At 68.7% G+C, this 48,136-nt stretch carries 34 protein-coding genes and 3 pseudogenes; 16 read left to right on the top strand and 21 right to left on the bottom strand.

Going from position 1 to position 48,136, the window contains the following annotated elements; all coding sequences use genetic code 11:
• From ACWDSL_RS24115 to ACWDSL_RS24105, 3 genes are all read right to left on the bottom strand, one after another.
• Positions 1-855: beta-L-arabinofuranosidase domain-containing protein (locus ACWDSL_RS24115; RefSeq protein WP_450488607.1), on the bottom strand; the 855-nt coding region annotated here is incomplete at its 3' end.
• A 368-nt stretch (positions 856-1,223) separates the two neighbouring features.
• Positions 1,224-3,506 carry an alpha-xylosidase gene (yicI, locus tag ACWDSL_RS24110; RefSeq protein WP_450488605.1) on the bottom strand — a complete coding sequence of 761 codons (2,283 nt, stop codon included), beginning with the start codon at positions 3,504-3,506 and terminating at the stop codon, positions 1,224-1,226.
• Positions 3,507-3,769: 263 nt separating this feature from the next.
• The gene (locus ACWDSL_RS24105; RefSeq protein WP_450488603.1) at positions 3,770-6,610 is read right to left on the bottom strand and encodes a glycoside hydrolase family 3 C-terminal domain-containing protein; all 2,841 of its coding nucleotides are present in this window, start codon (positions 6,608-6,610) and stop codon (positions 3,770-3,772) included.
• Between the two features lie 372 nt (positions 6,611-6,982).
• On the opposite strand from ACWDSL_RS24105, the gene ACWDSL_RS24100 reads away from it, so the two are divergent.
• The 8 genes and pseudogenes from ACWDSL_RS24100 to ACWDSL_RS24065 all read left to right on the top strand — a co-directional run bounded on the left by ACWDSL_RS24100 (position 6,983) and on the right by ACWDSL_RS24065 (position 16,943).
• Positions 6,983-8,665 (top strand): extracellular solute-binding protein, encoded by a 1,683-nt coding sequence (locus ACWDSL_RS24100; RefSeq protein ID WP_450488601.1) that lies wholly within the window; start codon positions 6,983-6,985, stop codon positions 8,663-8,665.
• Positions 8,665-9,726: an ABC transporter permease gene (locus ACWDSL_RS24095; protein ID WP_450488599.1), complete on the top strand. Its 1,062-nt coding sequence runs from the start codon at positions 8,665-8,667 to the stop codon at positions 9,724-9,726. Before ACWDSL_RS24100 ends, ACWDSL_RS24095 begins: the two co-directional genes overlap by 1 nt.
• On the top strand, positions 9,723-10,649 hold the full coding sequence (locus tag ACWDSL_RS24090) for a carbohydrate ABC transporter permease (RefSeq protein ID WP_450488597.1): 927 nt from the start codon (positions 9,723-9,725) through the stop codon (positions 10,647-10,649). The genes ACWDSL_RS24095 and ACWDSL_RS24090 overlap by 4 nt, the downstream gene beginning before the upstream one ends.
• 134 nt (positions 10,650-10,783) lie before the next feature.
• A pseudogene (locus ACWDSL_RS24085) lies at positions 10,784-11,149 on the top strand (1,4-beta-glucanase); the annotation flags it as partial.
• A 38-nt stretch (positions 11,150-11,187) separates the two neighbouring features.
• The gene (locus ACWDSL_RS24080; protein ID WP_450488595.1) at positions 11,188-13,155 is read left to right on the top strand and encodes a beta-galactosidase; all 1,968 of its coding nucleotides are present in this window, start codon (positions 11,188-11,190) and stop codon (positions 13,153-13,155) included.
• Positions 13,152-15,356: a glycosyl hydrolase family 95 catalytic domain-containing protein gene (locus tag ACWDSL_RS24075; protein ID WP_450488593.1), complete on the top strand. Its 2,205-nt coding sequence runs from the start codon at positions 13,152-13,154 to the stop codon at positions 15,354-15,356. The genes ACWDSL_RS24080 and ACWDSL_RS24075 overlap by 4 nt, the downstream gene beginning before the upstream one ends.
• Before the next feature lie 36 nt (positions 15,357-15,392).
• Positions 15,393-15,915: pseudogene (locus ACWDSL_RS24070) on the top strand (GH12 family glycosyl hydrolase domain-containing protein).
• 455 nt (positions 15,916-16,370) lie between these two features.
• Positions 16,371-16,943 carry a GNAT family N-acetyltransferase gene (locus ACWDSL_RS24065; RefSeq protein ID WP_450488591.1) on the top strand — a complete coding sequence of 191 codons (573 nt, stop codon included), beginning with the start codon at positions 16,371-16,373 and terminating at the stop codon, positions 16,941-16,943.
• 206 nt (positions 16,944-17,149) lie between these two features.
• Here ACWDSL_RS24065 and ACWDSL_RS24060 read toward each other — a convergent pair whose 3' ends face one another.
• The gene (locus tag ACWDSL_RS24060) at positions 17,150-17,920 is read right to left on the bottom strand and encodes a helix-turn-helix domain-containing protein (RefSeq protein ID WP_450488589.1); all 771 of its coding nucleotides are present in this window, start codon (positions 17,918-17,920) and stop codon (positions 17,150-17,152) included.
• A gap of 112 nt (positions 17,921-18,032) precedes the next feature.
• On the opposite strand from ACWDSL_RS24060, the gene ACWDSL_RS24055 reads away from it, so the two are divergent.
• On the top strand, positions 18,033-18,851 hold the full coding sequence (locus ACWDSL_RS24055; RefSeq protein WP_450488587.1) for a phytanoyl-CoA dioxygenase family protein: 819 nt from the start codon (positions 18,033-18,035) through the stop codon (positions 18,849-18,851).
• Positions 18,848-19,123, top strand: coding sequence for a hypothetical protein (locus tag ACWDSL_RS24050; protein WP_450488585.1), 276 nt, complete (start codon positions 18,848-18,850; stop codon positions 19,121-19,123). The genes ACWDSL_RS24055 and ACWDSL_RS24050 overlap by 4 nt, the downstream gene beginning before the upstream one ends.
• Before the next feature lie 99 nt (positions 19,124-19,222).
• Here the strand turns inward: ACWDSL_RS24050 and ACWDSL_RS24045 are convergent, their stop codons facing one another.
• Positions 19,223-19,429 carry a hypothetical protein gene (locus tag ACWDSL_RS24045; RefSeq protein ID WP_450488583.1) on the bottom strand — a complete coding sequence of 69 codons (207 nt, stop codon included), beginning with the start codon at positions 19,427-19,429 and terminating at the stop codon, positions 19,223-19,225.
• A 30-nt stretch (positions 19,430-19,459) separates the two neighbouring features.
• Positions 19,460-20,425, bottom strand: coding sequence for a glycoside hydrolase family 6 protein (locus ACWDSL_RS24040; RefSeq protein ID WP_450488581.1), 966 nt, complete (start codon positions 20,423-20,425; stop codon positions 19,460-19,462).
• A gap of 333 nt (positions 20,426-20,758) precedes the next feature.
• On the opposite strand from ACWDSL_RS24040, the gene ACWDSL_RS24035 reads away from it, so the two are divergent.
• The gene (locus tag ACWDSL_RS24035; protein WP_450488579.1) at positions 20,759-21,772 is read left to right on the top strand and encodes a LacI family DNA-binding transcriptional regulator; all 1,014 of its coding nucleotides are present in this window, start codon (positions 20,759-20,761) and stop codon (positions 21,770-21,772) included.
• A gap of 24 nt (positions 21,773-21,796) precedes the next feature.
• On the opposite strand, the gene ACWDSL_RS24030 is transcribed toward ACWDSL_RS24035, so the two are convergent.
• On the bottom strand, positions 21,797-22,780 hold the full coding sequence (locus ACWDSL_RS24030; RefSeq protein WP_450488577.1) for an acetylxylan esterase: 984 nt from the start codon (positions 22,778-22,780) through the stop codon (positions 21,797-21,799).
• Between the two features lie 247 nt (positions 22,781-23,027).
• On the opposite strand from ACWDSL_RS24030, the gene ACWDSL_RS24025 reads away from it, so the two are divergent.
• Positions 23,028-24,008, top strand: a complete 981-nt coding sequence (locus ACWDSL_RS24025; RefSeq protein WP_450488575.1) for a LacI family DNA-binding transcriptional regulator — start codon at positions 23,028-23,030, stop codon at positions 24,006-24,008.
• Positions 24,009-24,074: 66 nt separating this feature from the next.
• Here the strand turns inward: ACWDSL_RS24025 and ACWDSL_RS24020 are convergent, their stop codons facing one another.
• From ACWDSL_RS24020 to ACWDSL_RS24010, 3 genes are read right to left on the bottom strand one after another with little or no spacing between them, the layout of a single operon-like run.
• Positions 24,075-25,829, bottom strand: a complete 1,755-nt coding sequence (locus ACWDSL_RS24020) for a cellulase family glycosylhydrolase (protein ID WP_450488573.1) — start codon at positions 25,827-25,829, stop codon at positions 24,075-24,077.
• A gap of 43 nt (positions 25,830-25,872) precedes the next feature.
• Positions 25,873-26,913, bottom strand: a complete 1,041-nt coding sequence (locus ACWDSL_RS24015) for a LacI family DNA-binding transcriptional regulator (protein WP_450488571.1) — start codon at positions 26,911-26,913, stop codon at positions 25,873-25,875.
• The gene (locus ACWDSL_RS24010; RefSeq protein WP_450488569.1) at positions 26,907-27,212 is read right to left on the bottom strand and encodes a hypothetical protein; all 306 of its coding nucleotides are present in this window, start codon (positions 27,210-27,212) and stop codon (positions 26,907-26,909) included. Before ACWDSL_RS24010 ends, ACWDSL_RS24015 begins: the two co-directional genes overlap by 7 nt.
• Before the next feature lie 35 nt (positions 27,213-27,247).
• Between ACWDSL_RS24010 and ACWDSL_RS24005 the strand changes: the two genes are divergently transcribed.
• The 3 genes from ACWDSL_RS24005 to ACWDSL_RS23995 all read left to right on the top strand — a co-directional run bounded on the left by ACWDSL_RS24005 (position 27,248) and on the right by ACWDSL_RS23995 (position 31,280).
• Entirely contained in the window at positions 27,248-27,427 is a 180-nt protein-coding gene (locus ACWDSL_RS24005) for a hypothetical protein (protein ID WP_450488567.1), read from the top strand.
• Positions 27,428-27,438: 11 nt separating this feature from the next.
• Complete coding sequence (locus tag ACWDSL_RS24000) at positions 27,439-28,806, top strand: RICIN domain-containing protein (RefSeq protein ID WP_450488565.1); 1,368 nt, start codon at positions 27,439-27,441, stop codon at positions 28,804-28,806.
• Between the two features lie 371 nt (positions 28,807-29,177).
• Positions 29,178-31,280, top strand: coding sequence for a beta-galactosidase (locus ACWDSL_RS23995; RefSeq protein WP_450488563.1), 2,103 nt, complete (start codon positions 29,178-29,180; stop codon positions 31,278-31,280).
• Positions 31,281-31,460: 180 nt separating this feature from the next.
• On the opposite strand, the gene ACWDSL_RS23990 is transcribed toward ACWDSL_RS23995, so the two are convergent.
• The 7 genes from ACWDSL_RS23990 to ACWDSL_RS23960 all read right to left on the bottom strand — a co-directional run bounded on the left by ACWDSL_RS23990 (position 31,461) and on the right by ACWDSL_RS23960 (position 41,968).
• Positions 31,461-32,384 (bottom strand): alpha/beta hydrolase family protein, encoded by a 924-nt coding sequence (locus tag ACWDSL_RS23990; RefSeq protein ID WP_450488561.1) that lies wholly within the window; start codon positions 32,382-32,384, stop codon positions 31,461-31,463.
• A 138-nt stretch (positions 32,385-32,522) separates the two neighbouring features.
• Positions 32,523-33,521: a non-reducing end alpha-L-arabinofuranosidase family hydrolase gene (locus tag ACWDSL_RS23985; protein ID WP_450488559.1), complete on the bottom strand. Its 999-nt coding sequence runs from the start codon at positions 33,519-33,521 to the stop codon at positions 32,523-32,525.
• A 912-nt stretch (positions 33,522-34,433) separates the two neighbouring features.
• The gene (locus ACWDSL_RS23980) at positions 34,434-36,728 is read right to left on the bottom strand and encodes a right-handed parallel beta-helix repeat-containing protein (protein WP_450488557.1); all 2,295 of its coding nucleotides are present in this window, start codon (positions 36,726-36,728) and stop codon (positions 34,434-34,436) included.
• 40 nt (positions 36,729-36,768) lie between these two features.
• Positions 36,769-38,763 (bottom strand): hypothetical protein, encoded by a 1,995-nt coding sequence (locus tag ACWDSL_RS23975; RefSeq protein WP_450488556.1) that lies wholly within the window; start codon positions 38,761-38,763, stop codon positions 36,769-36,771.
• 73 nt (positions 38,764-38,836) lie between these two features.
• Positions 38,837-39,703, bottom strand: coding sequence for a carbohydrate ABC transporter permease (locus ACWDSL_RS23970; protein ID WP_450488554.1), 867 nt, complete (start codon positions 39,701-39,703; stop codon positions 38,837-38,839).
• The gene (locus ACWDSL_RS23965) at positions 39,693-40,607 is read right to left on the bottom strand and encodes a carbohydrate ABC transporter permease (protein ID WP_450488552.1); all 915 of its coding nucleotides are present in this window, start codon (positions 40,605-40,607) and stop codon (positions 39,693-39,695) included. Before ACWDSL_RS23965 ends, ACWDSL_RS23970 begins: the two co-directional genes overlap by 11 nt.
• Entirely contained in the window at positions 40,604-41,968 is a 1,365-nt protein-coding gene (locus ACWDSL_RS23960) for an ABC transporter substrate-binding protein (protein ID WP_450488550.1), read from the bottom strand. The genes ACWDSL_RS23965 and ACWDSL_RS23960 overlap by 4 nt, the downstream gene beginning before the upstream one ends.
• Positions 41,969-42,345: 377 nt before the next feature.
• Between ACWDSL_RS23960 and ACWDSL_RS23955 the strand changes: the two genes are divergently transcribed.
• Entirely contained in the window at positions 42,346-43,143 is a 798-nt protein-coding gene (locus ACWDSL_RS23955) for a FadR/GntR family transcriptional regulator (protein WP_450488548.1), read from the top strand.
• Positions 43,144-43,347: 204 nt separating this feature from the next.
• Here ACWDSL_RS23955 and ACWDSL_RS23950 read toward each other — a convergent pair whose 3' ends face one another.
• The 4 genes and pseudogenes from ACWDSL_RS23950 to ACWDSL_RS23935 form a co-directional block, all read right to left on the bottom strand.
• A complete protein-coding gene (locus ACWDSL_RS23950; RefSeq protein WP_450488546.1) occupies positions 43,348-43,665 on the bottom strand; it encodes a hypothetical protein in 318 nt (105 codons plus the stop codon).
• Between the two features lie 26 nt (positions 43,666-43,691).
• On the bottom strand, positions 43,692-45,191 hold the full coding sequence (locus ACWDSL_RS23945; protein WP_450488544.1) for a glycoside hydrolase family 43 protein: 1,500 nt from the start codon (positions 45,189-45,191) through the stop codon (positions 43,692-43,694).
• A complete protein-coding gene (locus ACWDSL_RS23940; RefSeq protein WP_450488542.1) occupies positions 45,188-46,834 on the bottom strand; it encodes a glycoside hydrolase family 27 protein in 1,647 nt (548 codons plus the stop codon). Before ACWDSL_RS23940 ends, ACWDSL_RS23945 begins: the two co-directional genes overlap by 4 nt.
• A gap of 324 nt (positions 46,835-47,158) precedes the next feature.
• Positions 47,159-48,136: pseudogene (locus tag ACWDSL_RS23935) on the bottom strand (endo-1,4-beta-xylanase); the annotation flags it as partial.

Here is a 48,136-nt window from a genome sequence, read left to right as displayed (position 1 = left end):
GGCGATGGCGTTCGGGGGGCGGAAGTGCTCCGCCTGGCTGTTGCCGCCGATGACGTAGGTGTGCGTGTTGACGCAGATGTTCCAGGCGTTGGTGGCGATGTCCCGGTAGCGGGTGGTGCCGGTGGCCTTGTACTCCCGGGCGGCGCCGATCCATTTGGGCACCTGGGTGTTGGCGTGCAGCCCGTTCAGCCGGTCCTGATTGGATGCCAGCGGGTCGAACACCGCGCCGTGGTCGAAGCGTTGCGCGGCGGTGAGCCATCGCGAGTCGCCGGTCTGGAGGTAGAGGTCGGACAGTACGGCATTCATGCCACCGAACTCGGTCCCCAACACGGACTGCATCTGCTGGCCGCTCAGCCGACCGGTGCGCCAGTCGACCCATCCGGCCAGGCCCAACAGCACATCGCGAGCTTGCGTGCTGCCCATATGGCGCCATACGTCCAGCAGGCCGGCCAGGGTCTTGTGGATGACGTAGTACGGCACGTTGCCGTTCGACAGGGTTCCCGCCTCGAGAGCGCTGAAGTCGGACTCGGGAAAGCCGGACAGGTACCCGCCGTTGAACCCCACGGCGCCATTGTTGGCCTGGCACTTGGCCAACTCTGCCACCATGTGGACAGCCTTGTCCCGGCACGTGGTGTCCCCCGTCACGGCATACACCTGCGCCCACGCGGTGAGGAAGTGCCCCTGCACGTGGGTGCGGAAGGGGAACGTCGGCCCGTCCCAGCCGCCGTTGGAGGCGGCGCCATGGGTGGGCAACCGGTGGTTGGCCCGGAAATTGTACAGCAACCGGTCGGCATCGACGAACCGCAGGTAGTTCCGCGTACGGTTCTGGTTGTCCAGCCATCGGCTCGCGGTCAACCGGACCTGACCCCGCCCCGGCCTCCCGCGTGTCCGGTCTTTCCCGGTTCGTTGATCGGGTGGGGGCGTGGGCGGAGCGGAGCGGCTTGGCCGAGGGACGGTGGAGCAGGCCGGAGAGGATTGCGCGGTCGCGGTGCCGTCGGCTCGACCGCGTACGACTACCGCGACACCTACCTCTCCGCCAGGGGGTGACGACAGCCGGACAGCGCGCCGCCGACGGCGAGCAGGTGCCGCGAAGCCTCCCTCGCGGTCCCCCCACACCCATACGGAACTCGCCCCGCGGGTAGCACATCGGCGCCACCCGGGACACCTCGGCCTCGGCCATCAGAACAGTCCGAGCTGCGGGGACCCCGCCCTGGCTGTCGGGTTCAGGCCGGGTACGGCAGGTCGGCCTCCGAGGTGCCGGCGGGCCGGGTGTGCACGGTTGCGTTCGGGCCGCCGATCCGCAGCAGCCACGGGTGCGGGCTGTCGGTGGTCACATACAGGTGGTCGCCCCGGCGGCGCAGGTGGAAGCGGGCCGTCTCACCGGGGCCGTCGGTGCTGGGAATCACCACGGTGCGCTCGGCGCCGTCGGCGAAGGCGTGCACCCGCAGTTCGACGCCGTCCGCCCAGGCGGAGACCGGGTGCTGGTCGTCGGCGGCCAGCGCGATGACCGAGTCCGGGCGGGCCAGCAGCGGCAGGGTGTGGAAGCCGTGCTGCTCACGGGCCCAGCGCGGACCGGTGACCTGCGCGCCCGTCAGCACATTGGTCCAGGTGCCTTCCGGTACGTAGTACTCGACTGTGCCGTCGTCGGCGAAGACCGGGGCGACGAGCAGGTCGTCGCCGAGCATGTACTGCCGGTCGAGGGTGGCGGCGGCCGGGTCGTCGGGGAACTCCAGCACCATGGCGCGCATCACCGGGACACCGGTGGTGTGCGCCTGCTGCGCGACGCGCTGGAGGTACGGGGCGAGGCGGTGCTTGAGCAGGGTGAACTCGCGGGTGACGTCGACGGCCTCCTCGCCGTAGTCCCACGGCACGCGGTACGACTTGCTGCCGTGCAGGCGGCTGTGCGAGGAGAGCAGCCCGAACTGCACCCAGCGCTTGAACACGGCCGGGGTCGGGGTGCCCTCGAAGCCGCCGATGTCGTGACTCCAGAAACCGAAGCCGGACAGGCCGAGGGAGAGTCCGCCGCGCAGCGACTCGGCCATGGCGTTGAAGTGGGACTCGCAGTCGCCGCCCCAGTGGACCGGGTACTGCTGGCCGCCCGCCGTGGCGGAGCGGGCGAACAGCAGCGCCTCGCCCTCGCCTCGCTCGGCGCGCAGCAGTTCGAAGACGGCCTGGTTGTAGAGGTGGGTGTAGTAGTTGTGCATCCGCTCGGGGTCGGAGCCGTCGTGCCAGACGACATCGGTGGGAATGCGCTCGCCGAAGTCGGTCTTGAAGCAGTCCACGCCCTGGTCGAGCAGCGTCTTCAGTTTGCCGGTGTACCAGTCGCGCGCGGCCGGGTTGGTGAAGTCCACCAGGGCCATGCCGGGCTGCCACAGGTCCCACTGCCAGACGCTGCCGTCCGGGCGCCGCACCAGGTGGCCCTCGCGCATGCCCTCCTCGAACATCGCCGACTTCTGCGCGATGTACGGGTTGATCCAGGCGGAGATCCGCAACCCCTGCTGCTTGAGCCTGCTCAGCATGCCGACCGGGTCGGGGAAGGTCTCTGCGTCCCATGCGAAGTCGGACCACTGGTAGGCGCGCATCCAGAAGCAGTCGAAGTGGAAGACGCTCAGCGGGATGCCGCGCTCGGCCATGCCGTCGATGAAGCGGCCGACCGTGGCCTCGTCGTAGTCGGTGGTGAAGGACGTGGTCAGCCACAGGCCCAGTGCCCAGGCAGGCGGCAGGGCCGGGCGGCCGGTGAGCGCGGTGTAGCGTTCCAGGACCTGCTTCGGGGTCGGGCCGTGGATGACGAAGTACTCCAGCGACTGGTCCTCGACGCTGAACTGGACCTGGCCGACCGACTCGGAGCCGACCTCGTAGCTGACCTTGCCGGGATGGTTCACGAAGACGCCGTATCCACGGTTGGTCAGATGGAACGGGATGTTCTTGTAAGCCTGTTCGCTGCTGGTGCCGCCGTCGGCCTGCCAGATGTCCACACTCTGCCCGTTCTTGGCGAACGGGGTGAAACGCTCCCCCAGGCCGTAGACCAGCTCTCCGACGTCCAAGGAGAGCTGGCCGAGCATGTAGTGGCGGCCCTCGGCGTCGGTGACGAAACCGGTGCCGCGCTCGCCGGCGGAGGTCAGCACGCGTCCGCCGGCGGTGAACTCGAGCAGCCACGGCTGTTCCGTATCCACCCGCAGCGTCAGTTCGCCGGAGGACAGCTCCAGCACCGCTCCGTCCCGGCGTACCTTGCCGGCGTCCGCACCGGCGCCGGGCAACGCGAACTCCGGTCCCCGGCGGACCGATCCGGCATGGTGGGTGGTCCGCACGCCGATGATTCCCTCGGCCGGGGACCAGCACTCCACCGTCAGTAGCGGGCTGTTGAGGGTCTGCCCGCGTCGGCTCACGTGTTTCACGGGTGCGTACAGCGTCATCCGGTGGTCATCGGCGCGGATGTCGGCGACCTCGGTGGCATAGCGGGCGGTGCAGCCCGGACGCATCAGCCAGTATCCGTCTGTGAACTTCATCGGGCAGGTTCCTCCGTCCGCGCGCGGTGCGCGGTGATCAGCCCCCGGTACCAGTGGTAGCGGTCCTTGGGGGCGTGGTTCAGGGTGTCGTAGTCGATCGTCGCGATGGTGTGCGCTGGAGAGCCGGTGGTCCCCGCGCCCGAACGGTCCGGGCGAGGAAGATCAGGTCGAACGCAGGTCTGAAGAAGCCGAGCCCGGCACCGAGCCTTCCGGTGCCGGACTCCTGTGCGGCGACTCCCGCGCACATGGGGTCGATGCGGACCTCAGACGGAGAAGGTGACGCGCGCGAGCCGCACCGGGCCACGCAGTCCGAGGCGGACGTCGTGCACACCGGCCGCCACGACGACGGGGACGCTCGCCGTGGAGTAGTCGTAAGGCCCGGCCGTACCCGGGGACAGCGTGAGCACTGCCAGTACCGGACCGTCACCCAGCGAGAGTTCGACCGTGCCCTCACCCGCGGCCTCCACCGTGATTCCGGCAGCTCCCTCTCCGAAATCACAGTCACGGAACACCAGCTCGCCCCCCACGCCGGCCACAGGGGCGACGGAGTCACCGGACGTCTTCGCGCGGTCCACGATCTCCGTGTCGCTCTGGTCGTCAAAGTCCGCGGCGTCCAGGCCGCCCACCATGACCGGCCGGGGGACGGACGGCTCGCCGTCGAGGTCGACGGTCCGGACCAGGCGGATGTCCTCGCTGGACGCTCCGACGAGGATCTCGTGGAGGCCCGGTGTCACCCGCTGACGCCCCTGTGCCACGTCCCAGAACGCGAACGCCGACATCGGCACCCGGAAGGCAATCTCCGTGACCTCGCCGGGCGCGAGCGTCACACGCTGGTGCGCGGCCAGTTCCCTGCGGGGCCGTGGCACCGACGGCTCCATGGCCCGGGTGTAGAGCTGGGCGACCTCGTCCGCGGTGACGTCACCGGTGTTGCCGACCGTGAAGGACACGTGCAGTGTCCCGTCCTCGACGCGAGTCGTGAGACCTTCGTAGGAGAAGGACGCGTACGACAGACCGTGGCCGAACGGGAAGAGAGGCGTGCCCTCGAAGTAGAGGTACGTCTGGCGGCTGCCGATCACGTCGTAGTCGAGGAGGTCGGGCAGGTCGGAGTCGTCGGCGTACCAGGTCTGCGGGAGGCGGCCGGCGGGGGAGACGTCGCCGGCCAGGATCCGGGCCAGGGCGCCGCCGGCCGCCTGGCCGCCGTGGGCCGTCCACAGCAGCGCCGGCACCTCCGCGTGGTCGACCGCGTACGGGTACGCCGACACCAGCGCCAGCACCGTGTTCGGGTTGGCCGTGCGGGCCGCGCGCAGCAGGCGCTCCTGGTGGCCGGGGAGGGCCAGGGTCGTACGGTCCTCGGTCTCGCGTCCGTTGATGTGCGGATCGTTACCCGCGACCACCAGGACCACCTCCGCCTGCGAGGCGGCCCTGCTCACCGCGTCCTCGCCGCTTTCGACGACGACGACCTCGAAGATCTCCCCGTTCCCGTCGGCGACCTTGAGGCCATCGGCGGCGACAGAGATGGGGTGCCCCGTACCGATGTGCCGAAGAAGGTACCCGTTGTCGTGCGGTTCCAGGCGGAACGTCTCCTGGACGACCCAGCCTCCGGGCTGGTCAGCGGAGGCTCGGACATGACCGTCCTCGGCGACGGAGAGATAGCGGCCGTCGGGGGCGCGCAGGGTCAGCACGCCCTCGCCCCAGTCGATGAGGGAGAGCTCGGTGCCGGTCGCGTCGGTGGTGAGCGGGGGCAGGTCCGTCCGGCCCGCGAGCAGGGCCGGGTCGAGGGCGCCTTCGGCGCCGCGAACCTCGTCCTCGGCGTCCGCCTCGGGCACGTACAGGAAGGTTCCGGCCGAGGTCTTCAGCAGAATCCGGTCCGCGCCCTCCGCGAACTGCACGCGCTCCGAGCCGAACCGCTCGCGCAGGCCCGCCAACGGCGTGCAGCGGTGCAGAAGCGTGCCGCTGTACCAGTCGAGCTTGCACTCGTCGGCGAGCAGGCCGACCACGGCGAGCCGGGTGTCCGGGGCGAGCGGCAGCAGGCCGCGGTCGTTCTTGAGCAGCACGACCGCCTGCTCGGCAGCCTCCTGGGCGAGGGCGCGGTGGGCCGGGGTGTCGAAGTCCGTGGTGAGCGCGTGCGGGTCGTACTCCGGGTCGAACTCGCCGAGGCGGAAGCGGACCGAGAGCTGGCGGCGGACCGCCGCGTCGATGTCGGACTCGGTCAGCAGGCCCCGCTCCAGGGCGCCGCGGACCCGTCCGGTGATCTGGGAACTGTCGGTGCCGTGGTCGGTGAAGCTGTCGACGCCGGCCCGCAGCGCGGCGGCCGTCGCCTCCTCGTGGGTGTCGAAGTAGTGCTCGGAGTCGACCAGATTGGAGGGCGCGCCCGCGTCCGAGCAGACCAGCAGCTCCTCGTCGGTCCAGGTGCGCAGATGTTCGCGCAGATATGGCGAGACATGGTTCGGGCGGCCGTTGACCAGGTTGTACGCCGGCATCACACCGGCCACGGCACCCGCCTCGACCGTCTCGCGGAAGGCGCGCAGGTCGTATTCGTGCAGGACGCGCGGGCGGACTGAGGAGGACGTGACGTCGCGGCCCGTCTCGTTGTTATGGGCCAGCCAGTGCTTGAGGACGGGCGCGGTGCGCCAGTAGGTGGAGTGCTCGCCGCGCAGGCCGTGCGTGTAGGCGGTGGCGATGGCCGAGGTGAGTTTCGGGTCCTCCGAGTAGCCCTCCTCGTTCCGGCCCCACAGAGGGTGGCGCAGCAGGTTCACGGTCGGCGCCCAGGCGTTCAGCCCCACGCGGTCGTCGCGGGCGCGCATCGCCCGGACCTCCTTGGACACCGCCTCGCCGACCCGTCGTACGAGATCCGTGTTCCAGGTCGCGCCCAGGCCCACCGCCTGCGGGAAGACGGTGGCCGGACCCATCCAGGCCACGCCGTGCAGGGCCTCCTGGCCGGTGCGGAACGCGGCGATGCCGAGCCGCTCCACGGCAGGCGCGAACTGGTGCAGGAATCCGATCTTCTCGTCGAGGGTGAGCCGCGGCAGAAGGTCGTCGATGCGCTTCACGAACGGCAGTTGCCGATCGCGGAAAGGCGGAGTTGGCGGCGTGTGTGCGGTCACTTGGGGATCCCCTTGCGGTGGAGCGGTGAGGCGCTTTCGAAGCGCTTCGATGCTCAGTCGACCCGGGGGTGGGTGTCAAGGCACCCCGACGCAATATCTCCGACTCCTGACCGTTATTCAGGTGAGATCTGGGTGCGGTCGGGTCCTCTACACCTCGGAGGAATCTTGGAATCGACTCTTGTGCGCCCTCATACCTTCACTTAACCTCGCAGCAACATCGAAGCGCTTCGACTGCGAGGGCGCCCACCTGTGGGGTGGGTGTGCCTCGGTAAGTGGTCGGAGGACTGCTTCAGCTCAGCCAGTTCCACTAAGGACACTACAACCGACGGCCCACCGCCGGGTGTCCAGGTGCGCCATGAAGGGTTGACGCCAATGACGCCGAATGCCGCCTCCACCTCCTCAGGACCCAGCCGGAGAAGCTTCCTCGCCTCCACCGCGGTCGCCACCGCAGCGGTGGCCGGTGGGATGCCGCTGCTCACCGCCTGCGGCGGTTCGGACAACGGTTCGCGAGAGGGTGCCACGTCGGGCAAGGCCGCAGACAAGCTGATCCCGACGTACGTCGTCAGCACGGTCGCCAAGCCGGACCTGCCGTCGAAGAACGGTTCGTCGGCCGGCTACACCAGCAAGGTCGACATCGCGGCGCTTGCCACCTCGGTCCCGGACAAGCTCGGTACCGGCGCTCCCATCAAGATCATGTCGCCGTTCTGGGGCACCCCTCCGAAGCCCGGGTGTGCGTACTACAAGGCGGTCGACGCGGCGGCGGGCACCAAGGTCACCTGGCAGAACCAGGACGGCACCACCTACGGCGAGAAGCTCGGCGCCGTCCTCGCCTCCAGCTCCATACCCGACATGGTGGTCGTGCCCAGCTGGGAGCTGGTGGGCAAGATCTCGAACGCGGTGACCGCGAAGTTCATGGACCTCGGCCCCTATCTGGCGGGCGACAAGGTCAAGAAGTACCCGAACCTGGCCGCGATCCCCTCCGACTCCTGGCGGATGGGCATCTTCGGCGGCGCGCTGCGCGGCATCCCGATGCCCGGCGCCGCCGCATCGTTCGTCGTGCCCTACTACCGCAAGGACATCTTCGACAAGAAGGGCTACACCGTACCCAAGTCGCCCGAGGAGTTCCTCAGCTGGGCCAAGGACGCCACCAGCGCCAAGGCCAAGGTGTACGCCTGTGGGGACAACATGACCTGGGTATCGGCGGGCATCTTCGGCGTCCGCCCCTCCGGGCCGCTCGGCTGGAACATCGGGGACGACGGCAAGCTGACCTACCGCATCGAGCAGCCCGAGTACCTCGAGGCCCTGGAGTGGACTCGCAAGCTGTTCGACGCCGGCGTGGTCCATCCCGACGACAAGGCGCGCACCGGCGACTCGGGCCAGCGGTTCACCGCCGGACAGATCCTGGTCTACCCCAGCGACGCCTCGGCCTGGTACGTCAAGACCGCCGAACAGGCGAAGTCCAATCCGGACTTCAAGATCGAGGGCATGGACTACTTCGGCGTCGACGGCGGCAACCCGAAGCTGTGGGCGTCCTCGCCCGCCGGCATCTGGTCGCTGATCCGCAAGGGCGCCTCGAAGGAGACCGTGGAGAACGCGCTGGCCGCCGCCAACTTCGCGGCAGCGCCCTACGGCACCAAGGAGCGGATGCTCTGCGACTACGGCGTCGAGGGCACCCACTACACGGTCAAGGACGGCGTCCCGATCAAGAACGATCAGGGCAACTCCGAGGTGATCAACGCCTGGGTGATGCTGGCCGCCCCGGCTCCCTACTTCGCCCACCCCGACTTCCCCGAGGTCGCCCGCAAGCAGACCGAGTGGCAGCAGCGGATGGGGGCCTTCATGAAGAAGACGTCCACGTACGGCATGAACATCGTCGAGCCGACCCGCTACGCGAGCCTCGCCAGCCAGTTCGAGCAGCTGGAGCTCGACTTCGTGCGCGGCCACAAGAAGCTGTCCGATGTGCAGCAGGCCATCTCCACCTGGAAGTCCTCCGGTGGCGACAAGCTGCGCGACTGGTACAAGAAGCTCCTCGACAAGAACGGCAGCGGCAACTGATGTCGCTCACGGCCGGGAGCCGGCCCGACGGGGCCCGTCCCCCCGCGGCCGTCGAGGAACCGACGGCCGCGGTCGCCGCCGCGGCGGGGAAGGACCGGGTGCCACGCAGGACGAGCAAGGCCGGCAAGGCGGGCAAGGTCCCCATGCGGATCCGGCTGCGCCGCGACCGCGCGCTCATCCTGATGACCTTGCCCGTCATCGTCCTGCTCCTCCTCTTCAATTACGTCCCCCTGCTCGGCAACGTCGTCGCCTTCCAGGAATACGACCCGTACGTCTCCAGCAACGGCATCACGGCGATCTTCCACAGCTCCTGGGTGGGCGTGGAGCAGTTCTCGCGGATGTTCGACGACCCGCTGTTCTGGAGCGCCACGAAGAACACCATCGTCCTGTTCGTGCTCCAGCTGGTGCTGTTCTTCCCGGTCCCGATCGTCCTCGCGCTGGTCATCAACAGCGTGATCCGGCCCCGGGTGCGGGCCGTGGCGCAGGCGATCATGTATCTGCCGCACTTCTTCTCGTGGGTCCTCGTGGTCACCGTGTTCCAGCAGATCCTCGGTGGCGCGGGCATCATCGCGCAGACCCTGGAGAAGCACGGGTGGAGCGGCTTCGACCTGATGACCAACGCGGACCTCTTCAAGTATCTGGTCATCGGGCAGGCCGTGTGGAAGGACGCCGGCTGGGGGATCATCGTCTTCCTCGCGGCCCTGTCCGCCGTCAGCACCGACCTGTACGAGGCCGCCGCCATGGACGGCGCGGGCCGCTGGCGACGCATGTGGCATGTCACGCTGCCCGCGCTGCGCCCGGTGATCGCCCTGCTGCTGGTCCTGCGGGTGGGCGACGCGCTGAGCGTGGGATTCGAGCAGTTCCTGCTCCAGCGGTACGCGGTCGGCGCGGGGGCCAGCGAGGTCCTCGACACGTACGTGTGGAACATGGGTATCCAGAACGGCGACTTCAGCTATGCGGCCGCGGTCGGCCTCGTCAAGGGAGTCATCGGGGTGTGTCTCGTCCTGGGCGCGAACAAGGTCGCGCACCTGCTCGGCGAGCAGGGGGTGTACAAGAAGTGAGCCTCAACACGCAGCTCATCCGCAGCCTGAAGGCTCCCGCCCGCCCCGCCTGGGAGGAGCCGCCGAGCAAGGTCGGACTCACCGCCAAGAGCGGCTTCCTCCTGCTCTGCTGCCTGGGGGTGCTCGGTCCGCTGTGGATCGTGATCGTCACCAGCCTCTCTCCCAAACCCGTGATCGACCGGGTCGGCGGCCTCGTCGTGATCCCCCAGGGCATCACCTTCATCAACTACACCGAACTGCTCAGCGGCGGCCAGGTCAGCCGCGCGATCATGGTCTCGGTCGGTGTCACGCTCTTCGGCACGCTGTTCTCGATGACGGTGTCGGTGTTCGCGGCCTACGGCCTGTCCCGGCCAGGCAGTCTGGGGCACCGCTTCTTCCTGATGACCATGATGGCGACCATGTTCTTCGGAGCCGGGCTCATTCCGACGTACCTTCTGGTGCAGTCGCTGGGTCTCACCGACAGCTATCTGTCGCTGGTCCTGCCGAGCGCGGTCAGTGTCTTCAACATCCTCGTCCTGCGGGCCTTCTTCATGGGGATCTCCCCCGAGCTCACCGAGTCCGCCCGCATCGACGGGGCCAGTGACCTGCGCATCCTGCTGACCATCATCTTGCCGCTGTCGCGCGCGGTGCTGGCCGTCATCTCCCTGTTCTACGCGGTCGGCTACTGGAGCGCCTGGTTCAACGCCTCCATCTACCTCACCGACCAGGAGATGATGCCGCTCCAGAACGTGCTCATCCAGCTGGTCCAGAAGAACACCCAGGCCCCGACCGGCCTGCAGCAGGCGGTCCACACCGGACAACTCTCCGCTCTGGGGCTGCAGATGGCCGTCATGGTCCTCGCGCTGATCCCTGTCGCGGTCGCCTCCCCCTTCGTCCAGCGGCACTTCAAGAAGGGCATGCTCACCGGAGCCATCAAGGGCTGAGCCCCCTGGGCTCCGAGTCCCGCCGTAGGTCCGGCCGTCGTGTGCCGCCCGCGGCTCTGCCGTGGCTGGTCGCGCAGGTCCCGGAGCCCCTGGCCCCAGCTCAACTTCTCCCTTCGTCAAGTCCGAGGTATGTCATGGGCACGTTTCACTTCAGCAGACGTTCCGTTCTTGCCGGTTCCGCTGCCGCCGCCGCGGTCTTCTCCCTGCCGACGGCTTCGGGGCAGGCGCAGGCGGCTGCTGCCACGGCCGTCGCGAAGAGCGGCTACCGGTGGCGCAGCGTCGTCATGGGCGGCACTGGTTTCATCACCGGCGTCCTCTTCCACTCCGCCGTCCGCGGCCTCGCCTACGCCCGCACCGACATCGGCGGCGCCTACCGCTGGGAGGACCGGACCGACCGCTGGATCCCGCTGACCGATCACCTCGGCTGGGACGATGTGAACCTGCTCGGCGTGGAGGCCATGGCCGTCGACCCGGCCCACCCGAACCGGGTGTACGTCGCCACCAACGGGCGCGGTGTGCAGTACGGGGAGCCCGCCTGATGCCCGGACTGAGTGACGCGACACGGGGCCGCCTGCTCTTCGGCGGCGACTACAACCCCGAGCAGTGGCCCGAGGAGACCTGGCACGAGGACGTCCGGCTGATGAAGGCGGCCGGGGTCAACTCGGTCACCCTCGGCGTCTTCTCCTGGTCGACGCTGGAACCGGAGCCCGGCGCCCGGGAGTTCGGCCGGCTGGACACGCTGATGGACCTGATGCACGACAACGGCATCGGCGTCGTCCTCGCCACTCCCACCTCCTCACCCCCGCCCTGGATGGGCCGGCTGCACCCGGACACCCTGCCCGTCACCGAGGACGGTCGCACCGAGTGGTGGGGCGGCCGGCAGCACTTCTCGCACTCCAGCGCGACCTACCGGCGCTACGCCGCCGCCATCACCGAGGACCTCGCCGCCCGCTACGGCGGTCACCCGGCCCTCACCATGTGGCACATCAACAACGAGTACTGCACCTTCGACTACGGCGACCAGGCCGCGGCCGCCTTCCGCCGCTGGCTGCGCGAGAAGTACGGCTCGCTCGACGCCCTCAACGAGGCCTGGGGCACCGCCTTCTGGAGCCAGGGCTACGACACCTGGGACGGCATCCTGCCGCCCCGCCTGCCCCACTACATGCGCAACCCCGGTCAGATGCTGGACTTCAGGCGCTTCACCTCCGACATGCTCCTGGAGTGCTACGTCGCCGAGCGGGACATCGTCCGCCGCCACACCCCGCACCTGCCGGTCACCAGCAACTTCATGCCGCTGTGGCTCGGCCAGGACGCCTGGCGCTGGGCGGAGGAGGAGGACGTCGTCTCCGTCGACATCTACCCCGACCCGCGCGACCCGCTGGGCGCCCAGGGCGGCGCCCTCGTCCAGGACATGACCCGCTCCCAGGCACGCGGGCCGTGGATGCTCATGGAGCAGGCGGCCGGGCCCGTCAACTGGCGGGGGGTGAACCACCCCAAGCCACGCGGCCTCAACCGGCTCTGGTCCCTCCAGGCCGTGGCCCGGGGCGCCGACGCCGTCTGCTACTTCCAGTGGCGGCAGTCCCGGCAGGGCGCGGAGAAGTTCCACTCAGGCATGGTCAGCCATGCCGGGGAGGAGGGCCGGACCCATCAGGAGGTCAAGCAGCTCGGCGCGGACCTCGCGCGGATCGCCCCGGACGTCTCGGGCCTGCACGGCACCGCCGGCATCGCCGTCCTGCACGACTGGAACTCCTGGTGGGCCGGCGCCCAGGACGGCCGCCTGTCCACCCAGGCGGACTACCCGGATGTCCTGCGCGCCTGGCACCGAGCACTCTGGCAGGCGCATCTCACCACCGACTTCGCCCACCCCGAGCACGACCTGACGCCGTACCCGGTGGTCGTCGTGCCGCAGCTGTACGCGCTCACCGACGCGGCGATCGACAACCTCCTCGCCTACGTCCGCGGCGGCGGCACCCTCGTGTGCGGCTTCCAGACCGGCGTCGCCGACGAGGACGACCGGGTCCGCCCCGGCGGCATGGACGCCCGGCTGCGCGAGCTGTTCGGCATCCGCACCCTGCACGAGTGGTGGCCGCTGGGCGCCGGAGAGACCGTCACCTGCGAGGGCTTCCGGGCGTCCCTGTGGTCCGAGGAGCTGGAGGCCGACGGCACCGCCGAGGAGAGCGTGCCGTACCAAGGCGGCGAACTCGACGGACTGCCCGCCGTCCTGCGCAAGGGCCGGGCCTGGTACGTCTCCACGCTCCCGGAGCCGGAGGCGCTGCGCGACCTGCTGGCCCGGATCGCCTCCGGCGCGGGCGTCCGGCCGGTGCTCGACGGCCTCCCCGAGCAGGTCGAGGCCGTACGCCGGGGCGAGGCGCTGTTCGTGCTCAACCACGGCCGCGAACCGGTGACCGTGGAGGTGCCCGGCACCCACTACGACCTGCTGACGGGGGAGGCCGTCACCGACCGGGTGACCCTCGGCCGCTACGGCGTGGCGGTGCTCCGGCCATGACCGCGATCAACGGGCCCGTCCACGGCACCTGGGAGCCGCACCCGGCCACCCGCTGGGAGGACGGCTTCCTGAGCGGCAACGGCCATCACGGCGCCCTTGTGCTCGGGGGACCGGACGCCGAGCGGGTCGTCGTCACGCATCACACCCTGGTACGGCCGGGCGGCGACGGCGGCCACCGCCGGCCGCCCCGGCTCGCCGCCGAACTCCCCGCACTGCAGGATCGCCTCCTGGCAGGCGACCGCACCGCCGCGGAGGGCTTCACCGACGGCCGTCCGATGCAGTGGGTACGGCCCTTCCACCCCGCCTTCCACGTCCGTCTGGCCCGTCCCGTCGCCGGCTGCCACGACTACCGCCGCGATGTCGACTTCACGACGGGCGTCGTACGGGCGACCTGCGCCGGCTGGACAAGCCGGGTCTTCGTCTCCCGCGCCGACGACGTGATCGTCCAGCACATCACGGCGCCCGGCCTCACCCTCGACATCTCCCTGGACCACCGCCTCCCCGGCGCCCCCGACCACCTGGCCGTCGGCCACGGAGCCGTCGTCACCCCCGAGGGCGCCCTGCTGAGCCTGCGCGCCCGCTACCCCGACAGCGACCTCGCCTTCACCGGCGTCACCCTGGTCGTCGTCACCGGCGGCACGACGACCCTCGCCCCGCCTCACGCGCACGTCGAGGGCGCCCGGTCCGTAACTCTCCTCACCCGGGTCCGGCGGCACACCGGCGAACTCGACGTGACGGTGGAGGGCCGGGCCCTGCGCGACCTGCCGACGGTGTACGACGAGCTCCTCGAACGCCACGTCGCCCTCCACCGCACCGCATACCAGCGAGTCACCCTCGATCTCGCCGCCGGTGCGGCCGAACGGGCGCTGCCAGGCCCGGAGTTGCTGAAGAGCCCGCGCGACGCCGCCCTGCTGGAGCGCCTCTTCGCGGCCGGCCGCTATCACCTGCTGTCCGCCGGCGGCCTCTTCCCACCCCGCCTGACCGGCCTGTGGACCGGCGACTGGAACACCGCCTGGTCTGGGGCGTTCACCAACAACGCCAACCTCAACCTCCAGACCGCCTCCGCCGCGGCCGCCGCCCTCCCCGAGGTCACCGAGGCCCATGCCGCGCTGATTCACCGGCAGCTCCCCGACTGGCGCGACAACGCCCGCGCGGTCTTCGGCGCCCGGGGCGTGGTCGCCCCCGCCCACACCGACGGCGAGTCGGGCCACTCGTACCACTTCAACCGCGAGTACCCCCATCACCTGTGGACCGCGGGCGCCGACTGGCTGCTCAAGCCGCTCGTCGACCACGACGAGACCCACGGAACCCGCGATCCGCGCACCGCGTCCGCCCTCGCCGAAGTCGCCCTGTTCTACGAGGACTTCCTCACCCGCACCGATGACGACGGCCGCCTCGTCGTCGTTCCCTCCTACTCACCCGAGAACCGCCCCGCAGGCGCGAGCTGGGGCACGATCAACGCCGCCATGGACCTCTCGGCGGCCCGCCACGCCCTGCTCACCGCGGCCGACTACCACCCGGACACCCCGGAAGCCGACCGCTGGCAAGCTCTCGCCGAGCGGCTCCCGCCGCATCGGATCAACGAGGACGGCGCCCTCGCCGAATGGGCCTGGCCCGGCCTCCTGGACTCCTACGACCACCGTCACCTCAGCCACCTCTACGGCGTCTGGCCGCTCGACGAGATCACCCCCTACGACACCCCCGACCTCGCGGCCGCCGCCCACCGCGCCCTCGAGCTGCGCGGCGCCGAGAACGACTCCGCGCACGGCCACCTCCACCACGCGCTCATCGCCGCCCGGCTCCGGGACGGCGAACGCGTCGCCCAGGCCCTCGGCCAGGTCCTGGACGGCGACTTCTTCCACGCCTCCCTGATGAGCGCCCACTACCCGAACCGCCACGTCTACAACGCGGACGCCGCGCACACCCTGCCCGCCGTACTGATCGAGATGCTGCTCCAGTCGACCCCCCACCGACTGGCCCTGCTGCCCGCGCTGCCGCCCGCTCTCCCGGCGGGCCGACTCACGGGCGTGCGCACGCGATTCGGCGCCGAGGCCGAACTGACCTGGGGGCCCGACGGGGTGACGGCGGTCCTGAGGCCGACTCGGACCGTCCGAATCGAAGTCAGATCTCCCTCCGGCGACGCGGAGCTGATCGATCTCGTGGCCGGAGAGGACCACGCCCTCAGCATGGGGGCGTGGTAGCCCCCCACAATTCCCCCCACCCGTGGAAGGGACACCATGGTCAACAGCAGAACACGCAAGATCACCATGGCGGTGCTTGCGCCGGCGATGGCTCTCGGCGCCACCGTCGGCCTCGCCTCCGCCCCCGCTTCGGCTGCGGCAGTCTGGAACTCCTGCGACCAGTGGGGCAGCACCAGCCAGCGTCCCGTCGTCCGGCGCGTACAACACGTCGTACGACATCTGGGACACCGACCACCAGTACGAGATCATGCTCTGGGTCAACTACAACGGATCCGTCGGCCCGATCGGCACCTGGCAGGCCAACGTCACCCTCGGCGGCCACAACTGGAACGTCTACAAGGGCACCAACGGGTCGAACCAGGTGTTCTCGTTCCTGCGAACGTCCAACTCCAGCTTCGGCACCGTGGACGCCAAGCCGATCCTCAACTGGATCGCGTACACCAAGGGCTGGATGCCCGGCGACGAGACCATCGGCGACGTCCAGTTCGGCTATGAGATCACCTCGTCATCCGGCGGGCTCAACTTCAACACCAACAACCTGACCGTCAACGGCGGCTGATGAACATCAGGGCCGAGGTCGGTCCGCGGCCTTCTCAGGCGCGGTCGTCCTCGGTCCGCAGCGCGTTCTAGTCCGCGAACGCGGCCTCGACGCCGGCGCGGCCGAACGGGGATCGGCCCGCCGCTGCTCGTCGGGGCGTTTCGGCCAGCGTGAGCCCGTAGGAGAGATAGCAGGCCACGCCGAACAGAGCCCCGAGCCGAACGCCGCGCCGGCTCTTCCCCGGCCGGCGCGCTCAGCGTCACCAGCACGGCGACACAAGCGGTGGCTCCGATGGTGATGCACCAGGCCCCGGCCGAGCCGCCGCCGCCAGGAACGTATCCCTGGCATCAGAGACTCCACAATCTCAGAGGTTGTTAAGTCCGTCTGCTGGAAGGCGGAGCCTTAGGTCGTGAGGGCCGGATCGGGATCGGAATTTCGGTGCTCTGCCCGGCCCGTGAGGACGCAAGATGGTGCGCATGACTTTGGCCACCCCCATACTGCACACCGCTCGCCTGCGACTGCGCCCCTTCACCGACACCGACGCGGACCCCCTCTTCGCGTTGCACAGCAGCACCTACGTGATGCGCTACTGGGACTCCCCACCGTGGACCGAACGGGCCCGCGCCGAGCGGTTCATCGCGATGTGCCGGAAGTTGGCGGACGAAGGCAGTGGGGCACGGGTTGCCATCGCCCGTGCTTCCGACGGGGCCTTCGTCGGCTGGTGCGTGCTGACCGGATGGAACCCGGACTACCGCAGCGCGTCGTTGGGCTACTGCCTCGACGAGGCGATGTGGGGCCACGGCTACGCGACGGAGGCGGCGCACGCCTTGCTGCAATGGGCATTCGACACACTGGACCTGAACCGAGTCCAGGCCGAGACCGATACGCGCAACGTGGCATCCGCCCGGGTACTGGAGAAGATCGGATTCGTGCGTGAAGGGACGTTGCGGGAAGACTGCGTCGTGAACGGCGAGGTATCCGACTCGTGGGTGTTCGGATTGCTCAGGCGAGAATGGCGACCGGCGGCCGTGCCGATCCCAGCCCGCTAAGTCCGCTTCTGGTAGCGGCCCCGACCCGGCTGGGCCCGCGTCCCAACATGAACATGCCCAGCGCGCGGCCTGCGCGACGATCAGCACCACGATCGAGCGACCACGAACCAATCAATATCGGACTTAACGCCCACTCGGTACAGCTCGGTTCGCGACCAGGCCCCGGCCGTAACGCTTCCGTCGAGCGTGTCGGGCTCGGTGGTGGCTCATTCGGCGGAGGTCGCGAGTACTTCGCCGCCGGCTCTCTCGTGTCCGGCCACACGTATGTGACGAGGGCTCGCTCCGAGCTCGCGGCGGCAGGCCTTGTTGAAGGCCTGGAGGTCGGCAATGCCCACTGCCCCGGCGATGGCGGTGATGGACAGGGTGGACGACAACAGGAGGTGGCGGGCCCGTTGAAGGCGCCGGCGCCGGACGTACGACACGACCGTGAGGCCGGTCTCGGCACGGAATACGCGTGTCAGGTGCGTGTGGGAGATTCCAACGGCGCGAGCGACGTCCGGTACGGACAGCGGGTCGGCCAGGTGCTCCTCGATGTAGGCCTGTGCGGCGGCGACGAAGGGGTGGTGGCGCCCGGTTCCTTCGCTCCTCGGCAACTCGGCAATGCGCCACAGGGCGGCCCAGGCCTCGGCGGAGGCCCGGGAAGGAGAAGCCGGCATGGCCGTCACGGCGTGTCGGAGCAGATCGGCCAGGCGCGTGCTCTCGGCCGCGGCGTCCTGCATCACCGGTACCACCCGCGCGGTTCCGCCATCGTGAAGCCGTAGATGAACGTAGAAATGCTCCGACCTGCCCCGGTAGTGAAAGTGCACCTCCGTGTTCGGCGGTACCAGGCTGACATGACCGGGCCGGATGGCGTGGATCGACTGCCCGAGGGAGAGTTCGCCCGCGTAGTTGTACAGGTGCAGCTGCCACAGGTCGGGCAGCCGGAAGACGTCGTGCGCGGTGGAGACGCCGTGCACCCCGACGCCGGCATCGACCACGGTGGGCGGCTCCTCGAGCCGTAGTGTTACGAGCTTCACGAGGACGGAAATTTACCAGCAGTGGAGGATTTCAGCCCACGACTCAGCCACACGGAGCACGTACGTTCGTCGCATGCCAACCAGCAAGCAACTCCTGACATCGGTTCAGGTGGCACGCTTCGTGGCGCAGGGATTTCTGCGCTTGGACGGAGTGGTGCCGCAGGAGATCAATGAACGGGCCGTCGCAACCTTGACCGAGGGCATACCAGATGTGCCCTACGGCACTCCGCTGGGCGAGGCGTTCGCGCAGAACACCTTTGTCCACGAGCTGCTCGCTCTGCCGGTCATCGCCGGCGCCGTGGAGAGCCTGGTCGGCCCTGAGCCGACCGTGGATCACCATGCGGTGCATGTGCGCGAGCCGCATGAGGGGCAGGCGCAGCCGCTCCACGGAGACGCGATCATCGACGTGCGGCCGGACGCGTTCGACATTCAGCTCATGTACTACCCCCATGAGGTGACCACCGAGATGGGCGGCACGCTCAGCGTGCCCGGAAGCCATCTGCGAAGGATCAACGAGACGGACGTCGGCCGCGTCCAGAACCTCAGGGGACAGACGCGGCTGACCTGCCCGGCAGGCACGGTCGTCCTCGTCCACCACGGCATCTGGCACGGTGGCCGCCGCAACGACACCGCGCGCCGTCGCCACATGTACAAACTCCGTCTCAATCCGACCGTGCCACAGGTGCGCCTGTGGGACACCTCCGACCTGCACGTCCCGGCCGTGACCGCGGAACTCAACACGTACTTCCCCTGGTACGAGCAGGCCACCGCCCGGCTGGAGATCTACAACCGGGTCCTCCTGTGGCGGGCCCTGACCGGCGACCACTCGTTCGACATCGATTACTGGGTCACGCGCGTCAGCAACCGGCCGACCTTGGGGAGCCACTCATGAGACAGCACATTCTGGTCCTTTACCTTGCGACATCGGCGCTCGACTCCGACGTCATGGGCTGGTCCCGATACGACGGGACCGGCCGAACCCGTCCGACCACCGGTGACAGCGACGAGCCGCCCTACCCCACCGGGCTTGCCGCGCTGCACGACGGGTGGCGTCTGTTCCAGGCCTCCCAACTGCTGCCGCCGCAGTCCGGCCACGAGTACGACGTCTCCTTTCTCAAGCACGAGTTCTTCTTCGAGAAGCTGGAGGAAAGCTCCCGGCCTTGACCCGGTACGGCAACCGCGGCCGAGCGGCCCGGCCGGAAGCGTCCAGCCACGGGTGAACGGCAACGCGTGGCTGGACACGTCCAGGGTGCCCGGCAGAGCTCAGCGGTTGAACGTCAGGCGCGGTGTCGCGTAGGCGTCGACGAGCGGGGCGCCGGTGTCGGCGGTGGGGCGCCAGGTGGTGGGGCGCCAGGTGGTGGGGGCGGCGGAGGAGACAGCGTTGCCGGGGGCGCCGTCGTTGGGTGCGGCGCACGCGGTGAGTGCCGCGATCACGGCGGCCTCGTGGCGCCGTAGGCTGCGTGGTGGCATGGCTGCTCCTGGTCGCTGGATGGATGTGAATCAGTAGCCGTAGATCATCTTGTAGGCGACCTCGGGGAGGAACTGTCCGGCCGAGGAGCCGCCTCCGACGCCGCAGTTGCCGTCGGACTCGCCCGGGGCCTTGATCCACAAGAGCATCTCGGCGCCTCCGCCCTGCTGGGTGGGGGTGCCGATACGGCGGCCTGAGGGGTTGCACCACTGGCCGTTGGAGCCGTTGCCGTTGCGGCTGGTGTCCACGACGAACGGCTTGGTGTAGCCGTAGCGGGCTTTGAGTTCACTGTTGACGGCGTTGCCGTAGGCGGTGTTCTCGGCCGTGGTGAAGTAGTTGGAGACGTTGAGGGAGAAGCCGTGGGCCTGGCGGAGGCCGGCTTCGTGGAGGCGCTGGGCCATGGTCGCCGCGTTCGCCCAGCCCGGATTGCCGGCGTCGAGGTAGACCGAGGTGTTGGGGGCCTGGCGGCTGAACTGGGTGAGGGCGCCGGTGAGCATGCCCTCGCGTTCGTCGATCTGAGCCTGGGTCATGCAACCGTAGTCCCCGAGGGAGTCCGGTTCGAGGATGACGACGGCCGGGCGGTTGGCGATCCCGCCGGCGAACTGGGCGATCCAGGTCGCGTAGGCGGAAGGCGAAGCGGCTCCGCCCGCGGAGTGCCCGCCGCAGTAGTCGCGGTTGTAGATGTTGTAGGCGACGAGGATGGGCAGTTTGTCCGTGGAGGCCGCGGCGCCCGCGTACGCGCCGGTGGCGGTGCCGATGGTGCCGCTCCAGGAGCCGAACCAGCGGGCCATCGGGGTATTGGCGAGGGAGGCGTTGATCGCGGGCGCCCGGCCGTCGCCGGGGTTGGCGGCGACCCACCTCTTCGCGCTGGAGTCCGGGTCCACGTAGAACCCGCTGGTCATGGTGGTCGGGTCGGCCGCGTGGGCGGACGGAGCGATGGCGAGCGCAAGCGGCAGCGTGAAGAGCGCTGCCACCAGGACGCGGAGTCTGCGGCGCATGGCTGTACCTCGGTTTCCTGACAGGGATGCGTCGCACGCTCTGGTCCCGAGCGTGCGACCTGCTGAGGAAGTGCGGTGGTACGGCGTCCCGTTGTGCCGGCGACTCTCCGGCAGGGACGACATCTCCGAAGGTCGGCAGAGAGCACTGGGAGCGCTCCCATTGGGAGCGGTCCCAACGGCACCGAGGCCTTTGGGGTGTGGTCGGTATCGTGTTGCGGGCTGGTCAAGCTGTCAAGGGTCGACGTAACAACCCGCCCTTCACATGGCGAGGACCAGGCTCTACAGTCCATAACTGGAAGCGCTCCCAACCCCCTGGCCCAGCGGGAAAGGCTCATGGCAGAAGATGCGCCGCGTCGGCAGCCGACGCTCGACGAGGTGACCGAACTCGCCGGCGTCTCCCGCTCCGTGGCCTCCCGCGCCCTCAACAACGCACCGCACGTCAGCCGCGCCAAACGCGAGGCGGTCGAGCGGGCCGTCCGGCAACTCGGTTACGTACCCAATCCGACCGCCCGCGCTCTGGCCACCCGCCAGACAGGAGCGGCCGCCCTGGTCGCCTCGGGAGAGGATCCGTCGATCTTCGCGGATCCGTTCTTCGCCCAGGTGATCGTGGGGGCGTCGGCCGCTCTGGAGGAGGCCGACCTGCATCTGATGCTGTGCCTGGCCGCTTCCGACCGGGGCCGCAAGCGGGTGGAGGAGCTCCTTCGCTCCAAGGGCGCCGACGGCGTCATGTTGATGGCGCTGCGTGAGAACGATCCGCTGGCCCGTATGGCCGAGGAGGCGGTGATGCCTGCCGTGTTCGGCGGACGCCCGGTCGGTTCGACTCCCCGGTGGTACGTGGACGTGGACAACGTCGGTGGAGCGCGCGAGGCGACCGAGTACCTGATCTCGCGCGGCCGGACGCGCGTAGCCGCGATCTGCGGCCGTCTGGACACCGAGGCCGGGCGCGCCCGGTACCGCGGCTACCGGGACGCCATGCTGGCCGCCGGCCTCGATCCGTTCCCGCCGCAGGAGGGTGACTTCACCGAGCCCAGCGGAGCCGCCGCCATGGCCGCACTGCTGGCGAACCGCCCCGACCTTGACGGGGTGTTCGCCGCCAACGACAACATGGGTGCGGGAGCGCTGCGCACGTTGCGCGAGGCCGGCCGACTGGTCCCCGCCGATGTCGCAGTGATCGGCTTCGACGACCTGGCCGTCGCCCAGATCGCCGATCCGCCGCTCACCACCGTCCGTCAGCCCATAGCGGCTTTGGGCCGGGAGATGGCGCGCATGCTCGTCGCGCTCATCAACGGACAGGACCCCACCCCGCTGATCCTGCCCACCCGCCTGGTCACTCGCTTCAGCGCCTGACGGCTGTGCCCCGGACGCCTTCGCCTACTGCTGCGGGGCCAGACCGCGTTGGCGCAGCCATTTCAGCTGCACCGCGGTGTTCCGGCCGAAGCCGCCGCCGTGGTCGGCGAAGGGCCAGACGGTCATGGTCCGGTCCGCCCCCGCGTAGTGGTTGAAGGCGGCGTACACGGTGGAGGGCGGGCAGATCGGATCCATGAGGCCGACGCTGAACAGTGCCGGGGCCGTCGCCCGACGGGCGAAGTGGACACCGTCGAAGTAGTCAAGTGTGGCGAAGGTTATCTCGACGCGGTGCGGACTGTGCCAGCGCAGGTATCTGGTGAGTTCCAGGTACGGGCCCTCCCCGCTGATCCGCGTCGCCTCGCGGAAGTGGCACAGAAACGGGAGGTCCGGAACCACTGCAGCCACCCGGTCCGGGGCGAGTCCGGCGACCGCGAGAGCCAGGCCGCCACCCTGGCTGCCGCCCGCCACAACGACCCGCGCGGCATCCAGTCCGGGCAGTTCGACGGTCGCGTCCACGGCGCGTACACAGTCCGTCATGAGGCGGCGATAGTAGTAGTTGTCGGGTGCGTCGACGCCGCGGGTCATGAAGCCTTCGGCCCATTGCGTACCGTCGCCCTCGCCGTGGTCCGGGGTGTCGTGACCCTGTCCGCGGCTGTCGACGACGAGCTGGGCGTAACCGGCCGCGGACCACAGCAGGTGGTCGGTAGGCAGCCCGCGGCCGCCGGAGTACCCGATGTAGGTGACGACGACCGGCAGCGGCGCCTCGGCGCCGCGCGGGCGCAGCAGCCAGGCGGCCACGGGTTCGCCGTTCCAGCCGGGGAAGCGCACGTCGTCCACCTCGACCGTGCTCAGCAGGTGCCGGTCGGTGACCCGCTCAGCCTTCACCGCTCCGCCTCGGGCGCGGGCTTCGGCCAGGGTCTGCTGCCAGAAGGCATCGAAGTCCTCCGGCACGGACACCTCCGGCCGGTAGGCGAGGAGGTCGTCAGGATTTTGATCGGACAGAGACATGGTGGTCCTTGTGACGAGGGGCAATAAGGGAAGCAGAGTGGCGGAGCCTCGGGCGCGGGAAGCCGACTCGACGCCGGAGACGGCGCCGGGGCGCAACGGGAGCCGAGGCAGGACGCAGGGCTGATCGAAGGTGTCAGAATGGCGGTTGCAGCAGTCGAGGGGATGGGGAAGGGCGACCGTGCCGGACAACCGATCGGGAAGACCTTCGGCGGACGAACACAGGGAGCGTGGCGCGGGACCCGCATCGGTGACGATCGCGTACATCGCCGAGTCCGCGGGGGTCTCGATTCCCACCGTGTCGAAAGTGCTCAACGGCCGTTCCGGAGTGTCGGACGAGACTCGGGCCCGGGTCGAGCAGCTGATCCATGAGTACGGTTACCGCAAGCCTCCCCAGAGCCGGAGCAATCTGGTGGAGCTGGTGTTCCGCGAGCTGGAGCACATGTGGTCCGTGGAGATCATCCGCGGCGTCGAGCGCGTGGCCCGCAGGAACGGGGTCGGGTTGCTGGTATCGGAGTTCGGGCTACCGGACGCGGACGGAAGGACCATCGGCGACACGGCGGGGCGGCGACCGCAGGCCGTACTGTCGGTGGCCCAGCTCCTTGAGACGGAGCGGGAGCAACTGACCGCCAAGGGCATCCCCTTCGTTGTGTTTGACCCGATCGACGAGTTGCCCGACGGAGTGCCGTTCGTGGGAGCGACGAACTGGAGAGGTGGTCAGGCGGCGACCCGGCATCTGGTCGAATTGGGGCACCGGCGCATCGCCATGATCAGCGGGCCGGACCACGACTTCTGCCGCGCTCGGCTCTCCGGTTACGTCTCCGCCCTCGCGGAGGCGGGCCTGCCGACGGACCCCGGTCTGGTGGTGAAGACGCAGCTCTTGCGTGAACACGGGTACGTGGCGGCGCGGGAGCTGCTGTCCCGCCCCGATCGTCCCACCGCCGTGTTCACCGCCAACGACATGCAGGCGCTCGGTGTCTATCAGGCCGCGCGGGAGCTGGGCCTGGGTATCCCGCATGACCTGAGCGTGGTGGGTTTTGATGACGTGCCGGCCGTGGCCTGGATGGATCCGCCCCTGACCACTGTCCATCAGCCGCTGGCCGAGATGGCGACGGCCGCTACCGAGCTGGCCCTCGCGCTCGGCCGGGGTGAGGCGGTGCCCCAGGTGGGGCTGGAGATCGTGACCACCCTCACCGTCCGGGAGAGCACGGCTCCGCCGAAGGAGAAGTGATCCCGCGGGGAACGGACCGCTGTGCCCTGGCCGCCCGGGGAGCGGGCGGCCGGGGAGCGAGGTCGGTCAGGAGGTCGTGCCGGTGACCGAGGATCCGGACTTGGTGACGTGGTAGGTGACGGTGGCTCCGCTGTAGAAGTGGAAGGTCAGCGTCACCGGCTCGGCGTCGCGGAGCGCGTTCAGGAATTCGGGGGTCAGGATGATCTTGCCGCCCGGGTAGTCCGGTGAGAAGGCCTTGTTGAACTCCTGGTACGGAGTCCAGCTGGTCTGTCCGGCGTTGCTGCCGTCGGCGTACGTGGCGTGCATGGTCGCCAGTACGTCACCCTGGTACTGCGTGGGGATGGTGAACGAGCTGGTCGTCCCGGTGGCGTCCGTCAGGACCGGCGTGTCGTGGGTGACCACGTCGATCTGCCACGGCAGCCCGCGGGAGAACCGGGCTCGGAGCATGGCGTTGACCCCGTAGGCACGATCGCCGGCGAGCCGGGTCAGGGCCTTGGCCGTGAGGGTGAGCCGGTTTCCGGAAACGGTGTAGTCGCGTCCCTCGACCAGCTTGGTGCGGCCGTGCCACAGGCCGCGGAAGCTGGTGCCGTTCCGGTTCAGGGTGAGCGACTGGGCGGTGATGGGGCTGGACTTCGGCAGGAAGATCTTGTCGAAGGAGGCGGTTCCCGAGCGAGTGGTCCAGCTGGACTTGATCCAGACGAACAGAGCGGGGTCCCGCCATTGCAGGGTGTCGCGGTTCAGGTAGGCGAAGGGGTCCCACAGCGCCGTGGTGACGCCGGCGACACGCGCCTTGTATCCGAGGTGTTCGAAGTACTTCAGCGCCTCGCCGCGCTCGACGCGGTCCGGATGGTTGTGGTCCGGCCAGCTGAGCAGGCCGTACTCGCCGAGGTAGACGGGGATGCCCTTGGCGACGAACGTGTCGTGCATACGGGCGAAGGCGTCGTCGAGGTCCTTCTGGGCGTTGTCGTCGTAATGCGTGCCGCCCGCGATGTTCACGCTGAACGGGAACCAGCTGTAGTAGTGCACGGTGGCGACCAGGTTGCTGTCGTGCAGTGCGCCGATCGTGGTGGACAGGTCGTCCATGAAGGTCTGGGAGGGCGTGCAGCCCACCGTGGGCAGGACGAGCAGACGGTTGGTGTTCCCGTCGCCCGAGGAGCGGACGACCTTGTGGAAGGAGGTGTTGAGCTCGTTCAGGAGCTGGGCCTTCTGGGCGTCCGTGGCGTTGTCGAAGACCGGTTCGTTGACGCTCTCGAAGAGCAGGGCGCGCGGCGCGTCCCGGAATCTCTCGGCTATCTGGGTCCACAGGGCGTTGAAGCGGGCCAGTACCTCGTCATGATCGGTGGACATCTTCGAGATCCACTGCCATGAGTCGTGGTGGATGTTGATCACGACGTACAGGCCCTCGGCGAGCGCCCAGTCGACAACCTGCTCGACGCGGTTCATGTACGCGGCGTCGATGGTGTAGGGGGCGGTGGCCGAGTGGTGGTCGGTCCAGGTCACCGGGATGCGGACGCTGCGGAAGCCCTGCGCGCGGATGGTGGCGAGCAGCTTTCTGGTGGTCAGCGGGTTGCCCCAGGACGTCTCGTCGGGAATGGCGTCCAGGGTGTTGCCCAGGTTCCAGCTGGGCTGCATCGCCGTGACGGCGTCCATGGCGGAAGCCGGAACCCTGACCGCCGACGGTGACGCTTCCCTCGTGCCGTTGGGCGCGGCCAGTGCCGTGCCGCCGGTCAGCCCCAGCATGACGACCAGCGTCAGCAGCAGGGCCGCCACGCGTCCTGGGCCCCGACTTCGGCGGTGTGCGGGGAGCCGTATGTCCTTCATGTGTCGTCCTTCTCGGTCGGTCGGGCCCTGACGCGCACTGCTGTCATGACGGCTCTTCGGGCGGAGAGGGTTGGGTATTACTGCTCCGGCGGACGGTCAGAGTCGGCTGCAGAAGGACCTGTTCGTCTGTCGGCGGCTCGCCCCGCCGTGCGGCGGTCAACCGTCGGATCATCTGGCCGACCGCCACGCGGCCCAGTTCCTGCCCGGGGCCGGACACGGTGGTGAGGGCGGGTGTGTGCTGCTCGGCCAGATGCTCCGGGCAGAGGGCGACCACCGAGGCGTCCTCGGGAACCGACCGTCCAACGGCCTGTAGCAGGCCGAGCAGCGGGCCGATCGCCGCCTCGTTCTGCACCACGAAGCCCGTGGTGCCGGGTCGGTCGGCGAGGATCCGGGTCAGGGTCCAGGCGGTGGATTCGTACGTGCCCTCGCAGGGCCGGTGCAGGAAGCGCACCCGCCGCTGCTCCGCCCGTTCGCGGAATCCGGCGAGGGTTCGTTCGGCGTATCCGGCGTGCCGCTTGTAGACGCCGGAGCCGTAGCCGATGAAGCCCACGTCCCGGTGGCCGAGGTCCGCCAGGTGGTCCGCGCACAGGGCGCCGGCGGCGGTGAAGTCGTGGTCGACGCAGGACAGTTGGTGCGGGTCGTCCGGTAGGCCGATCAGCACGGTCTGTGTGCCCCGGGCGCGTAGCGCGGGGATGCGAGGGTCGCCCAGTTGGACGTCCATGAGGATCACGCCGTCGGCCAACCCGCTCGCCGCGACGCGCCGCACGCCCTCGGGGCCCTCCTCGTCGGTGACGAACAGGACATCATACCCGTGCCGCCGTGCCTCGGTCGTGACCGAGATGGCGATCTCCATCATGACCGGGACGTACATGTCCGTCCGCAGCGGCATCACCAGCGCGATGATGCGGGAGCGGCGGCCGGCCAGCGTCCTGGCTCCGGCGTTGGGGTGAAAGCCGAGTTCCGCCACGGAGCGCAGGACACGGCTGCGGGTCGTCTCGGAGATCTGGTGGGAGCCGTTCAGGACGTAGCTGACCGTGCTGGACGAGACACCCGCGTGTCTCGCCACGTCAGCGATGGTCACCATGATGCTGTGCCGGCGTCCTTGAACCCGGGATCGGTGCCTGTCTTCTGCTGTCCGCCATCGCGGTTCAACTCGTGCGTCATGGTCGGGGCCCTTCCCCTGGAGCTGTCGAAGCGCTTCACTTGGCACGGGAAAGCTAGCGGGATTGTTTCGCGCGAAACAAGGGCCATGATGGAAAGAAAGTTTCTCTGCCCGGTCCATTGACAGCCCGTGCGAGCACTGGCAGCGTCGATGCGCTTCGACAAACTCACGCTCAAGCCGTCATCCATATCCGCCTGCAGAGGGATCTGATTCGTGGCCACTCCGTTCCCTTCCGCTGCCGTCAGGCTGCCGTTCCGTGATCCGGCCCCGCGACGCCGAAACCGGCTGCTACCTCGGTCTCAAGGACGACGCCTCGCTCGTCGTGGACCGGACAGTGCTCAAGAGCTGGTTCATCAACGAAACTTTCCAGCCCGGCGTAGCGAGGACGGCCGGGGCCGTCCGCCCGGGACTCCCATCGGGCGGACAACGGCTCTGACGCGAACGACGGTGCTCACCGTGGTGACCGCCCTTTGGGTGGCGCTCCTGGCCGGATTGGGCGCCGCCGCGACGGCACGGGCGGCCACCGTGGATCCGAACGCGTGGTACGTGCTGGTCAACCGTGGCAGCGGCAAGACGCTCGACGTGTCGGGCGCGAGCACCTCCGACGGGGCGAGCCTCTCGCAGTGGACCCGCACCGACAGCGCCAACCAGCAGTTCCGGCTGGCCGACTCGCCGGATGGTTACGTCCGGCTGATCAACCGCAACAGTGGCAAGGCCGTCGAGGTGGAGAACGCCTCCACCGCTGACGGCGCCAAGGTCGTGCAGTTCACTGACTGGGGCGGGGCCAACCAGCAGTGGCAACTTGTCCCCACGACGGGAGTGCTGGCTCAGGTGCACACCGCCGGGCGGGTGAACGACACCGGAAACACGGTGCAGTACAGCTGGCCCGGCGTGTACTTCGAGGGCACCGTCAGGGGCACCGGTGTGGGCATCGTGCTCAACGACTCGGCCGCCGACTACGACGTCCAGGTTGACGGAGCCACTGTCGCCACGCTCGTCACGCCCGGCCGGACCACGCACTGGGTCAACGGCCTGCAGGACCGCGCGCACACCGTCCGGCTCGTCAAGCGCAACGACAGCCCAGGGGACACCAGCACGTTCGGAGGCTTCGTCGCCGCGCCGGGCGGTGCCGTGCTGAGCAAACCGGCGGCCCGCAACCGCCAGATCGAGTTCATCGGGGATTCCCTTACGGTGGGCTACGGCAACCTCTCGACCTCGCGCGACTGCACCTGGGACCGGGTCAGGCGGACCACCAACGCCGACGTGAGCTACGGCGCCCTGACCGCCCGGCAACTGAACGCCGACTACCAGATCAACGGCTATTCGGGCCTCGGCATGGTGCGCAACTACAACGGAGGCTCTCCGGACGTCACCTACCGGACCTTCTACGACCGTGCCCTGTTGAACGTGTCCGGCGACGTCTGGCAGAACCCGGGCACCTGGCGCCCCCAGCTCGTGGTGGTCAACCTCGGCACCAACGACTTCTCGACCGCCATCAACCCCGGTGAGCCGTGGACGCCCGACAGCCTGGCGGCCGCCTACCGCACCGCCTACGGCGACTTCCTCCAGAAGCTGCGGACGCGCTACGGGGCCACGACCACCATCGTGGCGGTCGGCACCGGCCAGTTCGCCGGCCATGTCCAGCAGGTGGTCAAGGCACGCAACGATGCTGGTGACAGCCGGGTACGCTACTGGTCCCTCGATGACTCGGGGCTGGACTTCCTGGGCTGCGACTGGCACTACTCGGCGCACGACGACCGACTCATCTCCGACCGGCTCACGTCGTTCATCGCCGGTCTGCCGATCGGCTGGTGACGGCACCGACCACCCAAGAGCACCACAGACCCGACTACGGGACCTCCCACTCCGGAAGCGGTGCGGCTGGACCCGACGGTCGAGATCGCCACCCCCGGCCACCGTGCTCGGGCCGCCATGAGCTTCTTCATGGCGGCCCTTGCATCGGTGTCGTAGCACGGCGTTTTCGTGGCGCAGGACGAGGAGTTCGGCCCCCTTCGAGGCGTCCCGCCGTAGAAGCACCGCAGGAACGCAAGCCCCCGGACTCGCCTCGCCGCCGGTCTTCACCGCCGCCAGTACGACCTGGTGATGGCCGGTTCCGTGCTCGCGGTCCTGCCGACCGTCGCGGTCTTCGTCCTGCCGCCCCCGTACAGACAGAAGTGGAGAAACGCGTGTACGAGCCTGCCGAGCGGGTCCTTTTCGGCGCCGCTTATTACCACGAGTACCAGCCGCACGACCGGCTCAAGGAGGACCTGGACCTGATGGCCGAGGCCCGGTTCTCGGTGATCCGGGTCGGGGAGTCCGTGTGGTCGGCCTGGGAACCGGAGAACGGCCGGTTCGCGCTGGAGTGGCTGCGCCCGGTGCTGGACGGCGCGCACGAGCGTGGGATAGGCGTGATCATCGGCACTCCCACCTACGCGGTTCCGCCGTGGCTGGCCAGGCAGTATCCCGAGATCGCGGGGGAGCGGCGCACCGGGGAGCGGATCGCGTGGGGCCACCGGCAGGAGGTCGACTTTACCCACCCGGCGTTCCGCTTCCACGCCGAGCGAGTCATCCGCAAGATCGTGGAGCACTACGCCGACCACCCCGCGGTCGTCGGCTTTCAGGTCGACAACGAGCCGGGCGTGGCGCTTCTGCACAACCACGGAGTCTTCCAGAGGTTCGTCGACGACCTGCGCCACCGCTACCACGATGTCGAAACGCTCAACCGGGAGTGGGGCCTGGTCTACTGGTCGCACCGGCTCAGCGACTGGGCTGACCTGTGGCGCCCCGACGGCAACGCGCAGCCGCAGTACGACCTGGCGTGGCGGCGCTTCCAGGCCCGCCAGACCACCGAATTCATCGCCTGGCAGGCCGACCTCGTACGGGAGTACGCCAGACCGGGGCAGTTCGTCACCACGTGCATCTCCTACGACCGGGTGGCAGCCGAGGACGCCGAACTGACGAAGGCGCTGGATGTCACCGCCGGGAACCCGTACTACGCCATGCAGGACGGTCTGGCGCTGCCGGACCGGGACACCGCCCCCCAGGGGTGGGCGAGCCGCGGGACCTGGGCCCTGTACCAGAGCGCCGATCGGATGTACGCCTCCCGGCAGGAACCGTTCCTGGTCACCGAGACCGACGCCCAGGCCATCGGCGGCCCGGAGATGAACTACCCGGCCTACGACGGCCAGTGGCGCCAGGCGGCGTGGGCACTGATCTCCCGCGGCGCGTCCATGATCGAGTACTGGCACTGGCACACCCTGCACTTCGGCACCGAGACCTTCTGGGGCGGGATCCTCCCGCACAGCGGCCGCCCGGGCCGCAGCTACCGGGAACTGGCGCGGCTGGGGGAGGAGCTGGAGGCAGCCGGCGGTCTCGTCGCGGACCTGCGTCCGGACGCCGACGCGGCCTTCCTCTTCGACCACCCCAGCATGTGGGCGCTGCAGCACCAGCCGCCGCTTTCCACCCCCGACGGCGGCTCCGACACCGGCTCCTACGGGCGCCTGTTCGGCGCCTTCTACCGCGGCGCCTTCGACGCGGGGCTGCAGGCACGCATCGTCCACCCGGACCAGCTGGACACCGCCGACCTGCCGCCGCTGCTGGTCGCATCCGGCTACTACATCGCCGAGGACCAGGTCCTGGACCGGCTGCTGGAGTACGCGCAAGCCGGCGGCCATCTCCTGCTCGGTCCGCGCACCGGCTACGCCGACCACGAGGCCAGGGCGCGTACCGAAATCCAGCCCGCACGCCTGGCCGCGGCGGCCGGCGTCGCTTACGAGGAGTTCTCCAACCTGGCGTCGGCGCTGCCGGTCACCGGTACGGATGCGATGCCGCTGCCGTCGGCCGCGTGCGCGACGGCCTGGGCCGACGCGTTGTCCCCCACCGACGCCGAGGTACTGGCCACTTACGAACACCCGCACTTCGCCCGGTGGCCCGCTGTGACCACCCACCGTTACGGAGCCGGGCGGATCACCTGTGTGGGCACCGTCCCGGACCAGACCCTGGCCCGCGCGCTGTTCCAGTGGGCCGCCACCGGCACGGACCCGTGGCGCCCCGGCCACCCGTCGATCACCTCCACCGGGGCCACCGCCAGGGACGGCAGCCGGCTGCGCTTCGTGCACAACTGGTCATGGGACCAGACCGCCTTTCCGCTGCCGAGCCCGGTCCGCGATGTCCTCACCGGCCGGCGGTACGCGGCCGGCGACACCTTGCCTCTGGGCCCGTGGGACGTACGGGTGTGTGTCGAGGAAGCCGTGCCGCCGATCGACCCGGGAGCCGACGCGATCGCCTAGCCAAAGTGGTCGGGCCCCGGCCACGACTGGGGCTCTGCCCTTGCCGGCACGGCAACCGCCTGGGCCATCAGCGTGGATCATCTGCCGGTGGTCCCGCGACCGGCCGCCCCGCTTCGGCCTCCGGTCCGGGAGCAACAGCACCCCCCGGACCGACGAATGACTGGTCCAAGGCGAAATCGCCTAGGTGAGGGCCGCTTGCCAGGAGGTGCCGTTGCTGGTGGCGTCGCTTTGCAGGCGGTCGCGAGCGGCGGTGTCGCCGTACAGGCTCCAGCGGAACCAGTCCAGGAAGGTGTTCTTCGTCTGGGCGTAGTAGCGATAGTCCGGGACCAGGTACTGGCCGTGGTCCGCCCCGACGTGAGTGAGGAACGCCTTCGGCGCGCGGAGTTCGTTGTACGCCTGCCGCGCCGAGTTGATGTCGCAGGTCCCGTCGTTGCTGCCGTGGATGAACAGCACCTTGGCGGCCAGGCCTGCCGGGTTGCCCATGTCCACGCAGGCGACCGGGACGGCGGCGACGATGCGGTTGTCCGGCCAGGCGGTGAGCAGGCCGTGGGTGGTCATACCGCCCATCGAGTGGCCGGATACGCCGACACCGGCTCGGGTGTCGATGTGTCCGGCGAACGGGTCGCCCGCGGTGTTGTTCAGCGCGAGTGTCCGGGTGAGGACCTCGGAGACGTCCTTCGACCAGTTGCCGTTGTAGACGCTGCCGATGTTGGTGTTGTCGGAGAACGAGGGAGCGGGGCAGATGAACCCCGCGGAAGCCAGGTCGTGGGTCTGCGAGGAGTAGCAGTCGGAGTTGCACCCCATGCCGTGGCTCCACTCGGCGATGGGGAAGACGCCGCCTGCGATGGGGGCGTTCGGGATGGGGTTGCCGCCCGGGGTGCCGGCGGCCGGGTAGAAGATCTTCGTGGTCAGTTGGCGGTTGCCGCGGGACCAGTTGAACTGGCGCACACCGATGGCGAACTGCGCGGTGGGCGCCTGCCGCGGTGAGGACATCCGGGGTGTCAGCAGGGTGCCGGCGGCCGCGCTGCTGCCGAGCAGGGACATGCCCACGCCCGTCGTCGCTGCCGCGCCGAGGCCCAGTAAGGTACGCCGTCGCACTGACATTGATGACTCCTTGTTGCTGTGGGGGTGAGGCGGGCCGCACAGACGCGATGCGTCAGCGTGGTGGGTCCCGCGGTGTTGTTTTCATGGGGCCGGGCCGTCAGCTCGGTCCCCGGCCCCATGAAAGAGGGGCCGGGATGCTCAGCAGCTGTTGTTGGTCTGGGTGAGCAGGCCCAGGCGATAGGGGAGTTGGGAGTAGTCGCCGCTCGAAGAGGGATCCCTGCCCTGGTAGAGGAACTGCAGGCGGCACCCGTTGATGGTCATGGTCTGGTCGTTGCCGGTGCGGATCAGTTCTCCGTGGCTGATGTCCTTGGTCCAGGCGCCGGAGGGGAAGCCCACGTTGTTGGCACGGGCGAAGGGATTGGATTCGCCGGCCGCGAGCGGCTGCCACTGGCCGTTGAGGCCGTTAGCGGTAAACGAGCGGTAGTAGCGGTTTCCGTCGCTGCCGATGGCTTCCATCATCAGCAGGTAGGTGTTGGTGTCCTGTACGCGGTAGACGGCTTCACCCTCGAACAGGGCGAACTGCGAGTCCTGCAGGACGACCTTGTTGTTGCCGAAGCCGTTCGGGAAGTTGCCGACGGTGGTCTCCGACCGATAGAGCTTGCCGTCGTCGCCCGAGGAGAACAGGTAGCACATGCTGTTGTCGCAGATGACCCAGTAGTCGAGCGCACCGCCGAAGTCACTGGTCTGGAAGTCCTTGGGTGCGGACCAACTCCACGGCTTTCCCGGGTCGTTGCTGATGGAGTACGACGGGCGGCCGGTCTGGTAGACGAGGTACCACTGGTTCTTCGGCGCGAAGTAGAACACCTGCGGCGCGGCGCGGTAGCCGGTGCCGATATTGGGGTTGGTGTCGAGGTAGGTGAGCGGCGCCGAGGAAGCCTGCGACCAGTCGGAGAAGCTCGTGTAGGCCATACTCCAGCCACCCGATTTGTTCGCGGTCGTCATGAAGACGTGCCACTTACCGTTCGCGTACACCACCGACGGGTCCTTGACCGCGACGACGTTATGACTCGCGTCGGGCTTGGGGGCGATCAACTGTCCGCTGGAGGACCACCAGAAGCTGTTGGGCAGCGCCTGAATGCCGGCTGCGGCGGTCGGCGATGCGGGGGCGGCACCGGAGGGGGAGGCGAACAGCGCCATTGCCAGGCCGAGCAGCAGAGTTACGACAGCGCGAACGTATCGCGAGCGCGGTCGGCGTCCTGGATGCATCAAAGCTCCATCGGGTCGGCCGGAGGCCCGTCACATGAATGTCGCGTGTGTCCTCGGTAACCAGCACGGCGGCAACGCGTGGGGGGCCTTACCGGTACGGATGGTGCGGGTGCTGTCGTGGGCGATCTGTAGGGGGTAGTCGATATTCAGACGTGGACGAAATATCGCGCGGTCGGCGAGGCCTGGCCGGCCGAGAAGACGCGCTTGTTGATCGTCATGACATGACCTTCCGACGGCATGTTGGGGCGGGGAGCGCAAAAATGGGAGGGCGGCAAGAGGCGCGGATACATCCCATGACCTCTCTAGGGGTCCCATGGGACCTTGGAAGCTGTCAAGAGGCTTGACGTCGAATGATGCAGGGGTTTGCCGCGTCATTCGGGACGGCAATCCTGCGGCGTGGCGGCGGTAGAGGAGGTCAAACATCACATCACGTTGACGAGTCCGCCCTACGGGATCAACTCCGGTCGGTGGTTTCGTCGCGATTACTGCGCGAGTCCGGCGCACGGTATTGACACTCTTCAGTGCTCCTCTACGATCCATCGTTGTCCGATAGTTCGGCGTTAGTTCGAGATGCCGAACGCTTTGATTCGCTCATGTGTCATGCCCATGGCTGCCCAGGGGGGGCGACGGTGCGGTCTTCATTCGTTTCCGGGCGGGGCGGTGTGCCCCGCGGACGACGTTCGCCCAGTGGGCGAGCCGCCCGGGACGGCCGCGGGACGGCGTCGGCTCCCGCCGCCGGCACCGTCCCGCGGGTCCCTCGCCGCTCTCAGCCCCTCCGCCTCATGTCACCGTCGAGGCATGGGCATCGATGCCCGGCTGGGCGAGGCTGCCGTCGACGTGGGTTCATCGCTGCCGTACGAGCGACTTCGATTCGGCGGATGCCTGACCCTGCGCGTCCACGACGTAGAGGTGATAGTCACCGACCGATGGCGGAACCTTGATGGTCGTCGCGGTTCCCCTCGCCTTGGCCATGGTGGGGCCGACGGCGAATGTCGTCGTACCGGAAGGAGCCAGCCAGAGAGTTTTGCTCCCGTCACCGGCGCTTCGGACGGGAATGGACGACACACCTTTGCCGACGAATGTGCTGGCCGGCAGAACGTAGTCAGGCAGGGCCAGTCTGCTCCGCGGGACGATGTCCTTGTAGGTGTCCTCCAGGCCTGCGTTCACGGCGATGCTGTACGCCTGTGACGGCCACACGTTGTCCGGGTACGCGCGCACGTCCTGGATGGTGCTGTTCGGGACGTTCTTGTCGGCGATTTTGTTGATCGTGCCGTAGGTGTTGGTGATGCTCAGGTCGTGCTGCCGGCCCCACGTGCCGGAGTTGATGGCGTACGTGACATTCGGGTCCAGGTGGAGCACGTTGTCGTGGTAATTGATGTAGGCGGAGCCTTCATCAGGGTGGAGTCCGTACTTGTAGCCGGCCGGAACGCCCTGGATGTAGTTGTTGTCGATCTCGGTTCCCGGCTGGCTGCCCAACGTGTAGATGGGAGCGGAGTCGCCGAGCACCTGCATCGTGTCGATGATCTGGTTGTGGCTGATGGTGTTGTTCTTCGACGTGGTGGTCGGCACGCCGGGGCGGACCGAGTTCGCCGAACCGTCGAAGTTCCACCATCCCCAGCCCAGCGTGATGCCCGCCCAGGGGGTCTTCTCGATCTGGTTGTGCCGCACGGACAGGGAATCGGCGAAGTATGCCGATACGGCGCTGGACCCCTGGAACAGCACCGCACTGTCGTAGAGGTAGTTGTCCGTTATCGAGATGTTCTTGCAGACCCCCTCGACGTTCGCCGGGTACTTCTCGCCGTTTGCCGAGGTGTGGTCCCCGATGTACACATGCTGGGGATGCCCCACGGTGACGGCGGATCCGGCTATGTCATTGGTGTAGTTGCCGATCAACTGCGTGTCCGTCACGTCGTTGACCATGTGGATTCCGTCCGCGCCGGTGTGCTGCACCGTGTTGCGCCGCAGGATGATCCCGTCGGCGTTCTCGATCTGTATGATCCCCGGCGGCAGGTCGACGTTGCGGTAGGAGTAGGCGTGGAAGTTCTCCTTCGCGTACACGAGTGAGCTCGCGTTTCCCTGCTGGCCCTGTCTGAACACGGAGCCCGCCACGTTGACCAGGTTCCAGTCGGAGTGCTCGACGGTGAGTCCGGAGAAGGTGATGTTCCGCGCGTGGTCGGTCGTGGACGTTCCGGCGATCTTGATGAGGGTGGACAGCTTGTTCGGCGCGAAGACCTGTGCGGTTGTCATGTCCTCGGCGTCGGACTTGTAGTAGTACAGCCGGTGATTCGTCTTGTCGAAGTAGAACTCGCCCGGCTGGTCCAGGAACTCGTACGCGTTCATGAAGGTGTGGGTGCCATCGGCTCTGAAGTGGCCGTTCGGCGGGCCCTGGGCGATGGCCGCGCCCGGCTGCTGGAAGAGAGCCACGCGATGGGCGCCGTCCGAACTCGTGGTGATCTTGCGGACTCCCACGATGGCCGTGGTCCAGGTCGTCGCGGACTTGATTTCGACGTCGTCCTGGTTGAGGGCGACCGCAGGCAGATCCGAGAGGCTGTACTTGGCTCCGTCGCACTGCGAACCGGACTCCCAGGCCCAGGGAGCCTGGCCGGCCGTGATGGTGTAGGTGCCGTGGCATCCGGCCGAGCTGATCGTCTTCGAAGCCATCTGGGCCCGCTTGCCGTTGACGTAGAGCGCGCGGAGCTTGTCGTCGCGATTCAGCCGGGCCTGCCAGATGTTCCCGCTGTGCTGAGTCCAGCCGGTCACCTGAACGCCTCCGTTCAGGACCGGCTTCTCGCCCCGGTAGGCGGCGTACACGACACGGTGGCCGTTGGTTCCGGAATCGGCCGGTGTGAAGTTGATCGTGCTGCTCACCGGGTAGTTTCCGCCGCGGAGATATACGTGGATGTCTCCCTTCATGTTGTTGTTGACCGTACGCACGACGTCCCGCGTGTGCCGCAGGGTCTTGAACGGCGCCGTGATCGTGCCGGGGTTGGCGTCGTCACCGTCGGGGGCGACGTAGTACGTCGCCTGAGTCGCGGCCGAGGCCGGGGTCGGTGCCGTGAGGGATGTCAGCGGCACAGCGGCGACCGCCATCGCAAGCGCTGCCGACAACGTGCGGACGGTGGAGGTGACTGGCTTCATCGGCTGCTCCTCGTACTGGTTCGGGCGGTGGGGCAGGCGTTCATACGGCGGCTCCTTGGGCCGGGGTGTCGAACGGTGTGCGGTAGCTGGGGGCGTTGGTGCGCGGTTGGAGGCGGAGGGTGAGCCGAATACGGGTGGACGCGGGCAGCCGGACCGTCAGGAAGACGCTGTCGCAGGACTCCTCCGTCTCGGTGGTGGCCGGCTCGGTGTGGCCGTAGTCGTACATGTCCCCGATCCAGCCGTCGTCCTCGCAGGCTGTGTAACGGACGGCGGTGATGGTGTGCTCGGCGAAGGCGCCGGCCTGAACGATCACCGTGCGGTCTGCCTCGGGGGAAAGGTTCACCAGCTCGACCGTCGTCGCCTCGGGGTCGATGGAGGTGACCAGCGCGGCCACATCCGGCGGCAGTCCGGCGCGGCGGGCGTCGGCATCGTGGTAGCGCAGCCGGGCCTGCTGGAGGCCGCCGTTGTACAGCACCTGGGGGCCGCCCCAGGTCAGCTGGACGAGGGCCTCGGTGGCCACGGGGTTGCACTGCTGCCACACGTGGATGTCGGCCTCGGGCACGTCCAGGTCGCGATAGCGGTCGATGCGGCGCAGCCGGTGGCGGATCTGGGCCTGGGCGGCGGCGAGGATCCGCTCGGGATAGCCGGGGTCGTCACCGGCGAGGAAGGCGAACCACGCCTTTTCGTGTCCGGACTCCTCCTTGGCCCGGAACGGCCGGACGGTGCGCCAGTCGATGCCGTCTGCTTCGCGCAGCCGCTCCAGCCGGATGCGATCGGCGGCGGAGGCCGTGTGGTGCCACAGCGCCACCGGTACGGGCGGGGTGACCGGGTTGTAGTCGAACCAGCCCGAGTCGTTGTGGCGGAACGGAAGGTGGAGGGTGTGCGTGTGGATGTCCGGGCCGAGTTCGGCCACCCACTTGGAGGGGAGACTGGAGTCCGAGTCGGTGAAGGGCATCACCTTGCCGTGGCCGATGAGGGTGTCGAGGGAGGTCGCGACCATGGAGAGGTAGCCGTCGTCCCCGGTGACCGTCGCCGCGGCGAGCGCCGCCACGCAGGCCGCGTGGCCCACGCTGTGCCAGCCGTGCGGCCAGGACCAGCCGTAGTGGCCGCCGTACCAGCGGCCTTCCAGCAGGCTGCCGACGACCCCGTCCGGCCCCACGTTGTCCGTAATGAGACCCTTGTGTGCCTGTGTGCGCTCTCGCCACGCGCCCACGTACTCGACGATCCAGTCGCGGTAGCGGTCCTCGCCGGAGAGGATCCAGGCGTTGAGCACCAGACCGGCCGCCGCGAGGTTGACGGCTGTGTCGCCGTCGCCCATCCGGTCGCGCATCCGGGCTCCGAGCCGCGGATCCGAGGAGAGCGGGTACGGGCCGCCGTCCGCCTCGGGGATCCAGTCGAGCGGGAAGCCGTACGTGTGCGCTTCCTTGGGCAGCCAGGGATAGACGTCGCCGTCGAACAGGCCCCGGCGGTCGGGGTCGCTGCCGTTGTGCGGACGGGTGATGACGCGGTGCCCGGGGTCGTAGTTGCCCTTGGCGGGGTCGACGTACAAATCGGCGAAGCGCAGGGCGCGTTCGGACCAGCGGCCGGGGGCGGCCATGCACAGGAAGTAGAGCAGGAGCAGGCTCTCCCCCTGGTGGAACCAGTCGTAGCCGCGTTCGAACTCATCGCGCAGCATGTCCAGTTCGGTCAGCTGCCGGGTCACGCCTTCCCAGTGCCTCTCACTGGCGGGCAGCAGATCGTCGGCGCCACCGAGGAGATACAGCTGGGGCCAGTTGAAGAACACCTCGTAGAAGTCGTCCACACCGTCACGGGTGGTCAGCCGGCCGGTGTAGTTCAGCCGTCCGTCCGGGCCGGTGAAGTCGCGGGCGAAGCGCCGCCAGGCGTGGTCCAGCAGGTCGAACAGGGCCCGCTGGGCCACGGCCCAGCCAGGTGGTTCGAGCAGCGGCACCCCCGCCCGGATCTCGGGTGGCGGAACCGGGGGGCCGGAGGGCGGGGCGTCCTCGGCGGAGGCGTGGTCAGCAGAGCTGAGGGGCATGGAAGGAGCTCCGTTCGGGGTGGCGGCGCGATCGCGCTCGCCGGGGACGACGGCCGGGCGGACGAGGCCGGTGTCATTCCTTGGTGGCGCCGGCGAGCATCCCGCTGACCAGGAAGCGCTGGGCGAAGAGGAAGACGATCAGCACGGGCGTGATGGCCAGCAGTGTCGCCAGCGCCAGCTGCGGACGCTGGATCGCGAGGGTGCCGACGGCCGGATTGAAGGACGGCACGTTGCTGAGCAGGGTTCCGACACCCACCTGGACCGGCATCTGGCTGCTCTCGGGAAGCATGACGTACGGCAGGAAGTAGTTGGTCCAGTTGGCGACGAAGCTGAAGAAACCGACGAGCGCGATGACCGGAGTCGCCAGCGGCAGCGCGACGTGCCGGAAGACGCCGAATTCCGAGCAGCCGTCCATGCGTGCCGCTGCCAGCAGGTCCTTCGGCACGGCGGTGGTGAAGTAGATGTACGTCAGGTACACCCCGAACGGGTAGAAGGAGTACGGCAGGATGATCGACCACATCGTGCCGATCAGGTGCACCGCGTTGATCTCCAGGAACAACGGCACCACCAGGGTGGCGTTCGGCATGAGCATCACGACCAGGGTCGAGACCAGCAGGGTCCGTCGGCCGCGGAACTCGGTCATGGCCAGGGCGTATCCCGCGGGTACGGCCACACAGAGCGTGATGACCAGGGAGATCACCGCGTACAGAGCGGAGTTGCCCAGCCACTGCATGATGGCGTTGTCCTGGAACGCCGTGAGCGCGTCCCAGTTGGCCTTCAGCGCGTTCCAGGAGCCGAAGGAGAGCGGGTTGTCGTGGACCAGTTGCTGGTCGGTCTTGGTCGACGCGAGGACGAGCCACAGCACCGGCAGCACGAAGAACACCACGAACACGGCCAGCACGGAGCCGGTCAGCAGCCGGGAGGAGCCTTTAGTCGGCATCGAAGAATCCCGACCGTGCGACGAAGATCGCGGCGGCAGAGGCGCTGACGACCAGGAGCTCCACCGAGACCGCGGCGGCGCCGTTGATGTTGTTCATCTGGAAGGCGAAGTCGTACGTCAGCTGGTTCAGCGAGTAGTCGCGTCCGGCCACACCCACGCTGGCGAGGGAGAGCAACTGCGGCTCGACGAAGAGCTGCGCCCCGCCCGCGAAGGCCAGGATCATCATGTACACGATCCACTTGCGGAGCATGGGGATCTGCACGTGCCACGCGGTCTGCCAGGCGCCGGCGCCGTCGATGCGCGCCGCTTCCATGACGTCCCTGGGGATGTTGTTGAGCGCGCCGTACATGACGACGATCCAGCCGCCCGCGCCGGTCCAGAACGCGATGATCGTGAACAGCAGTGGCAGGTTGCCGGGAGCGATCACTTCGCCGAAGGTGTGGAACCCCAGCATGCTCAGGAGCGAACTGACCGGGCTCACCGTGGGGTCGAGCACGAACAGCCACACCAGCACGCTCGCGGCGCCGGCGAGCGCTCCGGGGATGTAGAAGAGGAAGCGCAGCGCCTTGCTGACGGTCCCGGAGGCCAGGCGGTGCAGCAGCAGCGCCAGCCCCACCACGAACACCACCAGCGAGGCAAGCCAGAAGACGAGGTAGACCGCGACGTGGTTCACGGCGTCCATGAAGCGGAAGTCGTTCGCCGTGGTGACGAAGTTGGAGAAGCCGGTGAACCTGCCCCCGGATTCGGTGAAGGCGAAGTAGACGGCGTACCCGGTCGGAAGGATGCCGAAGGCGATCAGCAGGAGCACATAGCCGGCGACGAAGGCGGTGCCGGCCCGGCTCTGGCGGGCGGCGCCGCGACGGCGCCGGTGGGCGGAGCCGGCCGTGGAGTGGGTGAGGGTCACTGGGCGACCTTGTATCCGTTGGACTTGGCGTACTTGACGACGGAGTCCTGCCAGGCGGGCAGCATCGACTCGACGGTCTTGCCCTGGGTCAGGCCGGGCTTGACGGTGGCGGCCCAGATCGCCTCCTGGCTGAACTGGCCCGAGCCCCAGCCCGGCCAGACTTGGGAGGCCGCGTCCTTGAGCGCGCTCAGGTCGCCGGCGAAGTATCCGGAGGCGTCCTGCTTCTTCAGCCAGGTCTCGGCCGCGGGCGCGTAGGCCGGGAAACCGGGCGCCTTCTCGCCCTGGTAGGCGTTGTCGGTGGTGACCCACTTCAGGAAGTCGGTGGCGGCCTTGATGTGAGCGGAGTGCTGGGACAGCAGCCAGGTGCCGCCGCCGACGTTGCCGGTGGACGGCGAAGTGTCCCCCTGCCACTGGGGAATGGGCGCTGCCGCGATCTGCTTGGCCGGGGTCTTGAGGGTGTCCTTGAACACCGCGCCGCCGAACCAGGCGGGGCCGGGCATGAGCAGGACCTTGTCGGCCTTGTTCTTGCCGAAGTCGGTGCTGAAGACCCCACTGATGGACAGGGACTTGTTCTTGATCAGCACGTCCATGAGCCTGGCCATCTTGGTACAGGCCTCACTGGTGGTGTTCACCGAAACCGACTTCGGGCCGGTGATGTGGTTGGCGCCGCACTTGCTCGCCCACAGGTAGATCTCGGGGGCGAAGGAGTCGCCCGCGTCACCCACGAGATAGCCGGGGTGTTCCTCTGCCACCTTCTTGCCGAGCTGTACGTACTCCTCCCAAGTCCTCGGAACCTGGTAGCCGAACTTCTTCAGCAGCGGCGCGTTGTACCAGAGCACCGCCTGGGAGAGGTCATTGCGCAGGCAATAGACCGTGCCGCTCACCGTGCAGACGTCGTTGACGCCCTCGGCGAACTGCCCCAGGGTCGCGGAGGGGATCAGGCCCTTGTTGAGCGGCGCCGCGAAGCCCGCGTCGACTGCCCAGGTCGCCTCGTTGTTCTGGGAGCTGAAGACCACGTCCGGCCAGCCCTTGCGGGTGCGGTTGAAGAGTTGGACCTTGGTCTGGAGGTAGTTCGAGCCGTTGGCGTCGCCGTCGTAGGTGACGATGTCCAGCTTCACGTCCGGGTGCAGCTTCTGGTACAGCTTCGCGGCGTCCAGACGGGTCGCGTCCACCCAGACGGTCAATGCGCCGTCCTTCTGGGGTACCTGGGCGAAGCCGTCCTTGGTGGTCGTACCGGCAGCGCCTCCGTCGCCACAGCCGGCCACGGTCAGCAGCACCGTGGCCGCGCAGCCGGCCAACCATGCCGAACGTCTCTTGCTGACCACCCTTACCTGGCCGAGCGAAGGCTTGTTGACGGTCATATGCGACTCTCCTGGGGTTGCAGGCGGCCCGAGCAGATCGGCAGAGCAGCGGCGCGGATGAGGTGACGCCGGACCGTCCCGGCCGGGCGTCGGGTGCTGCGGACGGCTGTTCCGCTGCCGTCCCGGAAGAAATTAGCCGCCTTATCGAGGCATCCGTCAAGGGTGTGTGTGGCTGTCTTCTCGGTGATTTATGGATGATGGCGCAAAGTTGAGGCCGAACTAGACCCAATAGATCCCCGAATATTCCAATTAGCCATAGAACTCTATGGCGTGGAGCCATCTCCAAATGAGTACGACTCATTGTTGCCTGCGGTACGATGAGCGCGGCTCCACAGCGATCAGCCGCCCTCGTCGCAGTCACCCCGGAGGCACGACAGATGAACGACACGCCCGCAGCCGAAGCGGCCCTGCCGGCGCAGGTCTCTTACGCCGAGGCGGCAGCGGTGAGCGGCTCGGACCGGCGGCGTGACTATCGCCCCGGTTACGAAGTCGTCGCGGAGCGGATCCTCGAGTTCATCGCCGAGGCCCGTCTGGTGGCGGGCGATCGGCTGCCCACCGAGAACGATCTGGCGCAGATGCTGAATACCAGCAGGGCGGTGGTGCGGGAGGCCGTGAAGATCCTTTCAGCGCTTGGCCGGGTCCGAGCGCACAAGGGGCGCGGACTGTTCGTCGCGGACGACGAGGGCATGCTCCTCACCAGCCGTTGGGGCGGCTTTTTCCGCCCCGTCGACCTCGATCACGTCCTCATGCTGTTCGAGTTCCGCAGGATTCAGGAGATGGCTGCCAGCAGTCTGGCCGCCACCCGTGCCACGCCCGCCGAGCTCCGTACCATCGAAGCCGCCACGCAGCAGTGCCGAGACGGGTTCGTCCACGGTCAGGTCGATGTGTTCAACCAGGCGGATGAGGACTTCCATGCGGGCGTCGCCGCGGCCTCGCACAACACCTTCCTCGTCAGCGCCGTGCGGGACGCACGACGACTGCAGCGGCAGTCGAGCGCGATCGGGATCCACGACAGGCTCGGCGAGGGCACCGAGTCGGCGGTCGAGGAGCATGAGGCGATCTACCGGGCCATTCGTGACGGCCGGCCCGACGAGGCGGCCCAGGCCACGGCGGCACATCTCGACAGGACGCTCGAGGACTACCGGCGGGAGATCCAGCGGCGCCTGTTCGGATAGCGTTCCCCATCGGACCCCGCCGCGACACGCGGTCTTCTCGGCCGCCTGTCACGCGGCCTGTCGACGGCCGGGGCGGCAGGTGGCAGACCGCTCCAGCCGCCCCGGGCGCCGGGAGACTTACTGGGCGGCGGCTTCCTCGGTGGTGAGGAAGCGGAGGTTGTGGACGTGGTCGTTGGCGAACATGGGCACGCCGTCCGAGGCCGGCTACCAGTTCGGCTTGCCCCCGCTGTCGCGGATGACCCGCCCGTTGATGACCAGGTTTTCGAAAGTGATGTCCTTGATGACGTGGTTGGCGTCGAGGCCGATGAGCAGCGATGTGCCGGCGTGGGTGCCGGTGTAGGCGAGGTCCTTGATGTAGACGTTCTCGATGCCGCGCCCGGCTGCCGTATTCCTTTTCGACCCTGGCGCAGACGTTTTCCAGCCCGGTGCCGACGCAGCACCAGAAGCAGTTCTGGGGCGTCGACACCACGCTTTCATCGGAGTTGCGCAGGAAGCAGCCGCCCCCCCATCCGGCTGCGCCACGTGCGCGTGGTGCGCTGATGTCGTGGTCAGAACTGGTCACTGGCGCCGGGGGTGAACTGCCACCAGTTCACGTTGACCAGGTAGCCGCTGCCGCCGGTGAACCGCAGATACAGGTCCTGGGTTCCCGTCGCCCCGCTGACCGGGCAGGACACCGTCGTCCAGGTTTGCCAGCCGCCGGTGTTCGGTACTGGGCACCGGGCCGCGACCGTCCCGTTCGGACCGCCCTGTCGGACTTCGACGGTGCCGCCGCCGGTCGCCGAGGCCACGCGGGTGGTGAAGGAGGACGCGCCCGTGCCGAAGGCCACGCCCTTGACCTTGACGTAGTCGCCGTTCTCGAGCCATCCGAGGTTCATCCCGCCCTCACTCGACGGCTCGGTTTCGATCCCGGAGCCCCAGGCGATCGTCTCGGCCTCCTGGCGTACGTACGGGTTGAGCGTGCCGACCTGGGGCGCGCCCGTGCCGGTCATGGTGATGGTCGGGATCGTGCCGTCGGCGTTGTAGGAGAACTTCTCCACCGCGACCGAGCGAGTGTAGCCGCCGCCTCCTGGGAGGGCGCCGTTGTGGTAGAAGAAGTACGAGTTGCCTTTGAAGTCGACGACGCCCGGGTGGTTGGTGAAGCTGCTGCCCTGTGTGGGCATGACCGTCCCGCGGTAGGTCCACGGTCCGGTCGGGCCGGGCGCCGTGGAGTAGGCGATGAACTCCGAGCAGCACTTGGCCGCGAACACCATGTAGTACAGGCTGCCTCGCTTGTAGACCCAGGGCGCTTCCTCGAACAGCGTGGGCCGGTTGGGGTCGCCGGTGCGGGTGCCGAAGCCCGCGGTGGTGAGCGGGATTTTACTCGGGCTGCCCGAGTACGAGGTCATGTCGGCGTTCAGCTTGACGTACCAGAGGTTCGGGTTGCCCCAGTACAGGTAGGCCTGGCCATCGTCGTCGACGAAGACGGTGGGGTCGATCTCGCCGTTTTCCACCAGGGGACGGCCGATGGCGTCATGGAACGGTCCGGTGGGGCTGTCCGACACCGCCACGCCGATGGCCATCCGGCCGGTCGCCCGGTTCGTCACCGGCACGTACCAGTAGAACTTGCCGTTGCGGTAGGTGGTCTGCCCCGCCCACGCGTTGGAGGATGCCCAGCTGAAGGTGGCCAGGTTGAGCGGCGAGCCGTGGTCGGTCCAGTTGACCATGTCGTCGGAGGACCACACCCGCCACTCCTTCATGGTGAAGTTGGTGGAGCCATCCTCGTCGTGCCCGGTGTAGAGGTAAACCCGGCCGTTGTGGACCAATGGGGCAGGGTCGGCGGTGTAGATGTGCTGCACGATCGGGTTGTCCGCCCTGGCCGCCGTGGGCTGTACCGCGGCGGGGACGACGGCGAACGCCAGGACGAGGGCCACCACCCAGGCCACGGCTCGGCTGAGCCTCGCATGGGTGGGGACGGGCCGGGCAGGGAGCATCGTGGCCTCCACGGAGGGCTGGTCGACGAGTGACGTTGGACGGCCGCCGGGGCGGACACCGCCGCGATCGGGCCTCACGCGCGGCTCCATTTCTGGCCGGCGCGGCCGTCGCAGGTCCACAGGACGAGCGGGGTTCCGCCCGCGGTGCCGGCTTGGTCGACGTCCAGGCACAGGCCGGCGTGCGCGTTGCGGATCGACCCGTCGGAGTTCACGGTCCACTTCTGGTTGTCCTGCCCGTTGCAGGGCCAGGTGATGACACGGGTACCGTTGGTGGTGCCCTGGTCGTAGGCGTCCAGGCACTTGTCACCGAAGACGCGGACCTCGCCGCTGGACCATGTGGTCCACAGCTGGCTCGCGGCCGTGTGACAGTCCTGGATCAGTGTCCTCGCCCCGGCCGCTGTGGAGGCGTTCTCCACGTCCACGCAACGGCCGGACCCGTTGCCGCGCAGCCGGGACGTGGCGGCGGCCAGCGGGGTGCCACCGGTCACCCGGAACGTGGCGACGGCGTGTGCGGGCACGCTTGCCGAGATCTGGCCGGTCGTGCTCGATGTGCCGCCGGTCCACAGGTCGGTGAGGGTGAACGACCCGCCGGACAGACCGGCCTGGGCCGCCGTGGTGGTGACGGTGGTTGTGCTGTTCCCCCGGTTGAACAGGCCCACGGCGACCGAGCCGTCGGACAGGGGCTTGGCGAACACCTCGGTGTTTCCGTCGTCGCGCACCCTGCGCCCGCCCGCGCCCAGGGGGTCCTGGTTCACCGCCAGCAGGCGCGGGTTGCGCAGGATCGCGCTCACGTCGGCCGACATGGTGCGGATGTCGTTGCCCGCCATGAGCGGCGCGGCCATCAGCGCCCACAGGGCGAAGTGGGAGCGGGATTCGGTCAGCGACAGGCCGGGTCGGCCGACGACGAGCATGTCCGGGTCGTTCCAGTGGCCCGGACCCGACTGCGCGGCCAGCGGCGCGGTGACGTCCAGGACGTTGCCCACGCCCATCGGATAGCTGTTGGTGTTGCCGTTCTGCCAGATGTCGAGCAGATCCTCGGTCGTCCGCCACAGATCGGCGACCTCGCCCCAGTTGTACCTGTCGCCGGTGATGGCGTGGAAGCTGTTCGGGTTGATGCTGTAGACGATCGGGCGCCCGGTCGCGCGCAGGGCATCGCGCATGAGCGTGAACCGTGCGACCTGCTCGTCCCGAGTGCCGGCGGAGGAGCACCAGTCGTACTTGAGGTAGTCCACGCCCCAGGAGGCGAACGTGCGAGCGTCCTGCGCCTCGTGGCCCTTGCTGCCGGTGGACCCCGGATAGCCGCCTGTGCCCTGGGCGCATGTGCGCTCGTTGGGCACCTGGTAGATGCCGAACTTCAAGCCTTTCTGGTGGATGTAGTCCCCGAGTGCCTTCATCCCGCCGGGGAACTTGGTGGGGTTGGCCCGCAGGTTGCCCGCGGCGTCGCGCTGCGGGTCGAACCAGCAGTCGTCGACGACCACGTACCGGTAACCGGCGTCCCGCATACCCGAGGACACCATCGCGTCGGCGGCTTGGCGGACCTGGGCCTCGGTGACCCCGCACCCGAAGCTGTTCCAGCTGTTCCAGCCCAGCGGCGGGGTGAGCGCCGGACTGCCGGGCGCGGCCTGAGCCGGCGAGTGGACCGTGGCCGTGGTGAACGCGGTGGCCGTCAGAGCGGCGGCCACAAGGAGGCGGAGCAGTCGTCCGCGTGGTCGTATGGGCACCGTGGTTCCTTTCCCGGAAGGGTGCCGCAGGGCGTCACTGGCGGCACCCGCCTGTGTGCTGGATGGAGTGACCCGGTCGATCGGGAGGGACCTCGGCGCGGTACGCGTCCCGGGGGCTGATATCCGCGCCGAGGCCGGGTGTCTCCGGGGCGGTCAGTAGGTGGAGTTGGTCTGGGTGAGCAGGCCGAGTCGCCACGGCAGGGTGTTGTAGTCGCCGCCGGCGTTGGGGTTCATGCCCTGGTAGAGGTACTGCAGGGCGGCGGCCGAGTCGAGGGAGGCCGTGCTCTTCGCCGGGGAGTGAGCCGTGGCCTTCGCCGTGGCCTGTGCTGCGGTCTTGGTCACGGTGTTCGCCGTGCCCTTCACCGCGGGGGTGCCGCCCAGCGCGGACAGCGTCGCGTTGTAGGCCGCCTTCTTGTTGCCGTTGCCGTCGAAGAGCAGCGGGTTCTCCCCGGCGCGCCAGGAGTCGGTGTCCCGGATGCCCCATGTGGTGAGGCCGTTGCACCGCGCCACGTTCATGCAGGCCTTGACCGTGTTCGCGTACGCGGCCGTCGGTGCCTGCGCGATGTCGAGCTCGGTGATCTGCACGTCCACGCCGAGGGCGGCGAAGTTGGACAGGGTGGTCTGGAAGCTGGCCGGCGGGCCGCCGGTGCCGAAGTGGGCCTGGAAGCCGACACAGTCGATGGGCACACCGCGCGCCTTGAAGTCGCGCACCATGCGGTAGACGCCCTGGGTCTTGGCGTCGCTCCAGTTCTCGATGTTGTAGTCGTTGTAGCAGAGCTTGGCCGACGCGTCGGCGGCCCGCGCGGTGCGGAAGGCCTGCTCGATGAAGCCGTCACCCAGCAGGTTCTGGAAGACCGAGGGGCGGTGCGCTCCGCTGCCGCCGTCGGCGAACGCCTCGTTCACCACGTCCCAGGCATAGACCTTGCCCTTGTAGTGGCCCATCACGCCGTTGATGTGGTTGATCATCACGCTGCGCAGGGTGTTCGCATCGTCGATGGAGCTGACCCAGCTGGGCAGCTGGGAGTGCCAGACCAGGGTGTGGCCCCGTACCCGCTGGCCACGCGAGGTGGCGCGGTTCACGATCTGGTCGGCCGGGCCGAAGTTGAACGAGCCGCGGGAGCGCTCCGTGGTGTCCCACTTCATCTCGTTCTCGGGGGTGACCATGTTGAACTCGCGGTCCAGGATGGTCGAGTACGTACCGTCGCCGAGTCTGCCGGCTGCCACGGCGGCCCCGAAGTACCGCCCGGACTGGGCCGCCTGAGCGCCCAGGGTGGACGCCTGAATCGAGGCGGAGTCAGTTGC

This window comes from Streptomyces sp. NPDC000941 (assembly GCF_053599555.1).
This window is presented reverse-complemented; position numbering and strand designations above follow the sequence as displayed.

Excerpts from the sequence above, each read along its gene's own strand:
- yicI (WP_450488605.1), bottom strand. The coding sequence starts at position 3,506 with ATGAAGTTCACAGACGGATACTGGCTGATGCGTCCGGGCTGCACCGCC.
- ACWDSL_RS24100 (WP_450488601.1), top strand. The coding sequence starts at position 6,983 with ATGACGCCGAATGCCGCCTCCACCTCCTCAGGACCCAGCCGGAGAAGC.
- ACWDSL_RS24095 (WP_450488599.1), top strand. The coding sequence starts at position 8,665 with ATGTCGCTCACGGCCGGGAGCCGGCCCGACGGGGCCCGTCCCCCCGCG.
- ACWDSL_RS24080 (WP_450488595.1), top strand. The coding sequence starts at position 11,188 with ATGCCCGGACTGAGTGACGCGACACGGGGCCGCCTGCTCTTCGGCGGC.
- ACWDSL_RS24075 (WP_450488593.1), top strand. The coding sequence starts at position 13,152 with ATGACCGCGATCAACGGGCCCGTCCACGGCACCTGGGAGCCGCACCCG.
- ACWDSL_RS24065 (WP_450488591.1), top strand. The coding sequence starts at position 16,371 with ATGACTTTGGCCACCCCCATACTGCACACCGCTCGCCTGCGACTGCGC.
- ACWDSL_RS24055 (WP_450488587.1), top strand. The coding sequence starts at position 18,033 with ATGCCAACCAGCAAGCAACTCCTGACATCGGTTCAGGTGGCACGCTTC.
- ACWDSL_RS24050 (WP_450488585.1), top strand. The coding sequence starts at position 18,848 with ATGAGACAGCACATTCTGGTCCTTTACCTTGCGACATCGGCGCTCGAC.
- ACWDSL_RS24045 (WP_450488583.1), bottom strand. The coding sequence starts at position 19,429 with ATGCCACCACGCAGCCTACGGCGCCACGAGGCCGCCGTGATCGCGGCA.
- ACWDSL_RS24040 (WP_450488581.1), bottom strand. The coding sequence starts at position 20,425 with ATGCGCCGCAGACTCCGCGTCCTGGTGGCAGCGCTCTTCACGCTGCCG.
- ACWDSL_RS24035 (WP_450488579.1), top strand. The coding sequence starts at position 20,759 with ATGGCAGAAGATGCGCCGCGTCGGCAGCCGACGCTCGACGAGGTGACC.
- ACWDSL_RS24030 (WP_450488577.1), bottom strand. The coding sequence starts at position 22,780 with ATGTCTCTGTCCGATCAAAATCCTGACGACCTCCTCGCCTACCGGCCG.
- ACWDSL_RS24020 (WP_450488573.1), bottom strand. The coding sequence starts at position 25,829 with ATGAAGGACATACGGCTCCCCGCACACCGCCGAAGTCGGGGCCCAGGA.
- ACWDSL_RS24015 (WP_450488571.1), bottom strand. The coding sequence starts at position 26,913 with ATGGTGACCATCGCTGACGTGGCGAGACACGCGGGTGTCTCGTCCAGC.
- ACWDSL_RS23990 (WP_450488561.1), bottom strand. The coding sequence starts at position 32,384 with ATGTCAGTGCGACGGCGTACCTTACTGGGCCTCGGCGCGGCAGCGACG.
- ACWDSL_RS23985 (WP_450488559.1), bottom strand. The coding sequence starts at position 33,521 with ATGGCGCTGTTCGCCTCCCCCTCCGGTGCCGCCCCCGCATCGCCGACC.
- ACWDSL_RS23980 (WP_450488557.1), bottom strand. The coding sequence starts at position 36,728 with ATGAAGCCAGTCACCTCCACCGTCCGCACGTTGTCGGCAGCGCTTGCG.
- ACWDSL_RS23975 (WP_450488556.1), bottom strand. The coding sequence starts at position 38,763 with ATGCCCCTCAGCTCTGCTGACCACGCCTCCGCCGAGGACGCCCCGCCC.
- ACWDSL_RS23970 (WP_450488554.1), bottom strand. The coding sequence starts at position 39,703 with ATGCCGACTAAAGGCTCCTCCCGGCTGCTGACCGGCTCCGTGCTGGCC.
- ACWDSL_RS23960 (WP_450488550.1), bottom strand. The coding sequence starts at position 41,968 with ATGACCGTCAACAAGCCTTCGCTCGGCCAGGTAAGGGTGGTCAGCAAG.
- ACWDSL_RS23955 (WP_450488548.1), top strand. The coding sequence starts at position 42,346 with ATGAACGACACGCCCGCAGCCGAAGCGGCCCTGCCGGCGCAGGTCTCT.